The sequence below is a fragment of the Dyella jiangningensis genome, assembly GCF_003264855.1.
GTDB lineage: Bacteria > Pseudomonadota > Gammaproteobacteria > Xanthomonadales > Rhodanobacteraceae > Dyella > Dyella jiangningensis_C.
The window spans coordinates 286895-342263 of sequence record NZ_NFZS01000001.1 but is presented as its reverse complement, the minus strand read 5'-3'; the positions used below and the strand labels follow the sequence as shown (position 1 = coordinate 342263).

Genomic DNA, 55369 nt, shown 5'->3' with positions numbered 1-55369 from the left:
GCCGCATGCATCGTGTCCACAGGCTGCCACGCGTATGCGGCGGACACTGTTGGGCAGGCGGAAGCCAGCATGCTGGTCACCGGAACCATGACCATCAAGGCCGACGGTAGCGTGGAGAGTTATGCGCTCGATCATGCCGAGAAGTTGCCGCCTGAAGTGGGTGCGGTCGTCCAGCGCAGCGTGCCGACTTGGAAATTCACGCTTGCCAAGCCCGCTGAGGCACCTCTGAGAGAGTCCATGAGCCTGCGTATCGTTGCGCGCGCGATCGACAAGGATCGCGCGACCGTGCGCATTGCTGGCGCCAGTTTCGGCAAGAACGCCGGGGCTCCGGAAGAAGACCTGCAGCCGCTCAATCGCACCAGCCCGGTCTATCCGCGCAAAGCGATCGATCAGCGCGTGTCCGCCGCTGTGTACCTGATGGTAAAGGTGAGTCGCGATGGCAAAGTCGCTGATGCCATGGCCGAACAGGTCAATCTGCTCACTTACACCGACCCGTCCGAACGCGAGCGCCTGCGCAAGCTCTTCGCCAGCTCGGCGCTCACCACGGCGCGTGGGTGGACCTGGCAGGTCCCGAGCCGCGGCGAACATGCGAACGATCCTTATTGGCTGGTCCGCGTGCCCATCAAATACAAGATCTTCCAAGGCATCCGCCCGGGCTCCATGGACCCGCCTTATGGCCAATGGGAAGTCTATTTGCCGGGCGAGAGGCAGGCAGCTCCCTGGGCCTCCACCGATGCGGCGATGCCGGGTGCGGTCGATACCGTTGCGGACGATCGGGTGCAGCCGCTGATCGGCGAAGTACGTCTGCTTACGCCGCTGGGCGAAGGCTAGAGATCACCGATGGTCCGTGAGTGCATCGGAGATGCGCTCGCGACCAAGCAAGCCCACCACCATCGGCGTCGTCATCATCGTAGTGACGATCGCCATCACCAGCAGGATGGTGAACATCGCCGGCGTGATCACGCCGGCGTCGAGGCCGACCTTGATGACGATGAGTTCCATCATGCCGCGCGCGTTCATCAGCGAGCCGATCGCGAGGCTGTCGCGCCAGCCTTGACCTGAGATGCGCGCACCGGCCGTACCGCCGATGAGCTTGCCGAGGATCGACACGGCGAGCACGAGTGCCAGCGCGAGGCCGGCATCCGCGTTCAACAGCTGCGCGGTGGTGCTCAGCCCCGCGAGTACGAAGAACACCGGCACCAGCGTCGCGAGGGTGACGTGCTCCACGCGTTCGATCAGGCCCTGCAACAGCCGGTCGTCGCGTGGCAGGCACAAGCCGAACAGGAATGCGCCGAACACGGCATGCAGGCCCAGCCATTCGGTGATCGCCGCGCAACCGATCGCGCCGGCCGGCAGGAACGCGAGCACCACGCCATTCGCATGACCGTCGGGCGCATGCCGCGCGAGCAGCCACGCGCATGACGGGCGCAACACCAACCAGGCCGCGCCCAGCAGCAGCACCAGCCCGCCGACGGTCCGCCAGAACGGCAGCCAGTCACCGTGCGCGCTGATCAACGCCACCACCAGGGCCAGCGCCACCCAGGCCAGCACGTCGACCACGGCGGCAGCGGCAATGCCCAGGCGGCCGGGAAGACTGTCGGAGAGTCCACGCTGCTTCACGATGCGCGCCATCACCGGCAGCGCCGTGATCGCACACGCCGTGGCGATGAACATCGCAAACGGCCCGTACGCCATGCCGGCAGGTGCGTAGCCGCGGAACAGCCAGGGTGAAACCCCGAGGGCGAGCAAGGCCGGCAGCACGAAGGCCAGTCCGCCGATCCACATCGCCGGCCGCAGCAGGCGGCTGCCCGTCGGCACGCGCAGCTCGGCGCCGATGACCGTCATGAACAACACCAGGCCCAGCGTGCTCAGGCTCTGCAGGGCGACGAGGCTATCAGCAGGAAACAGGCTCGCCTGCCACGACGGCGCCAGCGCCCCGAACAACAGTGGACCCAGCGCCAGCCCCGCCAGCATCTCTCCCACGACGGCCGGTTGGCCCAGCCAGCGCAGCAGCCAGGCCATCAACCGCGAAGCCACGATGATCACCAGCAATTGGACGAGCAACAGCGGATGCCCCATCGACCCATCCCTTCCCCCGCAAGACGAGCAGGCAGCTTGCCCGGCGGCGAAACCTGCCGCAACGCCGCCCCCGGGCATGACCGCCGGGCCATCGGGCCCATCCGTTCCGCGCAGCGCCTGCCCAACATTCCTTGCGTGCGATAAGCCGCGCGGCCGCCTCGTCTTTTTCCAGTTATCCACGCCCCATCCACAAGTTATTGGGTTGACCCGCCCCTGTCGGCCCGATATGTTGTGCCCCGTCGGTGCCACTCTCAGACTTGATGTCGGACTGGCTTAATAGGGAATCCGGTGGAAATCCGGGACTGCCCCGCAGCGGTAAACGGAAACGAAAGCCAACAACGCACTGGCCCTCAGCGGCTGGGAAGCGGGAGCGAGTAGGCCGGGTCGCAAGACCCTCGTCCGTGAGTCCGAAGACCTGCCGACAGCCGTGGCCAATGCACCACGGTGAGTAGTGGCGGCTTCCGCGGGGAAGCGCGTCGATGCGCGGGGCGCTGCCCTGCCGCTCGGCCGTCCGTGAAGTTCCACTGCTCCTTTCCTTTCAGCCCTGCGCGCGGGAGCAGGCGGTTGATTGACCAAGCTTGGAGCGAAGTCGCCATGCAACCTATCGATACCACCGGCCGCGAACGTGAAGACGAGCGCGCCGACGCCCCCGCTTTCCCCACTGACAGCGTCGTGGCCGAGGCACCGCGCACGGATACCCCGTTCGCGCTGACCCCACCGCACAACCCGGGCCAGATGCGCGTGACCAAGCGCAACGGCCGCCAGGAAACGGTGGACGTGAACAAGATCGTCCGCGCCGTGACCCGCAGCAGCGAAGGCCTGCATGCGGTCGATCCGCTGCGCGTGGCGCTCAAGACCATCGGCGGCCTGTACGACGGCGCCACCACGCAGGAACTGGACGAGCTGTCCATCCGCACCGCCGCCGCGCTCACCGCGGAAGAACCCGAATACGGCCAGCTCGCCGCGCGCCTGCTGGGCGCATACATCGACAAGGAAGTGAGCGGCCAGGAGATCCAGAGCTTCTCGCAGTCGATCGCGCGCGGCGCGGAACTGGGCATCGTCAACGACCGCCTGCGCGATTTCGTCTCGGCCAACGCGCGCAAGCTCAACGACGCGATCGATCCGCTGGCCACGCGCCGCTTCGAATACTTCGGCCTGCGCACGGTGTACGACCGCTACCTGCTGCGCCATCCGCAGCGGCGCTTGGTGATCGAGACGCCGCAGCACTTCTTCATGCGCATCGCCTGCGCGCTGGGCGGCAACGAGATCGGCGAGACGCTGGAGCTGTATCGCCTGCTGTCCTCGCTGGAATACATCGCCAGCTCGCCGACGCTGTTCAATTCGGGCACCGCGCACGAGCAGTTGAGCTCGTGCTTCCTGCTCGACTCGCCGGCCGATTCGCTGGAATCGATCTACGAAAAGTACGGCGACGTCGCCAAGCTCAGCAAGTTCGCCGGCGGCATCGGCCTGGCCTATTCGCGCGTGCGTTCGCGCGGTTCGCTGATCAAGGGCACCAACGGCCACTCCAACGGCCTGGTGCCGTGGCTGAAGACGCTGGACGCCTCGGTCGCCGCCGTGAACCAGGGCGGCAAGCGCAAGGGCGCGGCCTGCGTATACCTGGAGCCGTGGCACGGCGACATCGAGGAATTCCTTGAGCTGCGCGACAACACCGGTGACGACGCACGTCGCACGCACAACCTCAACCTCGCCAACTGGATTCCCGACGAATTCATGCGCCGCGTGGAAACGGACGGCGAGTGGTCGCTGTTCGATCCCAAGGTGGTGCCGCACTTCGTGGACAGCTGGGGCGAGACGTTCGACAAGGCGTATCGCGACGCGGAAGCTGCCGGTCTTGCGGTGAAGAAGGTGAAGGCGCGCGAGCTGTATGCGCGCATGCTGCGCACGCTGGCGCAGACCGGCAACGGCTGGATGACCTTCAAGGATCGCAGCAACGCCACCAGCAACCAGACCGCGAAGGCGGAAAACGTCATCCATCTGTCGAACCTGTGCACCGAGATCCTGGAAGTCACCAACGCCCAGGAAACGGCGGTGTGCAACCTGGGCTCGGTGAACCTGTCGCGCCACGTGGTGGACGGCCGCTTCGATTTCGACAAGCTCGCCGCCACGGTGCGTACCGCCGTTCGCCAGCTCGATCGCGTGATCGATCTCAACTTCTATCCGATCGACACCGCGAAGGTCGCCAACCACAAGTGGCGTCCGGTGGGCCTGGGCGTGATGGGCCTGCAGGACGTGTTCTTCAAGCTGCGCCTGCCGTTCGATTCGGCCGAAGCGCTGGCGCTGTCGACGCGCATCGCCGAGGAGATCTACTTCAACGCGCTGTCGCAGTCGAACGAACTGGCGATGGAACACGGCCCGCACCCGGGCTTTGCCGAAAGCCGCGCCGCCAACGGCGAGCTGCAGTTCGACTACTGGCCGAACGCCAAGCCGAACGACCCGGCCCGCTGGGACGCGCTGCGCGAATCGATCAAGGCCAAGGGCCTGCGCAACTCGCTGCTGATCGCCATTGCGCCGACCGCGACCATCGCCTCGATCGCCGGCTGCTACGAGTGCATCGAACCGCAGGTGAGCAACCTGTTCAAGCGCGAAACGCTGTCAGGCGACTTCCTGGTGGTCAACCGCTACCTGGTGGAGGAGCTGAAGACGCTGGGTCTGTGGACGGCGGAGATCCGCGACGCGATCAAGCTGGCGGAAGGTTCGATCCAGGGCATCACGGCGATTCCGGAGCGCCTGCGCAGCATCTATCGCACCGTGTGGGAACTGCCGCAGAAGGCCTTGATCGATCTCGGCGCCGCACGCGGTGCGTACATCGACCAGAGCCAGTCGCTGAACCTGTTCATGGAAAATCCGAACATCGGCCAGCTGAGCTCGATGTACATGTACGCGTGGAAATCCGGCATCAAGACCACGTATTACCTGCGTTCTCGCCCGGCCACCAGGATCGCCAAGACCACGGTGTCCGCTGCTCCGACCGCGAAACCGGTACCGGCCGCCGACCAGGAACAGGCCACCGCCGCGGTGTTCTGTTCGCTGGAGAATCCGGAATACTGCGAGGCCTGCCAGTAATCGTCGTGCCATGAAGCGCTACCGCAACCGCAGCGGGAAATCCGGCGTCGCCAGCTACGAAGCTGGCGACGGCTTCATCCGGGTGCGCTTCGTGAACGATGGCACTTACGAATACACCGACGCCAAGACCGGGCGCATGCACGTGCGCAACATGCAACAACTCGCTGCCGCTGGTCTTGGTCTTTCCACCTATATCAGTCGCTTCGTGCGCGACCGCTACGCGCGCAAGCTCGATTGAGCGTCGCTGGCGCCTTCAAGGAATTCCTCATGTCCCACATCCTCGATCCCGGTTTCGAACTCACGCTGCGCCCCATGCGCTACCCCGAGTTCTACGAGATGTACCGCAACGCCATCAAGAACACCTGGACGGTGGACGAGGTGGACTTCTCGCTGGACGTCACCGACCTGCGCTCGAAGATGAGCGAAGCCGATCGTCACCTGATCCATCGCCTGGTCGCGTTCTTTGCCACCGGCGACACCATCGTGGCGAACAACCTGGTGCTCAACCTGTACCAGCACATCAATGCGCCCGAGGCGCGCATGTATCTTTCGCGCCAGCTGTACGAAGAAGCGCTGCACGTGCAGTTCTACCTCACCTTGCTGGACACCTATATTCCCGATCCGACCGAGCGCAACAAGGCGTTTTCGGCGATCGAGAACATTCCCTCCATCCGCCAGAAGGGCGAGTTCTGCTTCAAGTGGATCGACTCGCTGCAGGAACTGAAGAAGCTGGAAACGCGCGAACACCGCCGCCAGTTCCTGCTCAACCTGATCTGCTTCGCCGCCTGCATCGAAGGCCTGTTTTTCTTCGCCGCGTTCGCCTACGTGTACTTCCTGCGTTCGCGCGGCCTGCTGCACGGCCTGGCCTCAGGGACCAACTGGGTGTTCCGCGACGAGAGCTGCCACATGGCGTTCGCCTTCGACGTGGTGCGCACCGTGCGTGCGGAAGAGCCCGACCTGTTCGATGATGCCATGCGCGTGCAGATCGAAGAGATGCTGGAAGACGCCATCGCCTGCGAAACGCAGTTCGCCGAGGACGTGCTCTCTGGCGGCGTGGCCGGCCTGTCGGTGAAGGACATGCGCCAGTACCTGGAATACTGCGCCGACCAGCGCCTGGCCCAGCTCGACCTGCCCAAGAAGTACGGCGCGAAGAACCCGTTCGACTTCATGGACCTGCAGGACGTGCAGGAAGTGACCAACTTCTTCGAGCGTCGCGTGTCGGCCTACCAGGTCGGCGTGCAGGGCGAAGTCGCGTTCGACATGGCGTTCTGACCCCCGTGCGCCGCGATGCCATCGGCACGCGGCGCACGCCCCTAGCCCTTGCCGGCGAAGAAGCGGCGCAGCATCGTGGGAAGCCAGCCGCCCTCGGCGGTGTCGCCGGTGAGCTTGAGGATGTTGCGTTTTACCGAATCCACGTAGGCCCAGTCGTCGTTGCGGATATGCTGGAAGAGCCAGCCGATCAGCATCATGCGCAGTTCCTCCGCAATATCCTCGCCGGCACGGAAGCGACCACGGTAGGCCTCGATGCGGTCGGCGTACACTTGGTGCACGCGTTTGTGCGCATCGACGAACGCGTAGCCGGCGTCCTCCATCAGCGCTTCCTCGAAGGTGAAGTGCGACAGCGTGTAGTCCAGCAGCTCCTCTAGCACCTCGGCGATCGTCGCCTGGTCGCCGGTCCTCTGCGCCTCGCATACCGCGTTGGCCATCGCGACCATGCGCCGGTGCTGGTTGTCGATGACCTCGATGCCGGTGTCGAGGTCGTCCTGCCATTCGATCTTCGTCATTCCCCTACCCCCTGTTTCCCTTTGGCTTACAGAGGTTGCCGATAGTTTCGTGGATCGCTTTGATGTGTGTCAGTCAAAGCGTGCCTGCGTCGCCAAGCCTCGGCAGGAGCCTGTCCGTCGCGGCGCGATCAATGGGCGGCACCGAAGAACCGGCGCAGCGAACGAGCCAGCCAGCCGGTACCCTGCTCTTCCGTGCCGACGGCGTGCAGGTGGCGCCGCACCGAATCGACGATGGCCTTGTCGTCGTTGCGGATATGGTTGAACAACCAGTGCGACAGCGTGTGCAGCAGCTCGTTGCCAATGTCTTCACCGGCGCGGAAGCGCAGCCGGTACTCCGACACGCGCTTGACGAACACTTCGTGCACGCGCTTGTGCGCACGGGTGAATTCGTAGCCGGCGTCCTCCATCAACGACTCTTCGAAGGTGAAGTGGGATAGCGTGTAGTCCACCAACTCGTCGAGGATGTCGCTGATGTCCCGGCGATCGCGGTGCTCCATGGCATCGTGGAGATGGTTGATCATCTCCACGATGCGCCGGTGCTGGTTGTCGATGACCTTGATGCCGGTGTTGAGATCGTCTTGCCAGATCATGCGGGGCATATCGCACCCTCCCTTGCGCAGTAGTCCGGCTATTGGCCGTGTTTTTTCCTGCACCGGACTTGATGTCGATCAATGACGAGGGGCGTTTTTGACGCAAAGCGACACTAAACCGCAAAGCATGCCGGCCACGCCGGAGCATGGCCGGCAGCTGCTCACTTGCTGCTATCGGGTGCGTTGATGTGGAGGAAGGGCAACGCGCCGCCGCTGTAGGTAGGCAGGCGCCCATCCCATTTCTCGATGGCCGACATCTGCACCACGTTGGGGTTCTGGCGCAGCGCCTCGCCCTTCAACGCAATGGCCTTCGCCTCGGCCGCCGCGATGGTGATGCGTGCCTGCGCCTGGCCTTGCGCCTCGGCCTCCACCTTCTGCGCCTCGGCCTGGGCCTGTGCCACTTCGTTCTGGCGTTGCTCCGCCATCTGCGTGGCCTGGATCTTCGCGTTGATCGACTGCACCACGTTCTCGGGCAGGCGCAGCTCGCCGATCCAGTAGATCTTCTCCACCACGATGCCTACCGAGCCGACTTCCTCGCGCACGTCGCGCTGCACGGCTTCGATGAGGTTGGCCTTGCCCTTGCCGTACACCGATTCGATGTCCAGGCTTGCCGCCTCCTTCACCAGGGCGTCGCGCACCATGTTGCGCAGGTACACGTCGGTGATCTCGTCGATGCCCTTGCGGTACTTCTGGAAGATCAGCGTCACCCTGCTCGGATCGATGTGATAGGTGATGCCCACGTCCGCATTCACGGTGAGGCCCTGCGACGTCTGGAAGCTGATGGATTCGTCCACCGGGCGACCTTCGGCGGCAGAGCGCGTGAACGTGTAGGTCTGGGTGAAGGTGGGGAAGGTATACATCTCGTAACCCCAGCCCACCCAGTAACGCCCTGGCGGAAGCTCCTGCAGCGAACCCTTGTCGTCGCCGTACATCTGGAACTTCACGCCGACATTGCCCGCCGGCACCTTGGAGCAGGCCGCCAGCAGCAAGACCGAAAGCGAGAGAAACAACGTCAGTACGCGTTTCATGACAGATCATTCCTTGTGGGTGAAACCGCGGCGCAGGAGCACGGCGCCCCAGGCCACGAGCAACGCCAGAAACACCAGGCCCAGCAGCACGGCAGTGGTGCTGGCGGCCGAGATGAGTTCCGGACCGATAAAACCGACGTACAGCAGCAGGCAGACGACGAACGGCCACGGCCGATGCGCCAGCCAGTCGACAAGCGTCTTCATGGTTTTCCCGTAGGTGATGGATCAGCGGCGAGTGCCGGTTTGGACGTCCATGCAGTCATCGTCGACGCGGCGATGCACGCCGGCTTTGGATCCGCGGTGGAGTCGTCTTGGGTGCGCTAACCCGCCAAATGAAGCGATGGCCATATGAGGCGGTGCAGGTCAACGATTGAGCGTGATGGGGTCTTCATAAGCGCACTCCGATGCGCGCTGCTGGATGAGGACGGCGCGCACTCTACTCCGTTTATTGTGCAATGCAACAAGTCGAACGGCGGCGAAGGAAATGCCCAACGGCCTATTGACTACATCTGTAGGCAAGGCGTAGCGTGACTACAGATGTAGTCACCAAGGATCGTGCACATGGGCAAGGCAACCATCGGCGACCAGGAGCTGGCGCTCCTGCAGTACATCGCCGAACACAGCAACGCATCGGTCGGCGAAGTCGCGACCGGCTACGGCGAGCCCCGTGGCCTGGCGCGCTCCACCGTGCTCACCATGATGGAACGCCTGCGCAGCAAGGCATATCTGCGCCGCCGCCAGGTGCAGGGCGTGTATCGCTACAGCCCTGCCACCGGCCCGGGCGAAGTGATGCGCAGCGCCGTGGGCCAGTTCGTGGAGAAAACCCTCAGCGGTTCGGTGTCGCCCTTCGTGGCGTGGATGTCCGAACGTGGCCAGGTCAGCGATTCGGAACTGGCCGAACTGGAAGCCCTGGTGGTCCAGCTGCAGACGCGGCGCAAGGAGACCTGACATGACTTCGCTCTCGCTATGGATGGATGCGCTGCCCGGCCGCCTCGGCTGGACGTCGCTGCAAGCGGTGTTGCTGATCGGCGCCATCGCGCTCATCTGCCGCCTGGCGCCCCGGCTCAGCGCTTCCACGCGCTCGCTGCTCTGGTGGCTGGTGGGTACGCAGGTACTGCTGGGATTGATGCTGCCTACGCCGGTGTCGCTGCCCCTGCTGGCGCCGGCCAAACCGGCCATGGCGCAGGTGATCGTCACCGCACCCGCCACGCCGACCTTCGTGGCGCCGAGCGAACACCGCATCGGGAATTTCGGCGGCGCCTCCAACGCGTCGTCGCCGATGGTGGACGAGGGCTACGTCACCGACATGCCTCGCGCCGCCACGACGAAGAGCCCGCTGCCATGGCGGAACATCCTGCTCGCGCTGTGGCTGGCCGGCGTACTGGTGCATCTCCTGATGGCCGTGCGCCAGTGGCGCGAGGCCCAGGCGGTGTTGCGCAGCTCGCGCGTGCTGGACGATCCGACGCTGCAGGACGCCTGCCGTTCACAGGCCCGCACCATGGGCTTGCGCCGCTGCCCGGAGCTGCGTGTTTCCGATGACATCCGTTCGCCGCAGGTGAGCGGCTGGTGGCGGCCGGTGGTGTTGCTGCCGGCAGAGCATGCGCTGACCGCGGAGGAATCGAAACTGGCCCTGGCGCACGAGCTCGCCCATCTGCGTCGCGGCGACCTATGGCTGGGCTGGGTGCCGGCCGTTGCGCAACGCGTGTTTTTCTTCCATCCGGTCGTGGCCTGGGCGATGCGCGAATATGCGTTGAACCGCGAAGTCGCCTGCGATGCGCAGGTGATGCAACAGCACGATGCAGCACCACAGGATTACGGCCGCCTGCTGCTGCGTCTGGGCGTGGCGCATCCGCTGCATGCCGGCCTTGCCGGTGCATCGCCCACCTTCCTCAATCTCAAGCGCCGCCTGACCATGCTGCAGTCCGTATCGCAGGGCGCCACCTCGCGTGTGCGCAGCGCCTTGCTGATCCTGATCGTGGCCTGCGCTGGCGTGCTGCCCTATCGCGTGACGCAGGCAGCGGCCGAGTCGCCGACGCCATCACCCGCGCCGGCTGCGTCCGTGGCTGCGCCTGCACCGACACCGCAGCCTGCAGCGAAGGCCACCCCGGCAGTGTCGGCGACGCCGGCCGCCCGTGCCACGCCTGCCGTGGATGCCAAACCCGCTGCGAAGGCCACGCCGGCCGCCAAGGCAACGGTGGCCAGCGCGGCGAACGATTGGATTCCGGAGCCGCCCGCACCGCCGCCGGTTCCCGCCACGCCGCCGACTCCACCGGCGCCCGCAACGCCGATCACACCGATGACGCCGCCAACGCCGCCGACGCCAGCCACTCCGTTGACGCCGCCGACGCCGCCCACGCCGATGGCGCCTCGGACGCCTCCCACACCGCCGACGCCACCCAGCCTCGGGATGCGCGGCCACCATGTGGATATCGACATTGATAGCGACGCGAGGAATGGCTTCGCACTGTTCGACGACAAGGCCAGCACCATCCTCGTCGACGGCACCGACCGCGACATCGAAGCGGCGAAGCGGGAACGCAAGGGTTCCGAACCGCTGCTATGGTTCCGCCGCGGCAATCAGGCCTATGTCGTGCGCGATACCGCCACCATTGACCATGCACGGGATGCTTATGCGCCCGTGCACGAGATCGCGGCGATGGAAAGCCGCATCGCCCGCGAGCAGTCACGCATCGCCAGCATCCAGAGCCGCATGGCCAGCCGCGAAGGTGAACTTGCCGCACAGCGGGGTGAGCTGGAGGCCCGTCACGGTGCGCTTGAATCCCAGCGTGCCCAGCTGCAATCGCAACGCGCCGTACTCGAATCCAGGCCGGGCGTCACGCAGGCCGACCTGCGCGAGATGGATACGCAGATCCGCATGCTGGACAACGAGATCCGCGCGATGATTTCGCGCGCCCACACGCCATCAGAAGACCACGAATTCCAGCATCAGCAGGAAGAACTCGCGCGCCAGGAACGCGAACTGGAGCGCCAGCAACAGGCGCTGGAAGAACGCCAGCGCAGCGAGAACAGCAAGGCCGACAGCCAGATGGAAAAGCTGCTCGACGATGCGATTGCCAGGGGCGTGGCGAAGCCGACGAGTTTGCGTTGAAGGGTGGAAGACTCTCCTGGAATGGAGAGCTCGGTGGATGAGTTCTTCGTTCGACGGAAGACTGCCCTAGTGCGCGGGTGGTTTCTTTAGTCGCGGCAGGCGAGCGGCTTTACGTCTCGATGAATTGCCCGGCACGGTAATCAGCTGTTTCGCGAGTCCGCACCCTCACCCCAACCCCTCTCCCACAGGGAGAGGGGCTTTAGAGCATCAGTCTTTCGGCGGCTTCATCGTGTACTCCTTCGGCGGTGTTTCGCCGGCGAGGTAGCGCACGAAGTAGTCCCAGCGCTTGCGCATCATGTAGTTGCTGGCGGCGCCATAACCATGGCGTGCGTTGGGGATCAGCAACAGATCGAAGTCCTTGTTGGCCTTGATCAGCGCATCGACCACCAGCAGCGTCTCGTACGGCGGCACGTTGTCGTCCATGGTGCCGTGCGCCAGCAACAGATGACCCTTGAGGCCTTCCGCGTGGTTTTGGTTGGCCTGGTCGTCGTAGTTGCTCTTGCCGTCCTTGTCGGTGGTCAGCAGGCCCTGCCACTTCTCTGCCCAGTCGTCTTCGTAATTGCGGTTGTCGTGGTTGCCGCTCTCGGCGATGCCGACCTTGAACAGGTCCGCATGGCGGAACATCGCCGTCACCGTGGCGTTGCCACCACCGGAATGACCCCAGATGCCCACGCGATCCATGTCGATCCAGCCATGGCGCTTGCCCAGTTCCTTCAGACCGGCGACCTGATCCGGCAGCGTGTTGTCGCCGATGTTGCCGAAGTAGGCGTCATGGAACGCCTTGGAGCGCCACGGCGTGCCCATGCCGTCCATCGCCACCACGATGAAGCCCAGCTCGGCCAGCGCCTGGTGATCGACGCGCGCCGCCGCGAAACTGCGCGAACCGACCGAACCGGTCTGCGGACCCGGATAGATGTAGTCGACGATCGGATACTTCTTCGACGGATCGAAGTTCGTCGGCTTGAACATCAGGCCGTAGATATCCGTCTTGCCGTCGCGGCCCTTCACCGTGAACGGCTCGGGCGCCTTCCAGCCGGTGGCGAGCAGGCGCGAGATGTCGGCCTTCGCGATGTTGCCCACCACGTGGCCGTCATCGCCGCTGCGCAGCACGGTCACCGGTGCGGTGGTCGGCGTGGAGTACGCATCAACGAATAGACGTCCATCCGGCGACAGGCTGATGGTGTGATCGGCGGCCTCCGGCGCAAGCAAGGTGGCTGGACCGCCGTCCAGGCTCACCTTGTAGAACTGCTGGTAGTACGGATCGACACCGTGCTCGCGACCCACGCCACGGAACCACGCCGTGCGCGACTTCGCATCGACCTTGAGCACCTCGGTGACGTTGCCTTCGCCGGTGGTGATGGCGTGCTTGAGCTTGCCGCTGTCGAGGTCGTAGAGGTACAGGTTGCCCCAGTTGTTGCGCTCGCTGAACCACACCACCTCGTGGCTTTCCGGCAGGTACTGCCAGTTGACCTTGCCGTTGCCGCTTTCGTAATAGGTCGGCACGCTTTCGTCGAACACGGTGCGCACGTCGCCGGTGTGCACGTCGGCCACACGGAACCAGGCCTGCTTGTGGTCGCGCGAAGACGACACGAAGGCCAGCGAGCTGGCATCCGACGCCCATTGCACGTCATCCCAGCCGCCGTCGCGGCCGCAGCTGACGTCGTCGCACAGGGTGGAGCGGTGCTGGTCGGGTTCCATCTTCAGGCGCAGCGTCTTGTGGCTGCCGACGTCGACGATGACGCGTTCGATCATCGTCACGTCCTTGTCGCCCACCAGCGGGTACTTCCACTTCTCCACCTTAGGATGGCCGACATTGGTGCCCACGATCACCATGTCGCCGGTCTTGCGCTGGTCCTGCTGGAACGTGGCGATCTGCTTCGAATCGGGCGACCACACCAGGATGGCCTTGTTGGTGTGCTTCCAGCCGGCGTTGTCGGTGGCGTAGCCGTAGTTCTCCACGCCATCGAGGGTGAGCTGGGTTTCCTTGCCGGTGACGACGTCGCGCACCCACAGGTTCCAGTCGCGCACGAAGGCTTCGCTGCGCTTGTCGGGGGAAAGCACGCCCGGCTCGTGTCCGACCGCTTCGGAGTTCTCGTCGTTGCCGATGGCGCACGCGTTGCCCTTGCTGTCGCAAAGGTAGTGCTTGCCGCGGATGGCGACATCGAGATGGCCGTCGGCGGTTTCGCTGTAGCCGGTGATGCCCAGCTTGTCGGCCTTGACCGGCTTGCCGAGCGCCTTGCCCAGCGCGGCGGCGAGCCGCGCATGGTCGAACAGCGGCGTGGTCTTGCCGCTGGAGGCGTCGTAGCGCAGGTAGCGGTCGCCCTTGGCGTCGTGGTCGCGGTACCAGAAGTGAGCATTGTCCAGCCACATCACGCTGGTCACGGCGTGATCGACCAGCGGCGTGGTGTTGTAGCCCACGTAGCGCTCGGCCTTGGCGTAGTCGTCGTTGGTGAGCGTGCGGCCCTGTGCCGCCGCGCCCGTCGAAAGTGCACCCAGCACCAGCGCGCCCAGCAGGCGCGTGCCGTGTTTCATCGGAACCATGCGTTCTCCCCAGTCTGCTGCTTGTGGCGGACGCCGTCGTGGGCGCCGCGTTCAACCTTTCATCCTACTGTCGGCGGCGGGTAGGGACCCCTGCCATTGGTCCCGTGCCCATAGGGATGAAGGGCGGGGCGTGCCTCACCTGCTGCCCTTGCGGGAGCGCACCCAGCGCGCGACCGCAGGGTTGTGAATCGCGGCCATCGCGCACTGGGTGCGCTCCTACAGGGAGAAACCTCGCGCCTCGGCTGCGCCGGGATGACGACGAACAGTGAAGACCGGCGCGCACCGGGTGCGCTCCTACAAAGGGCAGCGCGCGACTCTCAGCGCAGGTGCAGCCAGTACAGGTGGATGCCGTTCTCGCGGTCTTCCTCGCGGAAGCCTTCGCGTCCTTCGACCACGATGCCCCATGCGGTGCGCATGGTCTCGCCACGCGGTTCGTCCACGCGCACGTGCTCGCCCACCGGGATGGCGAAGCGGGTCTCCAGCATCATCACCTGGTCGCGCTCCCACACAAGCACGGCGTCGCGTGCGGTGTTGGCGGCCCAGCCGAGGTGGATCTGCACGTCCTTGGGGTCGTATTGGCCGCGGTTGTCCAGCTTCCAGTTTTCCGACCGGCGCAGCAGGTCGGCCAGGCGCGGATCGTTCCAATCCACGCGATGTCCCTTGGTGTGAGGCTTGTGAGGCTTCATGCAGGTAGCTACTTCCGGTCGGGCAGGTACGGCGGTAACGCCGGCACGTCATGCCAGCGTCCGGACCGAAGCAATGCCGTTCAGGGGAACGAACGACTCGCCTTTCATGGTATCGGCCATGGGTCCGATTGCTTGAGTCTAGTCCATACGACACCCCCGGCGGGCACTATGGCGGCGTCCATCGGCCGGTGATACTCCCTGCGACCTTCCACGGAGGCTTTGCCATGCGTGCCCCGCTCGTCGCGTTCGCCCTCTGTCTCGCGCTTCCTGCCGTCCCCTGCCTCGCCGATACGCCCACCGACGCGCTGGCCAAGCCGCCCACCAATGCGCAACGCTTCACCATCATGTCCACCGCCGGCAAGCACGGCAGCTCGGCGCGCTGGGTCACCGCCGACGGCACGCACATGGGGCGCGACAGCCTGCTGTTGCGCGGCATGGTTTCCGAAGTGGACAGCAGCGCCACGCTGGGTCGCGACGGCATGCTGGAACACGTGGTGGTCCGCGGCCACACGCCCAATGGCGATGCCGGCGAGACCTTCCAGATCAAGAACGCCACCGCGAACTGGAAGAGTCCGGTGGATGCAGGCTCCGCACCGTATCGCCATGCCGCCGAGTACGTGGCCTTCGGCGGACCGATGGACCTCAACGCCAACCTCGTCGAAACGCTGCTCGCCTCGCCCGATCACACGCTGGCGCTGCTGCCCGGCGGCCAGGCGCACGCCGAACGGCTGACCACGGCCATCGTGGGCGAAGGCGCGGCGCAGAAGCAGGTGACGGCCTACGCGGTGACCGGACTCAACAATACGCCGGTACCGGTGTGGGTCGATGGCTCAGGCAAGTTCTTCGCCTTCGTCGACGGCCTGTCCTGGATGCCCGAAGGTTACGAGTCGGCGCAGGCGCAACTGGAAAAGGCGCAGACCGCCGCGCTGGCCGAACACGCCAGGGCCATCGTGCCCAGGCTGCTGAAGACACCGGCCGGTCCGGTGGCGTTCACGCATGTGCGTGCCTTCGTCGAAGGCAAGCGCTTTGTCGATGACCAGACCGTGGTGGTCGACAAGGGCGCCATCGCGCAGGTCGGCCCGGCCGCGTCGGTGAAGGTACCGAGCGACGCCCAGGTGATCGACGGCAAGGGCAAAACCCTCGTGCCGGGCCTGTGGGATTCGCACCAGCACGTGCCGGATGACGCGAGCGGCCCGATGCTGCTGTCGCTGGGCATTACCTCGGTGCGCGATCCGGGCAACGTCGACGAGCAGACCATGTCGCGCGCGCAGCGCCGCGCCAAGGGCGAACTGCTGGGACCGAAGGTCTATCCCTCGATGCTGATCGACGGCAAGGGTCCCAACACCGCCCAGGTGGCCGACGTGGCGACCTCGCAGGCCGAAGCCATCGCGCTGGTGCACAAGGCGAAGGACGAGGGCTTCGATGCGATCAAGTTCTACGGCACGTTCAACCCCGACTGGGTGAAAGCGACCGCCGCCGAAGCGCACAAGCTCGGCCTGCACGTGCACGGCCACCTGCCGGCCGGCATGCGTCCGAAGGAGGCGATCGACGACGGCTACGACGAGATCACGCACATCTATTTCGTGATGATGCAGGCCATGCCCGATACCGTGGTGAAGGTGTCCAACGGCATGGCCCGTTTCGAAGGCCCGGGCCGCTACGCCAAGGACGTGGACCTCACCAGGGAACCGATGAAGTCGCTGATCGCGACCATGGCCCAGCACAAGATCACCTCCGATCCCACGCTGGTGGTGGCCGAGAGCCTGTTCGTGCCGGAGAACGGTGATCTTTCCCCGGCGTATGCGCCGTACGTCGGCGCCTTGCCACCGTCGGTGGAGCGAGGCTTCCGCCAGGGCGGTTTCACCGTGCCCAAGGACCTCACGCGTGCCGACTACCGCGCCAGCTTCGCCAAGCTGCAGGCGCTGGTCGGCGCCATGCACAAGGCCGGCGTGCCGATCGTGGCCGGTACCGACGGCAGTGGACTGGAGCTGGTGCGCGAGCTGGAGCTGTATGTGCAGGCCGGTTTCACCAACGCCGAAGCGCTGGCCAGCGCCACCATCGACACCGCGCATCTGGTCGGTGCGGACCAGCGCACGGGCAGCATCGCCGTGGGCAAGGCCGCCGACCTCGTGCTGGTGGAAGGCAATCCGGCCGAACGCATCGGCGACCTGCGCCACACCGAGGTGGTGATGATGGACGGCAAGCTGATGGATGCCGCGGCGTTGCGTACCGAGGGTGGCATCAGCAAGCGGCCGGCGTGGTTTGAATAAGCACGCTTCCCTGTAGGAGCGCACCCAGTGCGCGACCGCGGAGACGCGTCGATACCGTTGCATGCGGTCGTCGCGTTTCCTTTGGTTGCGGCGTCTACGCTCTGTAGGCTTTTCGCGCACAGGGTGCGCTCCTACAAGAGCGGCGGCGGGCGATCCTCAAGGCAGATCGCGCAGTACGCCGGCCACCCAGTCGATGAACACCCGTAGTCGCAGCGGCAGTTGCCGTTGCGACTGGTATAGCACGGTCACCGGGAAGGCCGGCGGCGGTGTCGACGGCAGCAGTTCCACCAGCGACCCGTTGGCCAGCGCCTCGCCGATGCGGTAGCGCGGGAACTGCGCGATGCCGAGGCCCGCTTCGCAGCAGGCGAGATACGCTTCGGTGCCGCTCACCGTGACCCGCGCCGGCAGCACGAGCTCGCGCATGCGCCGGCCGACCATGAATTCCAGCGGCGTCGTGCGCCGCGTGGTGGGCGAGGCCCAGTTCACCGTGACGTGGCCGTCCTGCAGGTCGGCGAGCGTCTGTGGCAGGCCGTGGCGACGCACGTAATCCGCGCTCGCCACCGTGGCCTGCGACATGCTCGCGACGCGGCGGCCGACCATGGTGGAGTCCGGCAGGTCGCCGGCGCGCAGCACGCAATCCACGCCTTCCTGCACCATGTCGATGAAGCGGTCGCTGGTGCCGATGTCCAGCTCGATCTGCGGATAGCGCGCCAGGAAATCCGGCAGCGCCGGCACCAGCACCTGCCGCGCCAGCGAGGCCGCCAGGTCGATGCGCAGCCTGCCCTTGGGCACCACCGCCGCCTCGCGGAAATCCGCCTCCACCGCATCGAGGTCGGCCAGCAGGCGCACGCAATGGTTGTAGTAGACCTCGCCGTCGCGGGTCGGGCGCACGCGGCGCGTGGTCCGCTGCAGCAGGTGCGCGCCCACGCGCTCCTCCAGCCGCTTGATGGTGTGGGTGAGCGTGGCGCGCGGCAGGTTCAGGTCGTCGGCAGCGCGGGTGAAGCTGCCCAACTCGACGATGCGGGTGAACACGCGCATGGCTTGCAGACGGTCCATGGGAGGCCCTCCGAGGGCCGGCGGCGAATCGCCGATTGTTGATCATTTCGACAACAGAGATGGTGATTATTGAGCATTTATCTGCCAGCCGTCATGCCGAAGAATGCGTGCCTGCCTTTCTCCCGCCAAGGAATTCCCCGATGCAAATGCGACAGCTCGGCAAGCATGGCCCTTCCGTCTCCGCCCTCGGCCTCGGCTGCATGGGCATGAGCGATTTCTACGGTTCGCGCGACGACGCCGAATCGATCGCCACCATCCACCACGCGCTGGAACGCGGCATCAACCTGCTCGACACCGCCGACGTCTATGGTCCGCACACCAACGAAGTGCTGGTGGGCAAGGCCATCCGTGACCGGCGCGACCAGGCCTTTCTCGCCACCAAGTTCGGCATCATCCGCGACCCCAACGACCCGAGCCGTCGCGGTGTCAACGGCAGCCCGGACTACGTGCGCGCTTCCTGCGACGCCAGCCTGAAGCGCCTGGGCATCGACCACATCGACCTGTATTACCAGCACCGCGTCGACCCGAACGTGCCGATCGAGGAGACCGTGGGCGCGATGGCCGAGCTGGTGAAGGCGGGCAAGGTGCGTTACCTCGGCCTCTCCGAAGCATCGGCCGCCACGCTGGAGCGCGCGGTCAAGGTGCATCCCATCGCGGCGCTGCAGGTGGAGTTCTCGCTGTGGACGCGCGATCCGCAGGAAAACGGCATGCTCGATGCCTGCCGCACGCTGGGCGTGAGCCTGGTGGCGTACTCGCCGCTGGGCCGTGGCTTCCTCACCGGCGCCTTCGCCAGCCCCGACGACTTCGAGGCCGACGACTATCGCCGGCAGAGCCCGCGCTTCCAGGGCGAGAACTTCCATCGCAACCTGGAACTGGTGGAGAAGGTGAAAGCCATCGCCGCCGAGAAGGGCTGCACGCCTGCCCAGCTCGCACTGGCCTGGGTGCTGGCGCAGGATCCGAATGCGATCGGCATTCCCGGCACCAAGCGACGCGATCGTCTCGACGAGAACCTCGGCGCGCTCGACGTCACGCTCAGCCAGGACGAGCTGAAGGCGATCGATGCGGTGTTTCCGCCCGACGTCGCCGCCGGCCCGCGTTACGTCGAAAGCATGATGCGCATGGTCAACGTCTGACCCGACCCAGCCACGCGGCCTGCGGGCCGCGTGGCGTTCAGACCGGCACCATGCTCCCTACCTTGTCGCGCGCCATCACCACGTGGGTGGTGAAGCGGCGGATGTTCGCGTTGTCGAACAGCAGGCGGCGCGTGAACTGCTCGAAGTCGTCCATGTCGCGCGCAGTGACGATCAGGATGAAATCCGATTCGCCGGTGACGTAGTAGCACTGCTGCACGTTGGGGTCGGCGCGCGCCGCGCGGCGGAACGCATCGAGCATGTCCACGCGCTCGCGTTCCAGTTCCACGCCGACGATGAAGCTCATGGCCTGGCCCACCGCCGCCGGGTTCACCAGCGCCACCTCGGCGGTGATCACACCCAGCTTGCGCAGCTGTTTGATGCGCCGCTGCACGGCGGCCGCGGAAAGGCCGATCTGTGCACCGATCTCTTCGCCCGTGGCGCGCGCATCGGCCTGCACGCGTCGAAGGATCTCTCGGTCGAAATCGTCCAGCTCGTAGTCTGTCGCCATGCCGCATAGATAGGTCAAAAGACGCGGCCTGGCAACGACTTTGCCCGCCATTACGCGCTCAGGCCGCGTGACGGAACCGCAGAATGCGTGCACCTCATCACCCCGGGCACGCATGAAACTCCTCTACCAGACCCATTCCCCCTACGCCCGCAAGGTGCTGGTGATGGCTCACGAAGCCGGCCTTGCCGAGCGGCTGACCGTGGTGCATCACGAGACCAGCCCCACCTGGCGCAACGACGAGGTGTTCCGGCGCAATCCGCTGGGCAAGGTGCCGGTGCTGCTGCTCGACGATGGCACGGCGTTGTTCGATTCCAATGTCATCTGCGAATACCTCGACGCCCTGCACGACCGCCCACGCTTCATCCCCGCGCAACCGGCGGCACGCTGGCTGACCCTTCGCGCACAGGCGCTCGCGCAGGGCCTGTGCGATGCCGGCATCGCGGTGCGCCACGAAACCGTGAGGCGCCCCGAGGCACTGCGCTATCCCGCCATGCGCGACGGGCAGATCGAGAAGCTGGTGGCGTCCTACGATTTCCTGGAGCGCGAGTGGGCCGACCGCGCGAGCGATGCGCTGGTCGACCTCGGCCAGATCGCGCTTGCCACCGCGCTGAGCTGGCTGGCGTTCCGCGACCTGCCGGATTTCGAGCAGGGCCGTCCGCGCCTCGCGTCCTGGTATCGCCGCTTCAGCGAACGCCCTTCGATGCTCGCCACCCCGCTCGCCGGGCAGACGGTGGACTGATCCATCCACCCACCTTCCTTTGGAGATTTCCATGAGCTCGCTCTGGGCTGACCTGCTGTTCCTGCACGGCCACATCACCGACCTCAAGCTGCTGCGCCGGCTGAAGGAGCGGCCGCACCCGGATGCGCACCAGGCCGCGCAGGCCCGCCCGGCGCACGGCAAGCGACGGCTCCGTTGGCCGTTTCGCTTCTGCCTGGGCATCGGCGACGGCGAGGTGCGCACCCAGTGACGCGCCAGCACGTGAAGCTCGCGCGAACCCACACGAAACACGCCGATCGCTTACCTTTTGGGTAGGTGTTCACTTACATCCGATCGCGAGGCGACTGCGGCAATGTAGGCCGGTCGGCATTTCCACGAACGCCTGACACCCGGGCCGGTCGCCCCCCTAGATCCGGCTCACTGGCCCCCGCAAGGGGGCCTTTTTCTTTGCGCCTCCGGCAGCGTCGGCGGCACTCTCCCTCCGGCCCCTTGACGCGGCCTGGACTTTCCGCGGCGGATGCTCGCTCGCGTCCGTGTTTCCGCTTCCTGTTCCGGTTGCCGCCTTCGAGGTCGACGACGCGAGGCTCGTGTGCGTCAGCATCGCGCAAGCCCCGCGCTCCTCGTCGCGTTCCGGTGCTTCAGTTCAGGCGGGAATGGCCGACTTGTTCGCTATATTGTCGAACTGCTTTTGTTACCAAGGCTCCGATGGACAACCCTCGCAACGTGACGCCATCCGCTTCTTCCCGGCGCCCTTCGGGCCCGCAGGGCACGCGGTTGTTCTCGACGGATGAACTGAACCGCCTGGCCGACGAAGCCGGCGCCGCATCCACGGGAAGCGCCAGCGTGCACGAGCCCGTGCTCGAAGGGGCCAATGCAGGGTTGGAGGGCCGACGCTTTTCGCTGCGCGCGGGACGCCAGACCATCGGCCGCCGCGACGACAACGACATCGTGATCGGCGACCTCAGCGTGTCGTCGGCCCACGCCTGGATCATGAACCAGCAGGGTCACTACGTGATCATGAATACGCTGTCGACCAACGGCACCTTCGTGAACGGCAAGCGCGTGCACGAAGCCACCCTCAAGCACGGTGACCGCGTCCGCCTCGGCCAGGTGGAGTTCGTGTTCCTCACGCGTGAACCCGGCCAGCGCTCGCCGATGCGCAGCGTCGCGGTCGCGGTGGGCGTGGTGGTGGTGATCGCGGCCGTCGCCGCGCTGGCGTGGTGGCTGCTCTAGCCCATGGGCGAACCCACCATTCCCCGCACCATCGGTCGCTACCGCATCGATGGCGTTCTCGGCGAAGGCGCCATGGCGATCGTGTATGCCGGTTTCGATCCGGGCATCGACCGGCCGGTGGCGATCAAATGCCTGCATCGCAGCATCGCGGCCGACCCCGGCTCACGCCAGCGCTTCCTGCAGGAGGCCCGCGCCTCGGGCCATCTCGTCCATCCCAACATCGTCACCATCTTCGACACCGGTGAAACCGAGGATGGCCGCAAGTACATCGCGATGGAGCGCCTGTCGGGCGAGACGCTCGCCAGCCGCGTGGCCCGCGACGGCCTGCCGCCGCTGGCGGTGGCGATCGAGCTGGTATCGCAGGTGGCCGCGGCGCTCGACTACGCGCATGGGCAAGGCGTCATCCACCATGACGTGAAGCCTGAAAACATCATGCTCGCCGAGGATTGGCATTACGCCAAGCTCAGTGACTTCGGCATCGCCGAACGCCGCGCCGCGCACCTCAACCTGCAGGCGGGCGACAGGAAGACCGGCGGCACGCCGGCCTACATGGCGCCGGAGCGACTGCGCGGCGAATCCGCGGACGCGCGCGGCGACCTGTTCTCGCTGGGCGTGGTGCTCTACTGGCTGATCACCGGCAAGCTGCCCTGGCCGGACACCACCGACCTCAAGCGCCTGCTTCGCGAACGCCAGCGCCAGCCGCGCCCGACGGTCACGCCGCTGGACCCGGCGACGCCGCCGATGCTGGTCAGCATCGTGCGCACCCTGCTCGCGCCCACGCCCGAAGCGCGTTACCAGAACGGCGCGGAGGTGATCAACGACCTGCGCCTCGCACGGCGTGAGTACGAACGCACCAGCGAATCACCGCTGGCCGCGCGCATCATCTCGCTGCGGCTGCGCTGGATCGGCGCGTTGAGCGCGATCCTCTGCCTGGTGCTGCTGGTGGGGCTGGCCGCGATCTACACCAAGCAGAACTCCGCCGTGACGGGCCTGGCCACCGACTTCGGCAGCACGCTGGGGCGCATGGTGGCCAGCGAGTCGGCCGAGAACCTGCTGCTCAACGACGATGCAGCCACCCGCGCCCTGGTGGCGGACATGTCGCGCAACGGGCAGATCCACTACCTCGCCATCGCCAATCGCCAAGGCAGCGTGGTCGCCAGCACGCAGGCATCCGACGTCGGCCGTGCGCTGCCCGCCATCGCCGGCGCACGCCAGCAGACGCTCGATGACGGCGTGGAGCGCTTCCTGGGCCGCGTCGCCGAAGACAACCGCGGCAACGAAATGCTCTTGTTCGACGTACCCATCCGCTACCAGGACAAGTCGGTCGGCCAACTGCGCCTGGGCGTAAGCAATGCACCGCTGCTGGCCGCGCAGCGCACGACGTTCTGGGTCATCGCGGCGGTGCTCGCGATCACGCTGATGGCGCTGGTGGGTGCCGCGTACTGGCTGTTCCGCCAGCCGCTCGCCCTGCTCGGCATGCTGGGCGACGCGATGATGCGCGTGGCGCGCGCCGACTACGGCTACCGCATCCGCCTCGTGCGTCGCGATGAACTCGGGCGGCTGTTCGCCGCGTTCAACCTGATGAACAGCGCCCTGCAGTCGCGCCAGCCGGCCGAAGCGCCGATGCCGACGCGCCCCACGGCCGAGGATGCGGCCCAGCCCACGCTGGTGATGTCGCCGCCCGCGGCCAACGACGACGCCCGCTGAGCGTCATCCCGTGGGCCCAGGGCAACACCCTAGATCTGCTTGAGCCGCTGCTGCAGTTCGATGGCGCGCGCGCGATAGACCGCGGCGCGCTCGTAACCCGGATCGATCGCCAGCACGTGATCCCATAGCGCGATGGCCTGGTCCAGCTTCTGGTCGCGATAAAGCACCACCGCGCGCTCGTGGTAGGACGCCAGCAACTGGTCGCGCAGCGCCTGGTTGCCGGCGGGCTTCAGGTGAGGGTCCAGCGTCAGCGCTTCGTCGAGCCGCGCCAGCGCCTGGTCCTTCTGCCCCTGCTTGAGCAGGGCCGAGCTCTCCACCTGGAGACGTTGCGCCTTCGCCGAAGGCGAATCGGGTGATGGTGCCGTTTCCGCCGGCACCGGCGCGGCAACGGCAGCCGTGGTGGGGCCGGGCGTGCTCCGACTACCGGTGGCGGTCTTGGCGGTGGCTTCGGCAGGCAGGTTCACCCGCACGCCCGCCAGCGGCAGCCGCACCGGATCGCCGGCATGCAGCACCGACGGGTTGGTCGAACCGTTGTAGCGCGCAAGTATCAGGAACAGGTTGGAATCGCCCAGGTGGCGCGCCGCCAGCGTGCTGTAGGAGTCGCCGGCCTGCGCCACGTACGCGCGCGATCGGGTACCGAGCGCCACCTTCGGATCGGTGGTCAGCTGCCGCAGCGTGGTCTGCGCGGTGCGATCGCTGGGATATTTCGCCAGGTATTGGCGCAGGCGTTGTTCGCCCTCGGCATAACGTCCCTTCATCAGGTAGCTGCCGATGATGGTGTTGAGCGGCAATGGCTCGACGGCTTCCGGCGCGCTCGCCGACGCCGACGAGGCCGTGCCCGAACCATGGAAGGTCGTGTCGACCTTGGATTTGAGCGCGCCCATCTGGGCACAACCCGCTGTGCCCAGCGTCACCATCAGCAAGGCCAGCTGCAGGGTTCGCCCGCAGGATGCGCGCGTAGCATGAAACGATCGGATCAAGAGGATGCCTCGTTGTACGTGTTAACCGCCTGCCGCTTGCCGGCCGCGCCGCGGCGCAGGACCGAGCGCAGCCGCTCGCGATAGCGTCGCAGCCAGCTTTCGCGCGCGGGGCAGGCAAAAATCAGCGCGACATTATCGCCGTCCTGGCCGCCGCGTTCGACGGCCAGCGCGAGCGCTTCCCGCAACGCCGCATCCTGGTCGCGGCGCCGGGAAAGTCGGCCCAGCTCTTCGGTGGAAAGCTGCTCCCACACGCCGTCGCTGCACAGCACGAAACGTTGTCCGGCGCGAAGCACTGCGCATCCGTGCTCGACCACCGGCGTTTCGTCACCTCCCAGCCCGCGCAGCAAGGTGTGCTGGTCGGGGTGCGTGGCAAGCTCGCCCTCGGTGATCTCGCCGCGCAGCAGGCGCAGCTGGGCCACGCTGTGGTCCTCGGTCCGTCCGAGCAGGCGCGCGCCCTGGAAGCGGTAAAGACGGCTATCGCCCACGTGCGCCCACGACACGCGTTCGCCCTGCACCAGCACGGCGACCACGGTGGAATGCGGCTCCCCGGCGTGCAGGCCGACACGACGGCGATGCAACTCGGCATGCGCCTCCTGGCACAGCGATTCCAGGAACAGCGGCCCCGGCTGCTCGCGCCACATGCCTTCGTTCCACAGGCGCCGTGCCGCATCGACCACGCCGGCCGACGCCAGCTCGCCGGCGCCATCGCCGCCCATGCCGTCGGCCAGCACGAGCAGGAAGGCATCCTGGTGGCCATCGTGAAGACACAGCACTTCGTCCTGTTGCGACTCGCGACCGCCACGCGCGCGTCCGGCGACGACCCGTGGTATCGCCTGAAAGTCGACAGCCTGTTCCATCGCCCTCCCCCTTTCGCCCCCAGTCCCGCACCTTAGGGGACCTGGGCCGATGATAATTTGCGCCCGGTCCCGATGCGCGGGTCGCGCTGAATGCGCGTTCGCCTGGCGACGTGGGCATCCGGATGGCCAGATGGAAAAAGTGATCCGGCATGCGATCCGTTTTGCCGCGCCGATTCGTCCTTGGCATGAACCCTCCACCAAGGAACCCGACCATGGCTTCTCCGTCCGTCACCCTCATCAACGTCCTCAAGCTCGAATCCGGTCGTCCGGACGACCTCATCGAGCTGCTGAAGCACAACATCGAAAACGTGGTCAGCCATCTGCAAGGGTGGAAGGGCACGCGGCTGGTGGCGTCCGCGGACGGCAACAGCGTGATCATCCATTCCGAATGGGAAAGCCTGGAAGCGGTCGAGGCGATGCGCGGCGATCCGCGCATGCAGGCCTACTTTCCGCGGATAAGCGCATGGGCGAGGATCGAATCCTTCGCCGGCGCGGAAGTATTCGCGCAAACCCCGCAACGCCGCCATCATGCCACCGGCGAAGCGGCATGATCGCTCGTACGGGTCGCGGCGCCGCGACCCGGTCGCTGCCAACCCCATGAGGCTGGATGCATGAACGAGGAACACTTCGACGCTCACCTGCGCGAGCTCAGGCCGAGGCTCCACCGTTATTGCGCGCGCATGCTTGGCTCGACCGTCGACGGCGAGGACGCCGTGCAGGATGCCTTGCTCAAGGCCTTGCGCGTGCGCGGCGAAGGCATGGTCGTGGACGATGTCGAAGCCTGGCTGCTGCGCATCGCGCACAACACCTGCCTCGACGTCCTTCGCCGCCGCTCCCGTCATCCGGTCGTGCCGATCACGGAAGACGTCGAAGATCCATCGACGGTCGAGCCATGCGTCGTCGACGTGAGCTTCCACGTGTTCCTCCAACTGCCCGAGCTCCAGCGCTGCGCGGTGATCCTCAAGGATGTCCTTGGGCATTCCATCGAAGAAGTCGCCTCGATCGCGGACTGCACGTTTCCCGCCGCCAAATCGGCGCTTCAACGCGGACGCGCGGCGCTGCGGCAACGGGCGCAGAAGCCCGACGAAACACGCGTGCCGCTCATGACGGATGCGGATCGCCAGAAAGTGCGCAGCTATGTACGGCTGTTCCAGGCGGGCGACTTCGATGCCATCCGAGCCATGCTCGCCGACGACGTCAGGCTGGACCTGGTCAACCGACTCAAGCTCGACGGCCGCGACAGCGTCGATCGCTACTTCACCCGCTATGCCGAGGAAACGAAGTGGCGATACGCCTTCGGAGCAATCGAAGGCCGCCCGGCGGTGCTGGTGTTCGATCGTGGCAGCCCGGCGCAAAAACCCGCCCATTTCGTGCTGATCGACTGGCGGGACGACCAGGTCTCGGCCATCCGCGATTTTCTGTTCACGCCCTATGCGATGGAGGCCGTCGACTGGGTGCTGCTCGGCTGACAGGTGTCGGAGGCGGCGTATTGCCGCCTTCTGGACGTCCAACCGCAAGCGATATCCATGCCACGGCTGTTTCAGGGTGCACGGATACGCCCCGGGTACGTCATGCACCGCCGCCGGTTTGGATGTATGGTGGATGGACCGCCCGCGAATTACATAGGCATTCGCATGAACGACACACCCAAGCCGTTGTCGGCCGCGACCATCCATTCGGTTTACGCAGGCAAGACGATTTCCTCGGTGGTCGATCCCTCCAAGGACTTCCGATCGACCAACCGCTTTGCGCGCGATCCGGCCCATTCGGGCCAGGCGCCGCAGCAACCCCGAAACGAAAAGACCCCGTTTCGTCGCGGCTAGGGAGTCCCGATTCCCGCAGAGTCAGCCGACCGGTTCGCCTTTGGGAAATCGAAGCGGCATTTCCCGGTGGACGCGTCCATGTGTCGGCGATGCCGGTGTTCCCAGCGAGACATTCAGGTCATCGCCGCGGTCGAGACGCCCGACTGACGCAACGCCTTGTGCACGGCGGTCAGGACGTCGTTCTGCAGGCGTGGCGAGGTTCCCGTCGCCGCGGATCCGTGCACTGACAACACGACGCCATTGTTCGAAAAGCCGACGACGTCGACGGACGGCCGGGCGTCCTTAGGCAGATCGGTGCGTGCGTCCAGCACCGCCCGGATCTGCGCTGTGACCTGCTCCAGATCTGCGCCGAACGGAACGGCGAAGCGCCAATCGAAGGGATGCGTACCGCTGAGGCTGGAGTTGTAGATCGGATTGCCGCCCACGCTGCCATTGGGAATGACGACCTCGCGGTTGTCAGTCGTCCGCAAGTGCGTGTGCATGAGGTTGACCGATTCGACCGTACCGTCGATGCCGTTGAGGGTGACCGTATCGCCCACGCGGAACGGACGGAAGATCACCAGGATCACGCCCCACGCGATGTGCGACAACGACGAGTTGAGCGCGAGTCCGATCGCTAGGCCCGCCGCGCCCACGGCAGCCAGCAGCGACGTCGATGGAACGCCGATCACTTCCAACGCTTCGATGGCGACCAGGATCAGCGCCGCGGTGAACGTGATGTTGCGCAGGAAGCCGGCGAGTATGGGGTCGGCATGGCCGCGTTGCAGCGCGCGCGCCGACATCCGTCCCAACCATCGTGCGATGAACCAGCCGATGAGCGCCACCATCAATGCGGCGGCCAAGCGTATGGCCCAGGTCGTGAGCGTAGCGGGCGCCAGGCCCGTCATTCTCCAGAACTCATGCATGGCATTCGATTGCGCGACGAACCTGACGCCAGTAGTAACCGCACGCCCGTCAAGACTCACTCATTCCGCTGTTGGAGTTTTGTCACGGCGCACGCGGCGGTTCAGACGACGCAACTTGCATGCATGCGTGCGCCAAGGCGGCAGCATGTCGCCGCGGTGAGATCATGCTGGATCCAGGTCAAGGGCGTGATCGTAGACCTTCCCTATGCTCGATCCTTTCGGACTGTCGAAAGGATCTTCATGCTCAAGGTGCCTGTCAGGCGGCGGCAGCTGGCCCATGCCGTCGATGTGAAACTGACGACGTCGCGGCTGTCCAATGGCGCCGTGGAAGTGGCCATCAGCACACCCGGGCGCCTCAAGACGATCCGGCCCGAGGATGCGCGCGAGGTGGTCGGGCGAAGCACCAGGCCCGCTTCCTCGAAACGAACCAAGGCCAGGCTGACGAAGACGCCCTGAGAGACGATGGTCGTCGCGGCGACACTTCACCCTGCGTCGCCATCGCTTCCATCATCATCCACGAACGCGGCTTGCACGCTGCGAGCCATCCCTGAGGTCGAACGTCATGCATCGCATCACGGCCTACCTGGCCGGCCCCGACGTGTTCCTGCAGAACGCGAAGGCGAAGGCTGATGAAGTGCGCGCCCTGTGCAGGCTGCACGGCGTCGAGCCGCTCATTCCCGCCGACAACGACGATCAGGGCGCGTCCTCGGAAGCCCTGACGGAAGATGCCCTGTCGCTTCGGATCTTTAGGAAGAACGTCGCCCTCATCGATCGCGCCGCGCTGGTGTTCGCTAACCTGGAACCGTTCCGTGGTCCCTCGGCGGACGTCGGCACCGTGTGGGAAATCGGATACGCCTACTCGCAAGGCAAACGAATCTTTGCCTACTCGTCCGCGCTGTCCCATTACCTCACGCGTGTCAGCCCGAGAACGACGGTCGAAGGGGCAAGCTGGATCGACCGGGAAGGCATGCTCGTCGAGAACTTCGGGCTGTTCGACAATCTCATGATCCACCACTCGCTCAGCGGTCTCTATGCGGACCTGCCATCCCTGCTCGTCGCCGACGAAGTCCAGCATGCGCTGAAGCGGCACGGCATGTGAGCGACGCAACGGACGTCCATCCGTTCACAGGCCGGCGCCAGCCTCGTCCATCACGCACCATTCCGGCAGTGGCGGCTCGCGGCCGCCGACCGCATCCGTTGACGGCACATCGCCGGGTCGACGATCCGCAAGCCATTGGACGGCGGCGTCGATTTCAGCCTCGCTCATGCGATTGGCCACGACGCTCATGCAGTAGGGCCGATCCGCCGCGCGAGCATGCGAGCGCCATTGCGCGAACTGCGACTTGAGATAATTCGACGACAGATCGGCAAGGCCCGGAATCAGCGGTTCACGGCCCGCCAACCGGCTGCCATGGCAACTCGCGCAAGGCGGAACGCCTCGGCTGGGATCACCCTTGAGCACGATCTGGGCACCCCGTTGCGCAAGCTCGCCCGCAGAGGGCGATGGCCGGCCGGCATCAACGGCCATGGTCTGGCTCGCGAAGTATCCGGCAATCTCCTTCGCGTAGTCGGGCGTCAGCGGCTTGGTGATGTAGCGCATGGTGTCGTCCTTGCGCTGGCCACTCTGGAAATACCTGAGCTGCAACGCCAGGTAGGCAGCCGGCTGCCCCGCGATGCGCGGGGCCGACGCGCCATCGCGCAAACCCCTGCCTTGGGCTCCATGGCACGACGTGCAGGCGGCCACACGTTGCTCGATGGTGTCGGGCACGCCTCCGGCCGGAGCGCCTGCGGCGACGCACACCGCGTAGACGGCAAGGCCGACAATCCAGCGGAACGCGCGCATGGATGCGGTTCGAAAGAGCAGTGAAGAGTTCATGGAATGGCGTAGGGGCCCGTCGCCGCGGCGCGGGCTGCGATGCGGCGCTGTTCGGCGGAAAAAAAGAAAAGGAGGCCAGTCGTGACACCGGCCTCCTGCTTCGTGATGTGTCGCTCAGGCCTCGGACTGACTCGCCTGTGCAGCGATCACCGTGGCCGGTGCCGGCTCCTTGCGGCGCCCGAGCAGTTTCCAGGCGAAGGCGGCGAGGCTGACGATGCCCAGCGCGAACACCACGTCGCCCGGCACGCGCAGCCACACCATCCACTGCATGAAGGCCGAGTGCACCACCTCGGGCGAACGTGCGTACCACAGGCCGTACTCGACGCTGGTCCATGCCTGGTAGATGCCCGAGGGCACCAGCGAGATGAAGACCATCATGGCGAGGCCGATGTTGAGCAGCCAGAACATCGACTTCAGCAGCGAGTCCGACCAGTTCGCACGCGGCGCCAGGCCACGCAGGCAGAACAGCATCAGGCCGATGCCGAGCATGCCGTACACGCCGAACAGCGCCGCGTGACCGTGTGCCGGAGTCAGGTTGAGGCCTTGCACGTAGTACAGCGAGATCGGCGGGTTGATGGCGAAGCCGAGCAGGCCCGCGCCGACGGTGTTCCAGAAGCCCACGGCGATGAAGCACAGGATGATCCACTTGTAGTTGGCCACCCAGGGCGCAGCCTTGCTGCGCTGGTAGTTGCGGTAGCCCTCGAAGCCGATCATCGCCAGCGGCACCACTTCCAGCGCGGAGAACATCGCACCCACCGCAATGACCGAGGTCGGCGTGCCGGTGAAGTACAGGTGATGCAGCGTGCCCAGGATGCCGCCGAACAGGAACACGATGGTCTCGAGCACGATGGCGGCGTTGGCGGTCGAGGCGCGGATCAGGCCAAGGCGCGAGAAGATCAGCGCGATGACGGCCGTGGCGAACACTTCGAAGAAACCTTCCACCCACAGGTGCACCAGCCACCAGCGCCAGTACTCGATCATCGAATAATGCGTGTGCTGGCCCCAGGCGAGGGAACTGGCGTAGAACAGCCCGATGCAGGTAGCGGCGATGAACACCATCGCGATCAGGCCGCGGCTTTCCGACGGACGCATCAGCGCCGGCCACAATGCACGGCCCATCAGCAGCAGCCAGAACATCAGGCCGATGAACAGCAGGATCTGCCATACGCGACCCATGCTGGTGTATTCCAGGCCCTGGTTGCCGATCCAGAAGCCGTAGTCGAAGCCCAGCTTCTGCATGGTGCCGAGCCAGCCGCAGACCAGCGAACCGACCACGACCACCACCAGCGCGACCAGCAGCGCGTTGACGCCCAGCTTCTGGTACTTCGGTTCCTTGCCTGACAGCGCGGGGCCGATGTACAGGCCGGTAGCAAGCCACGCGGTGGCGATCCACAGCACGGCCAATTGCGTATGGATCGTGCGGCTGGCCACGAAGGGCAGCACGGCGCCGAGCGGTATGCCGAAGAAGCTGGTGCCTTCGACCGAGTAGTGGGCCGTGATGACGCCCATGATCACTTGCAGGGCCATCAGTGCAATCACCACGTAGAAGTACTTCATGGTGGCGCGCATCGACGGCGTGGGCGTGAGGTTGAACAGCGGGTCCGACTTGGGCGCGACCGGATCGCCTTCCTCATGGTTGGCGGCGTGGAACCACACCATGCCCGCGATGGCGGCGATCAGGCCGATGAAGCTGGCGATCGACCACATGCCATTGGCGGCCGTCGGCACGTTGTCGATCAGCGGTTCATGCGGCCAGTTGCTGGTGTACGACAGGTGCGTCTCGCCAGGGCGATCGGTGGCGGCGGCCCATGACGACCAGAAGAAGAAGGCCGGCAGTGCGGTGAGGTCCTGCTTGTCCGTCAGCGAACCCGGCATCATCGCGTACTGCTCGCGCAGCGCGTCCAGCGCGGGATCAGTGCCGAACAGCGACATGTAGTGCCCGGCGACCTGCTCGATCACCTGCGCGCGGTCGGCATCGATGGTGAGCGTGCCGGTGGCGGCGTCATAGGTGTTGCCGCGCAGGGTGGACTTCATCAACGCATCCGCGGAGCCCTTGGCGGCGGCACCGAGCTTCTCGTAAGGCTGCCCGTAATGCGACTGCGCCATGAGTTCGCGATAGGCCAGCGCCTCGCGATGCAGCCAGTCGGCCGACCAGTCGGGCGCGACATAACTGCCGTGTCCCCATACGGTGCCGAGCTGCTGGCCACCCGCCTGCAGCCACGCTTCCTGGCCGCGCTGGATCTGCTCGCCGGTGAAGATCACCCGGCCATCGGTGGTGACCACCTGCTTCGGGATGGGTGGGGCGGCCAGGTAGATCTCGTGCCCCAGCCACCCTAAGACAGCGAAGGACGCGAGAAACATGATGGCCAGCCAGCGCCATAGTTTCCGTGTTGATTGCATCAGTGTGCTCCCGGTAAGCGGGCACGTGGCTCCGCATGAAAAGGCAGTCGCGTACGACTCGGGCGAAACATACATTCAGCATGCATGTTTAACCTTGAGCTGCGTCAATGCGTCTCGGGAGGGGCGTGGACCCCGGCCGTACCGGGAAAAGTCAGGCGATATGAAGCAGGCTGGCGAGCGGCTTGGGCTTCACGATGAGGTCGGCAAGGGTGTAACCGTCCAGGGTGGCGTACATGGCCTCCACCGCTTCGGCCAGAATGCCCTTGAGCCGGCACGAGGGAGTGATCCGGCAATTGCGATTGCCGGCCTCGAAACATTCCACCAGCGGCGTGGAACACTCGCTGGCGCGCACCAGCTCACCGATGCTGATGTCGGCCGCCGCGTGGGCGAGCCGCATGCCGCCGCCCTTGCCGCGCACGGTTTCGATATAGCCCTGGCGCGCCAGCCAGTGCACGACCTTCATCAGGTGGTTGTCGGATATGCCGTAGGCCGCCGCGATGTCGGCGCGCGTGGCCAGCTCATCGGTGTTCAGGCCCAGATACATCAGGGTGCGCAGGCAGTAATCCGTGAAGGTATTCAGGCGCATGGCATGCACTGCAAATATGTATATCCAATGCATCATAGTGCACCACCCATGAGCGTGCTATCGGCACACGTCCGCGGAGGCGTGCGTGACTGAAAATAGGGGGACGCGGATCCTGCCGGCCGACGTCGCCGGCCACGCTGTGGCCGAACGTCAGGCACAAAAAAGGGCGCTTTGCGCCCCACGCTTACTGTATACAACGGGTAGGGACTTGCCGGAAGTCCCCACCCTTGGTCCAGCATCGCCGACCTGTCGACAATGGCAGGTATCGGAGTGACACCATGGCTGATGCGCCCGTCTACTATCACGGCACCAAGGTTGACCTGCAGTTGGGTGACCTGATTGCACCGGGGTACGCCTCCAATTATGGCAAGCGGGAACAGGCGGCCTTTGTCTACCTCAGTGCCACGCTCGATGCCGCCACCTGGGGCGCAGAACTCGCGGTCGGCGAAGGACGCGGCCGGATTTACATCGTGGAACCGACCGGCCCCATCGAGGACGACCCCAACCTCACCGACAAGAAGTTTCCCGGCAACCCGACGCTGTCGTATCGATCGCGTCATCCGTTCCGGGTGGTCGGTGAAGTGTCGCCATGGACGGGGCATTCGCCCGAACGTCTGAAGGAGATGCTCGACCACGTTGAAGCGCTCAGGCGCCGGGGTGTCGAGGCCATCAACGACTGAGCCGGGTTCGGACCGTGCTTTCGCACTTCGTCGGGGAAGCACGTTCCTACGCGCGGTTGCCACACCTGGCGCTAGCCGGCTCGCTCCACGAACGCGGCCAGATGGGCGAGGCTCGACTGCATGCCGGTCTCGTGATCAACCTGACTGATACCGGCAGGCACGTGCTCGGCGATTGTCGTCACGCGCGTGCCTGTCGACGTGCGTTGCAGCTCCCATGTCATGGTCATGCGGCCCACGAAGGCCGCATCGGCCGAATCGAACGCCACGATCATCACGATGCGCCGCTCGGGCACGAACTCGGCAAACGAGCCATTGACCACATCCGTATGGTCCGACGACTTGCCCTGGGCGGCGTCGAAGGTCAGCGTCAACCTGAAGCGACCACCGACGTGCGGCTCGAACACGTCGAACGCACCTTTCGCGCCGGCGGGCGGAAGCCAGCTCGACATCGCCTCGCGAGTGAGAAACGCACGGTAGATCGCCTCGGGAGAAGCCTGGATATCGCGGAAGGCCGTATGCGTGCGGTCATCGGTGGCCATCGTCGCTCCGATTGCAGTCCGGCCCATGCCGGCGGAAGCCTGATGGTATGCCAGCAGGCCCGCACTTTCCGCGCCGAGGGTTACCCGGGAATGGTCGCGTCGATCGCTTCGCCCAGGGCGCGCGCGAACGTCTCGAAGGCGCGGACGGTGTCCTGGTCGATATGCCGTGGCTCAGGGTCCACCGCGCACAAGGTGCCGAAGAAACGCCCGTCCGCGCGGTAGATCGGCACGGAAATGTAGCTCTCGAAACCATACAGCGCGGGCGTCGGATGCGTCGAGAACAAAGGATGCGCGCTCGCGTGATCGAACGTCACGGTATGCCCGTGTTCGCGGATTTCGTTGCAGATGGTGGTTTCCAGGACGAGATCCTGGCCGGCGCGCAAACCGAAGTTGATCGTGTCGTGGACGGCGCACGCGGTCCAGCGCGTTTCGGATACGCGTGCCACCGTGGCGAAACGCATGCCGGTCTCGCGCGAAACGGCCTCAAGGATCGACGCGACCACCGGCAGCTTGGCCACCAGGTCGACATCGCGCACGGCTGCCGCGTTCTCCGCCAGCACCGATGTCGACGCATCCTTCCGGCTGATGCGTTCGAGCACCCGTCTTTGCAGGCTGATGCGCGACACGCGATGCACGAAGTCGCGCAGATGATCGGTGAGGCTCCTCAGCTGCAGGACGGGTCCCGTCACCACCAGCCCGCGTGCGTCGATGCGCACGTCGATCAATTCGTGTCGCGACTTGAAATCGCCGACCTCCGAGGCGAACGCCTCGATCCAGTAGTGATCGGGCCGGCCACTGAAGAAGGCGACCATGACAGGCTTCGCATCCGCCTGACCGCACGTCGAGGGTTTCGGCATGTCGAAGCCCGACACGGCCGGCGGCCAGGCGTAGTCGGACGACGATTCGAACGTGGCCACGATGCATTCCCCCCAGCAACCTGACAGCCGGAGTATGCGCGAAACCGGAGCCATCCATGCGCTCGTGGCGATAGGAATTTTTGTAGCCGGAAGTGTGCAGCGTGGTTGGCGCCACCGCCGGGCCCGAAAACGACATGCCGGCGTTCACAAGGGTGCGGGCGGCATCTCCAACTGCAGTGTTGCACCGAGGTCACAACTTTCGACGCCGGCGCCGGAGGACGCCGATGCTTCCGTGACGCGTACCCGCCTATCGCCCATCGCTACCCGCAGGTCGGCGTTGAGCCGCTCGACCAGTTCGACCTGCGTACGCGCGGCACGATAGGCGCCGATGCGTTGCTCGATGCCCAGCACGCGATCCACCAGCGCGAGCCTGCCCTGATCCGCATACCGTCCATGCAGGCACGCCTGTATACGCTCGGCGATGGCATCCGGCGCCGCGATGGCCTGCTCGGCGCCGGATGGCAGCGGGCCGGCGCCCAGCATGGCGATCGCCACCGCCAGGAGCCGGCCCGGGCTCATGCGCCGGCCTTGACGCTGGCTTCGCGCAGTTTCTGTGCGCACTCCTCGCAGCACACTTCGACCACGCGGTTGCCGATGGTCACCTTGATGGCGTTGTCGTCCAGCGGGTAGTCGCACGCGGCACAGGTTTTCTCGCTCATGACGCTCTCCTGATATCGCCCGTCGGTGGGCAGGCTCAGGAGACCATTCGGCGCCGCTGAATGCTGTCGAATTCTTTAGTCGTTCACACCTTGGCCGACCGGCGAAACTCCGTCGGCGAGCGGCCGTAGGCCTGGCGGAACGCATTGGTGAAATGGCTGTGGCTGGAGAACCCGAGCTCCGCCGCCAGCGCGGAGAGATCGTCGTATTCGCCCATGAGATCGAGCGCCCGCGCCAGCCGCAACTGAAGCTGGTAGCGGTACAGCGGCATGCCTTCGACCTGGCGGAACACCTGGGTCAGGTAGACCGGCGAGCTGCCGATCTCCTCGCCGATCTCGGCCAGCGTCCAGCGCCGCGAGAGATCGCTGGCGAGCAGCACCTTCACGCGATCGGCCAGGCGCCGCCGCGCATGGGTCGACGCGGGCTCGCGCGACGTACGCGGCCCGAGACTTCGGCACACCAGCGTAAGCAGCAGGGCTTCCGCTTCCAGCGGCTCGATGCTGCCGTTGTCCAGGCCATGGCGCAGCAGGGCCACCAGCGCCTGCGCGCGCGCATCGATGCGCAGCGACTGCCCGCGAAACGCGACGCCGCCGCCCGTCTGCAGCAGCGCCTTCGGCGCCAGTTCGGCCAACAGCATGGGGTTCAGGTCGAGGGAGAGGCAGGCGTCGCCGCCATCCAGCGGATGGCTGACCTGGTAACCCTCCTGCGCGTTGAAGAACAGCACATGGTTGGCATCGGCCACGGCCTGGTCCTTGCCCAGATGCCTGAGATAGACGCCGCGATAAGGAAACACCAACTGCGTGGCCGATGCGCACTCCTCCGCACTGCGATGCCGGCACGTGCCCGAACACTGCACGTTGCGCAGCGTCAGCGACTCCGTCGACAGCAGTGTGTTGGAAGTCAGGATCGACATGGCACGCGTGGTGGTTCGCCTGGCGATGGGCGGGAAAAGCTTAGCAAGCCAGGCCATCGGCTACCTGTGCCGGACGGCGATGGCTAAAGATTCTGACAGCGTGAACGCGGCCGGGAATGGTCTGCTTTGCTGGCCACGAACCGTAGGCGCGACTTGCAGGCCAGGACCATGAACCGTGAACAGCGCCTCCGGGCGGAACGTTTCCATCAACTGCATGCCGGGCCGCAGCCGCTCATGCTGCCCAACGCCTGGGATGCCGCCAGTGCGCGCATCATCGAGAACGCAGGCGCACAGGCCATCGCGACCACCAGTGCGGGCATGGCCTGGGCGCTTGGACACGCCGATGGCGAACGCCTGCCCGTGCAGGACCTGTTGACCGCGTGTGGGCGCATCTGCCAGAGCGTGGACTTGCCCGTGAGCGTGGACATCGAACGCGGCTACGGTCGCGATGCGAACGACACGGGTGGACTGGTGGGCGCATTGCTTCAGCTCGGCGTCGTGGGCATCAACATCGAGGACGGCATGCAGCCGGGCACGCGGAAGCTGTCGCCGGCCCGTGTCTTAGCCGAACGTATCGCCTGCGCACGCGCCGTAGCGCAGCATCAGGCGGTGCCACTGTTCATCAATGCACGCATCGACACGTATCTCGCCGACGTCGCACCGGCATCGCGTTACGAGGAAACGGAGCGCCGGGCGCTGGCGTATATCGATGCGGGTGCCGACGGCATCTTCGTGCCCGGCCTGAGCGATCCCGACGAGATCGCCCGCCTGGCGCGGCGGCTGCCCGTGCCGCTGAACGTCTACGCCGGCTATGCCGGCGCGCCTGCCGCGGCACAGCTGCGCGAACTGGGCGTGCGCCGGATCAGCCTCGGTTGCGGACCCATGCAATCGGTGCTGTCCCATCTGCAGCGCATCGCGCAGGAAGCGCTTGCGGAAGGCCGCTATGACACCATGGGCGAAACCATGCTGACCGTGTCGGAAGCCAATGGCCTCTTCACGCCGAGCGCTGATGTCGACACTCCGTCAGCACCACGCGTGCTTCACGCGGGGATGGGCGACGGGCCGGTGGCCCTGCTGCTGCCGCGACGTTCACCCGTACCCGACCATGCGCGGTCGCGCCCGGTCGAGCTGACGACACGCAACGGCTTGCTCCGTGATGCGTCATGGCGCGACGGTTCCACGCACGGCGACACGCCACCCGCATGGCGTCGATTCATGGCTTCACTGCTGGGCGAACGATCGCGCGGCACCGAAGCGGGCACGCGATGAAGGAGGCGCGATCGCCCGGCATCGCCCGCTATGCATGGCTGTCGATGATCGTCCTGCCCTTGAGTGCCCTGGCCGATATGCCTTCGACGGCCGACGCCACGCGCCAATCGCTGTCGGAGGCATGGTGGACCGGCCCCATGATGGCCAACTCGGCCGCGGCGCTGCCGCGGGGACATTTCCTGATCGAGCCCTATTTGTATGACGTGCGCTCGTCAAAGGTCGACAGCTTCGGCTCGTTGACCTACATGGAATACGGCGTCACCGACCGCCTGATGGCCGGCATCATCCCCACCTTCAGCTACAACCGCGTCGCAGGCGGGGCCAGCGGCAGCGGCGTGGGCGATCTCGGCGTTCTCCTGCAATACAGCCTCAGCTCGTTCCATGAAGGCAGCGCCATGCCGGCCATGGCATTGATGGTGCAGGAAACGCTGCCCACCGGTCGCTACGATGCCCTGCGCGATCCACTGGCCGACGCGATGGGCAGCGGCGCCTACACCACCACCGTGCAGCTCAACACGCAGACCTATGCGTGGATGCCGAACGGACGCATCCTGCGCATGCGCTTCAATGTCGGCGGTTCGTTCTCAAGGCAGGCCGGCGTGGACGGTGTCAGCGTGTTCGGCACGCCACCCGGGTTCCACGGCCAGGCGAAGCCAGGCAGTGCGTTCCTGGTGAATGCGGCATGGGAATACAGCGTGACGCAGCGCTGGGTGCTGGCGTTCGATCTCGCCTATCGCCATGCGCACGGCACCCGTGTGGACGGCGTGGTCGTCGCGTCGGACCCTATGGCGCGGCTCTCCTACCGCACGCGTTCCAGCGCAAGTTTCGGCGTCGCGCCGGCCATCGAATACAACTGGAGCAGCCATCTGGGCATGCTTGCAGGCGTGCGCGTCTTCACCGGGGGCTACCGCAGCCCCACCACCGTCACGCCTGCCGTGGCGTTGAACTATGTGCACTAGCGCCAGCATCCCAGGCCGCGCGTTCTTCCCTGGAGAGAGCGAGGTCGACCGCACGGCCGCTGGTTGCGGACGCGATGGCCGCCTCGATCACCGCCATCACGGTCACCGCCTGCAATGGGGTGACCGGATTGCCACCGTAGCCCGTCACCGCATCGCGTAGCGCGGCGTAGTAGCGGCGTTGATCGCCGGCGGGCACGGGCAGGCGCGACATCTCGCCCTTGGCGTCGTAAAGCAGCAAGGCGTCGGCGTCTTCGCCCCAGCCATCGCCGCCCGGCACCATGCCCGACAGCAGCTGCGCTTCCTGGCGATCGGCATGCGTCTTCACCACGCTCGCCTGCGTGCCGTGCACGATGAAGCGCGGACTGCCACCCGCCACCAGCATGCTGGCGTGCAGGACGACGCGGCGTGCACCGTACTCGAGCACGACGTGCGCCCAGTCCGCGACCTCGCCGCCATCGCGCAGCACGGCCAGGCTCGCCGTCACGCGTTCGGGTGCGCCAAACAGGAGGAGCGCCTGATCGACCAGATGCGGGCCAAGGTCATACCAGATGCCACTGCCCGGCCCTTGCTGTTCGCGCCAGCGCGCGCGCACCTGCGGCCGATACCGGTCGATATGGGATTCGAAATGCCTCACCTCGCCGAGCAGGCCATCGGCCATGGCCTGGCACACGCCGAGAAAATCGCTGTCCCACCGGCGGTTCTGGAACACCGACAGCACGCGATCGTGTTCCGCCGCCAGCGCCGCGAGTTCGCGCGCCTGCGCCAGGTCGACGGCGAACGGTTTGTCCACCACGACATGCTTGCCCGCCTGCATTGCCGCGCGAGCCAGCGGCGCGTGCGTGTCGTTGGGCGAGGCGATCACCACCAGGTCGATGTCCGGATTCGTGATGACCTCGTGCGGCGTGCCGACCACCTCGACGCCACTCATGTCCGCGCACACCTTGTTCGCGTCGCGCGATACCACCACGGCGAGTTCGAGCCCGGGCACGCTGCGGATCAAGGGCGCATGAAAGGTCTTGCCGGCGTAGCCATAGCCGACCAATGCCACGCGTACCGGGGATGGGGTTTCGTTCATGGCCTGGAAACGTGTCGATGGTGCGTCATGGTAAGCCATCCTGGTGCGCGTCCCTCCCGGTCATTTCGCATGGCGCTAACACACTGGCGCGCACCATGCGGCTCCAGTTCAGCCATGGGCGCCGCCATGCGCAGCCGCACGCTTGTGTTCGCCGCGTTGACCGTCGGTCTGATGACGTCGGCCGGTGGCGCTCGTGCGCAGGACGATGCATCCACCGCACCGCAGCCGAAGCGGACGGTACTCGACAAGCACGACCAGAGCGGCGTGCCCGGCAAGGAGATCGTGATCGGCACCGCCGAGCTGCCCGCGGGCGCGATCATCGGCTGGCACTCCCACGCGGGCGACGAATCGGGCTACGTGCTACGGGGCAACCTCGTGCTCAAGACCCGTGGCAAGCCGGATCAGGTGCTCAAGGCCGGCGACCATTTCTTCAACGAGCGTGGCGCCGTGCACAGCCTGGCCGCCGCGCCGGGCAGTGAAGGTGGCGCCGCGCTGTCGACCTGGATCGTCGACAAGGGCAAGCCGCTCGCCCAGCCCGCGAAGTAAACCCCGCCCCGACCCTGTAGGAGCGCACCCAGTGCGACCAGCGTCTGGCCAGGGTTGTGACGTCGGGCCGGTCCAGACTCCCATCGCGCACTGGGTGCACTCCTACAGGGGGATTCGCGGTTGTCTAAGACAACGCTAAGCCATTGGTCTGTGCGCATCACCGTCGTGCAACAGAACTGTCAAACGACGAAACCACGCTAGTGCGCTGATTCCAGCCACCACTCAGGCCACCATGTCCATCCTGTCGCGCCGGCGCGCTTCCGCGTCGCTTCCTGCCCTGCGTCCGATTTCCCGCGGTATCCGCCAGTGGCGTACGCCGCTGGGCCTGGCCATGCTCGCCGGCCTGTGCCTGAGCCTGCCGGCCTTCGCCGATGACAACGATGCCGATGCGGCCGCCGCGAAGGCGAATGCGGCCCTGAAGGCGCCCAAGCAGTTGGAGGAAGTGGAGGTGAAGGCCACCACGGGCGGCTCCGCGATCACGCAGGCGCCGACCCAGGCCGACCTCACCATCACGCAGCCGCAATCGATCATCGGCCTGGACTGGATCAGCAACCACGTCTCGCCCACCGCCGACTACGCCACCATCGCCGCCATCGCGCCGAACGTGACCAACGTGAGCCCGGCCGGCCCGGGCCTGGGCGAATCCAAGCAGATGACGCTGCGCGGTTTCAACGACAACCAGTACAACGTCACCTACGACGGCATCCCGTTCGGCGACACCAACGACTTCAGCCACCACACCAGCAGTTACTTCCCGGCGAAGATGCTCGGCCAGGTGCTGATCGATCGCGGCCCGGGCAATGCGAGCACCATCGGCGAGGCGACCTTCGGCGGCACCGTGGCGCTGAGCTCGAAGGACCCGACCGACACGTTCTCGTTCATCCCCACGCAGAGCTTCGGCAGCTACAGCACCTCGCTCACGCACCTGGAAGTGAACTCGGGCAAGCTCGATGACCTCGGTGGCGGCAAGTTCATCGCCAGCGCGCAGTACATGGATACCGACACCGCCAAGACCAACGGCGACATGTCGCGCAAGACCGGCTACATCAAGTACGTGCAGCCGATCGGCGCGAGCACCGAGCTGACCTTCCTCAGCAACTACAACTACATCCGCTTCAACAACCCCAACCTCAGCTCGCTGACGCTGCAGCAGATCGACCAGCTCGGCCGCAACTTCGGCCTCAACGAAGACCGCACCAGCGTCAACTGCGCCTGCTACAACTACCAGACCAAGCAAACCGATCTCGAATACCTCGGCGTGCGCAGCGCGCTGTCGGACCACTGGTCGCTGGACAATAAGGTCTACACGTACGCGTACGACAACACCAGCCACGAGAGCCCCTACGTGGGCACCAAGGCGTCGCCCACCAACATGGGCGGCTACGTCAAGATCAACAACTACCGCGCGTGGGGCGACACGCTGCAGGTGGTGTACGCCGACGACCACGGCCAGTTCCGCACCGGCGGCTGGTACGAATACACCAACAACAATCGCAGCAGCATCGCCATCGATTACGGCCGTGACGGCGCCGTCGACGTGAAGCCGGGTGCGTCCACCTTCGGCACGTTCAACAGCAAGGGCGTGTACAGCGGCCCGTACAAGTACACCATGAAGGACCAGCTGCACACCGGCCAGCTGTATGCGGAATACCAGTGGTACGCCACCGACGGGCTCAGCATCACGCCGGGCGTGAAGTACTTCAACGTGAGCCGCGACATCCAGGCGCCGATCAACCAGACTACCAAGACCCCGCTCTACTACAGCCAGAGCTGGGACAAGACGCTGGGCTACCTCACCGCCAACTACCTGCTGCGCGAGGACTGGAGCATCTACGGCACCGTGGCGCAGGGTTTCCTCACGCCCAACCTCAACCAGTTCTACGTGCCCGACCCGACGCTCAACAACACCAAGCCCACGCAGACGATGAACTACCAGTTCGGCACGGTCTACAAGACCGACCGCTTCAATGCGGATGCCGACGTGTACTTCATCAACTACAAGAACTACCAGTTCTCCACCACCGTGCCGGGCACCACCGAAGCCGTGTACTACCTGGCGCGCGGCGCCTACATCAAGGGCATCGAAGGGCAGGCGACCTATTACGTGGGCGGCGGCGCCAGCGTGTTCGCCAACGGTTCGCTGCAGGACGCCTATTTCAAGGGCTCGAACCTCGACATGCCCAACGTGCCCGAACGCACCGCCGCCATCGGCGTGCTGTACGAGCAGAACGGTTTCTTCGCCTCGCTCTACGACAAGTATTCCGGCGGCCAGAAAGCGTACAACTCCAGCTTCAACCCGGACGTGGCTTCGTCGGTGACCTCCACCATCGGCACCGGCGGTTACTGGCAGGCGGCAATGAGCGTGGGCTACGGCCAGAACCTCACCGGTTCGGTGATCAAGAGCTATAAGATCCGCCTGCAGGTGGACAACCTGTTCGACGCGCACAACCTGGTGATCAACTCGGTGAGCGGCAACGTGGGTTCGTACTACGTGCTGCCGGGCCGCAGCTGGTTCGCTTCCGTGTCGCTGGCGCTCTGATCACCCGGTGCCGACGACGATGATGAAACAAGCCCTCGCTGCACTGTTGCTCGCCACGCCGTTGCTCGCGCATGCCGGCAATCCCTACCTGACCACCCCCCAGGTGAACCAGGCCATGGCTGCCCTGCCCGCGCCCAGCGCGCCGGGCAGCGCGGAAGACCTTGCCGATTACGCCGCCACCGATCGCGCCTTCGCGGCGCGCTCGACCGCGGATTTCACCCGCGCCCAGCAGGAAGAGAAGTTCGACGTGTTCGACTTCGCCGAGGTGATCGGTCCGGGCTTTCGCGCGGACAAGCTGCCCCACGTGGCGGCGCTGTTCAAGGAGGCGGAGCACGAGACCAAGGAAGCGGTGGATCTCTCCAAGAACCACTGGAAGCGTCCCCGTCCCTGTCCCCCGGCTTCGGCCTGCGCGCTGGATCCGGCGAAGGCGGCCAAGAAGAGCTACGGCTATCCCAGCGGCCATTCCAGCCGCGCCACGGTGGACGCGATCCTGCTGGTGCAGCTGTTTCCGCAGGATGCGGACGCCATCATGCAGGAGTCGCGCGACATCGGCTGGCGTCGCGTGGTGAAGGGCGTGCACACCCTGCAGGACATCTATGCCGGACGCGAATTCGGCCAGGCCCTGGCCGGCGACATGCTCGCTTCGCCGGCCATGCAGCATGATCTTGCGGAAGCGCGCGCGGAGCTCAAGGCCGCCGGGCTCGCCGCGCATTGACGATCACGATCGGGAGGAACCCCGCTCAGGGATGAGCACTTACCCGGGACGGTAACAAAACGGCAAGACAATCGTCCGACGCGGCCCGCGCCTTTTGCGCGGGCCTTCGTTTTCGAGGGGAACACGGTGCACATCATCCTGGTGGAAGACGACCTGCAGCTGGGCGCCGCGATCCAGCGCGCACTGGAACGCCTCTCGTACAAGGTCACCTGGCTCACCGACGGCGCCGATGCGGTAGCCGCGATGCAGGAGGCCCTCGCGGACCTCGTGCTGCTCGATCTTGGTCTGCCCGGCAAGGACGGCCTCGACGTGCTGATGGAAGCGCGCCAGAGCCACATCCGCACGCCGGTGCTGATCCTCACGGCACGCGACGCCGTGCAGGCACGCGTGCACGGCCTGGACGCCGGGGCCGACGATTACCTCACCAAGCCGTTCCATCTCGACGAACTCGCTGCGCGCATCCGTTCGCTCACGCGGCGCATGCAGGGCCTGGCGGACAACCGCATCGAAGCCGGCGCCTTGTGCCTGGACCTGGCCACGCTGGAAGTGACCTTCCATGGCAGGAAGGTGGAACTCACGCGCAAGGAACTTACCCTGCTGCAGGCTTTGATGGAGCGCGCCGGCCGCCTGGTCCGCCGCGACACGCTGGAAAGCTCGCTGTACGGCAGCGACAAGGTGGTGGGCGACAGCGCGCTCGACGTACTGGTGCATTCACTGCGGCGCAAGCTCAGTTTCGATGCCATCCAGAACGTGCGCGCGTACGGCTACATGATCCCGCGGGATCCGCAGTGAAGCACGACAGCCTGCGCGGCCGGCTGCGATGGATGATCATCGGGCTGCTGTTGCTGTGCCTGGTGCCGCTGGGCGCCTTCAGCTTCCGGCGCACCAGCGCCGAGATGGCGCAGCTCTCCGATGCGCGCCTCGCGGAAGCGGCCCACACCATCGCCGCCATCATCCAGCAGGCCGGCGTGGACACCTTCGTCGGTCGTGAAGGCATCCTGGTGCCGGTGCGCAAGCGCAGTGAAGTGCGCGCGGCCGGCGACGTGGCGACCAATGAATCGGTCGTCGGTTTCCAGGTCTTCGACAGGCAGGGCCGGCTGGTGCTCGGCACGGCCAACCTGATGACGCTACCGGCCACGCCCGACGACCACTCGGCCTATCACGACCTGAAGAAGCAGCACCATGTGTGGCGCGCCTTCAGCTATGTCGATCCCGCCAGCCAATATGTGATCCGCGTGGCCGACCGTTACGACAGCCGCGAGGAGATCGTGCATGCGCTGTGGCTGGAGCACGGCCTGCCTTTCCTGCTCGGTCTGCCGGTGCTGGCCTTGCTGGTGGGCTGGGCCGTGGCGCGCGGCTTGCGGCCCCTCGCCTCGCTGACCACGGCGCTGTCGCTGCGCGAACCGGGCAGCCGCGAGCGCATCGTCTTGCCGCGTGCGCCGCTGGAACTCCGCCCCGTGCTCGCGGCGCTCAACGAACAGCTCGCGCGGCAGGAGGATGCGCTGGAACGCGAGCGCCGTTTCAGCGCCGACGTGGCGCACGAACTGCGCACGCCGCTGGCCTCGATCATGCTCAACCTCGAAAGCGCGATGGAAACCGTCGACCTCGACGAAATCCACGACAGCGTCGCGGGCGCACACGGCAGTGCCGCAGCGCTCGCGCATCGCATCGAGCAACTGCTGGCGCTGGCCAAGCTCGAAGTGGGCGCGGCGTCGAGCCGCCCGGTCGCGGTGGATCTGCTGCGCATCGCCGACCATGTCGTCGACGAATTCCGGCCGGTGATCGAGGACCGCGGCGTGCAGCTCGCCTTCGCCGAACGCAGCGACGCGGTGCTGGTGCAAGGCTACGAGCCCGCGCTCGTCGCACTCTTGCGCAACCTGCTGGAGAACTCGCTGCGCTATGTGCCGCGCGGAGGTCGCATCCAGCTCGCCATCACGCATGGCCGGCAGGAGGCGACGCTGGAAGTGATCGACGACGGCCCGGGCATTCCCGTCGAACGCAGGCACGCGGTGTTCGCGCGCTTTCATCGCGAAACCGGCAGCCGCGGTGAAGGCTATGGCCTCGGGCTCTCCATCGTGGCGCGCGCGGCAAGCCTGCATCGCGCATCGATCGAACTGCTCGACTCGCCACTGGGGCGCGGCCTGCGCGTGCGCGTGTCGATTCCGCTGGTATGTCCGTAAGGCCCGGCGATTCAGTTGCCGTTTCGCGTTCCGGCTGAACAAGCCCAACGCGAGCTGAAAGATGCGATGCATGGACGGCCCTCGTGCGTGAAACGCAGGCTCCGCGAAAGACTGGTGTGCAACGGTGTGCTCCCCGTCCTGGTGACGAGGATTCCCGCCACTCGATGAAGAGGCCAGCCATGCAATCCCTGAAGTACGCAGCCCTCCTGACCCTGATGGTTGCCGCCCCCGTGTTTGCCGCGCCGCAGGCGCACGGCGGACACATGCCGACGGATCACGGCAACATGAGCACCGACAAGGACATCCACGGCGACACCGTGTCCGCGATGAGCAAGACGGCCAAGGCCGACGACGAGAAGGTCGGCCCGGCGGTAAGCGACGTCGCCCAGGACAAGGCCAAGGGCAAGGGCCTGACCAAGACCAAGACGCACGGCCACGGGCATTGATCCGTTGCGCGGTGAAGGCGCCAGCGACGCCTTCACCGCGCGGCGTCAGCTACCGGGGTGGTAGCTGCGCTCCGTGTGCTGCTTGAGGTCCTCCGGCCAGAAATACACCGGGCGCAGGTTGCCGGTGGTGTAGCGCTCGGCTTCGTCGTTGAAGTGCGGCGAAGCCGGATGACCGCTTTCGCCGCCCGCGGTGATCGCACGCGCGCGCACCTTGTCGCCGAATTCCACCACCGCGACGAAGCTGTTGCCGCTGGTGCCGTAGTAGCGGCGCGTGCCCGGCCAGCGATGCGCGCCGAACGATGCCAGCGAACCCCAGCGCGATGACGTGAACGGCACCGGGATGCTCGGCTTGCTGTCATCGAACGGTTGCTGCAGGTCGCTGTTGAGGCGCTGGTAGCGGTTCACCTCGCCCCACGGCACGCCCCAGCTGCCAAAGTCCTTCTCCAGGCGATCGGCTGCTTCGGCGAGTGCGTCGAGGCGCGCCTTCGCTCCGGCGCGCTCGGCCATGATGTCGTAGACCGACAGGCCTTCGGACACGTCGGACTTGTCCACCTTGTCCCACAGCGTGTCGCCCCAGAACACCGCCAGCGAGGTCGGCATCGAAGCGATGCCCCAGCGAAAGTCCCAGCCGCGCAGCAGGGCGATCGGGCCGGCGAGTTTCTTCTTCAGCGGATCGGCCGCAGGCAGCTTGTCGTAGTCGGCCAGCAGGATCGGCAGCTGTCGCGCGAACGCAGGCAGGTACGAGTCAAACGCCGAGGTGATCAGCGACGCCATGGTGAAGTCGTGCTTGTCGCTCAGCACCATGGTCGCGTGGATGCCACGCGGGTTCTCGCCCACGCTGTCCATGTAGCGCGGATAGCTCTCGCGCTTGGGGCTGTATGCGCCAGCGGCGGAATAGGGCCAGTTGTTGGTGTTCATGATCCAGCCATTGGCCGGATTCAGCAGGTGCGGCGCGGCATCGAGCGGCAGCAGGCCCTGCCAGTCGGTGGCGGGATCGCTGCCATCCACCGGCTTGGTGTAATCGAAGCGGTTGTCCCGCTTGGGGATGAACTGCGGATGCAGATAGGCGATGTCGCCCTTGTCGTCCGCGAAGATGGTGTTGTTCGACGAGTTGGCCTTGAGCTCGGCGATCTTCATGAAGCTGGTGAAGTCGTTCGCCTTGGTGCGCAGCCAGCTCTGTTCCAGCGCTTCCATCGGCTTGTTCATCAGCGCGGTGGCGATCCACTTGCCGTCCTGCTCGCGCACCACCGGGCCGTGATGCGTGGCATAGGTGGTGAAGCTGCGCTCACCCTTCGAGCCGTCCGCCTTGCGGTACGCCACGCGGATCGTGCGCGTGGTGACCGGGCGAAGCTCCTTGCCGTAGCGATAGCTCAGCTTGCCGCCATCGCGCTGGATGGTCTCGGCAAATTCGTCCACCACGTCGGCGGTGGTGGAGGTATGCATCCAGCCGATGTGCTTGTTGAAACCCTGGTAGATGAAGAACTGCCCCCAGGTCACCGCGCCGTAGGCATCGAGGCCGGCATCGCTGCTCATCTGCAATTCGGAACGGAAGAAGAACGAGGTGTGCGGATTGATCAGCAGCAGCGCATGACCATCGGCGGTGAGCCTGGGCGCGATGGCGATGCCGTTGGAACCCGTGGGCTCGACCCAGCTCGACGGCGTGTCGACGAACGCGACCTTGTCGCCGGTCTTGCCGTAGAACGCCTGCAGATCCTTCAGCGAGACGCGCTCGATGTCGCCGCCGATGCTGCCCTCACTGAAACTCAGCGCCATCCACGGCTCGAAGTGCGTGATCACGCGCGGATGCACGTCCGGATGCGTGGCCAGGTAATAGTTGAGGCCATCCGCCCAGGCATTCATCAGCTCCTTCAGCCAGCCGGGACTCTTCGCGTAGAGACGCTTGAGCTCCACCGGATCGATCCACAGCTGCTGGCGCAGATCGGACCAGATCGCCTGCTCGCCTTCCGCCTGCGCGAGCCAGCCCAGCGAATTGAGGTAGTTGGTCTCGACGCGATTGAAGTCGTCTTCGGCCTGCGTATAGGCCATGCCGAATACCGCATCCGCATCGGTCTTGCCGTGCACGTGGGCGATGCCCCAGTCGTCGCGGGTGATGGTGACGGCCTTCGCTTCGGCCTGCCAGCGCGCGGCGTCCTGGGTTTGTGCCGAAGCGGTCGTACCCAGAGCGAGAAGCACGGCAAAGTAGAGCGACTGCATGGCGTGGTGACGCGAGAACTTGAAGGTTGGCTTGATGGTCACGTGGTCGGTTCTCATAGGGCTCTGTCGTGGCGTCGTGCGTGCGCTCACCGCGCCCCTCTCCGCCGTCATCCCGGCGCAGGCCGGGATGACGAGCAATCAGGGCATCGCGTAGCTGTTGTTGCTGCGGTCCGCGTCAGGCAGCTTGTGATCCGGATCGAGCGTGAGCTTGCTGATGCGCTTGCTGGTGTGCAACGCCAGCTTGGGCGTCACGCTCTGGCGCCACGCCTCCACCGGCACGCGTTCATCCTCATGCGTGCCGTCAGCGAAGTCGATGCGCAGCGTGGCCGGCATCACCAGCTTCTGCCGGCTACCCAGCGTCACCATCGCGCCCTTGGACGGATCGTTGTCCACGTAGCTGGCAGCACTCACGCCCATGTCGAGCTGCCAGTTGTTGAGATACCAGCCCCGCCACCACCACGAAAGGTCCTCGCCCGCTTCGCTGCTCATGAAGCGGAAGAAGTCCGACGGCGATGGATGGTGATACGCCCACGTGGCGATGTATTTGCGGAAGGCCGGATCGAAACGCTCGGGACCCAGGATCTGCTCGCGCAGCAGCACCAGACCCAACGCGCCCTTGAAGTAGCTCACCGAGTGCCGGTACTTCTCGGACACCGAGTCGGCCGGCGCCATCATCGTCGGCGCGTTCGGATCGGCCAGCAACGGCAGGATCTCATCGACCGGATTGCCGCCCTTGGGCGCGTACTCGCTGTCGCGCTTGGGCGCGAATTCGCCCTTGTTGAAAGCGTCGGACGCGTACACGTCGATGAAGGTGTTGAAGCCTTCGTCCATGAACGCGTGGCGACGCTCGTCCGAGCCCACGATCATCGGGAACCAGGTGTGCCCGATCTCGTGTGCCGTGATCCAGAACAGCATCGGGCCCTTGTCGTCGTAGCCATCGAACACGATGCCCGGATACTCCATGCCCGCGCCGTGCCCGCCGAGGTTCACCGCGGCGGGCCAGGGGTACGGATACCACTTGGACGAGAAGTGCTCGATCGCGCCCTTCACGTACTCGGTCGAGCGATTCCACTGGTCCTTGCCCACGCCCTCCACCGGATACACCGACATCGCCAGCGAGTGCTTGCCGTCGGGCAGGTTGATGCGGGCGGCGTCCCACACGAAGGCGGGCGACGCGGCAAAGGCCACGTCACGCGTGTGATCCATGTGGAAGCGCCAGGTGAGCGTGCCGCTCTGCTTGGGACGGCTGGACGGCTCGTTCACTTCCTGCGGCGAGCGGATCATCACCGTGGCATCGCTCTGCGCGGCCTGGGCGAGACGCTGCTGCTGCGCGGAGGTGAGTACGTCCTTGGCATTGGTGAGCGCACCCGAACCGGCCACCAGGTAGTTCCACGGCACGGTGACGGCGTAGTCGATGTCGCCGTATTCCAGATAGAACTCCGAGCCCAGGTAGGGCAGCGTGTCCCAGCCGCGCAGGTCGTCGTACACCGCCATGCGCGGGAACCACTGCGCGATTTCGTAGATGTCGCCGTTCTTCGTCGGCGTCACCGCGGTGCGGCCGCCCCAGGTGCCGGGCACGGTGTAGTGGTAGAGGATGCGCAGCTTCAGCTGCTTGCCGTTGCCCCCAAGCACCTGCGGAAGGTCGACGCGCAGGCGTGTGTCGTCGACCAGGAAATGCACCGGCTTGCCATCCACTTCCACCGCGTCGAGCTGGTAGCCGTCGGTGAAATCCTTGCGCGGGCGCGGCGATGTGAGCGAGCCACGCGAGTCGCGACGGTAGGCGTTCTGGTCCAGCTGCACCCACAGCACGTCGAGCGCATCGGGGCTGTGGTTGGTATAGGTGATGGTTTCATCGCCACGCAGGGTATGCGTCGCGGGGTCGATCTCGGCCTGGATGGCGTAATCCACGCGGTTCTGCCAGAACAGCGGGCCGGGCTTGCCTGCGCCGCCACGGAACGCGTTGGGCGCATGCGGCAGGGAAAGCGGTGCAAACAGCGCCTGGGGGTCGAAGGCGGCGTCCGTGCCGTCGGCGAATACGGGCGCGTTCACGGCGCCGGCCACGAGCAGGCCCGCCGCGACGCGGCCGGCCAGGACGAGTTTCTTCATCGGTTTTCCTCGAGCTCCCCAGGATCTTCACCGGACACTATAGGAACCGCCTGGGCGGATGAACCGGGCCAATCGTCATGGTGCGGGGCCGTGAACCGGTGTCCCACGGCGAGGGACGGTAGAATGGCGGCATGAGTACCCCCGAACATTCCCCCCTCGGCAAGACTACCGTCTACGCCGACCGCTACGACCCTGCCCTGCTTTTCCCCATCCCGCGCAGCGCCAAGCGCGACGAGATCGGCGTCACCCAGCCGCTGCCGTTCCATGGCATCGACATCTGGAACGCCTACGAACTCTCCTGGCTGGATGCGCGCGGCAAGCCGGTGGCCGCGCTGGCCGAATTCCGCATCCCCGCCGAATCGCCGAACATCATCGAGTCGAAGTCGTTCAAGCTGTACCTCAACGGCTTCTCGCAGGAACGCATGGCCAGCACCGACGCCCTGCTGGCGGCGCTGCTGCGCGATCTCTCCGCCGCCGCCGGCGCACCCGTGCAGGTGCTGCTGACCGAGCCACGCGCGAAGGGACATGCCACCACCGATCTGGCCGGCGAATCCATCGACGGCCAGGACCTGGAAATCAGCGACTACGGCCCGCCGCGCGCCGACTACCTCAAGGCCGATGCCGCGCTTGCCGTCCTGGAAGAAACACTGGTCTCGGACCTGCTGCGCTCCAATTGCCCGGTGACTGGCCAGCCCGACTGGGGCAGCGTGCAGATCCGCTATCGCGGTGCGCCGATCGACCGCGAGGGCCTGCTGCGCTACCTCGTTTCCTTCCGCAACCACAACGAATTCCACGAGCAATGCGTGGAACGCATCTTCGTGGATGTGATGGCGCGTTGCCGGCCGGAACAGCTCAGCGTGTATGCGCGTTACACGCGGCGCGGTGGCCTGGATATCAACCCCTATCGCAGCACGGGGACGGAAACGCCGGACAATCCGCGCGGAGCGCGGCAATAACGCGATGTTCACTTGTTGCACCCGTGCCAGTCATGCATCGCGTGAGACGCTCGGTAACCGTGGCTTCAGTCCCACGGGACTAGCCTGTCCCATACGAGGCGCCCGGCAATCGGCTTCGCCGGTCGGGTGTGTGTTCCGCCACCAGCCACGGGGTCAGTCATGAGAATTCAGGCACGCAACACCGCTCTGTACTGCGCGACCCTTGCCGGCCTGCTGATGCTCAGCGCGTGCGGCAAGAAGGACGAGCAGCAAACCAACACGCCACCACCGGGCGCACCTGCCGCCAGCGCCCCGGCGCCGGCCACACCGGCGCCGACCTCCACGACATTGCCGACGCCTGCGCCCAGCACCACGCCGGCACCAACCGGCACGACGCCCGCTCCTGCCACGACGTCTGGCAAATCCGCGAGCCTCAAGCCCGCCGACAACATCAAGGTCACCTCCGTGACCATCGGCAGCGCGGTCGATGCTTCACTGGCGATCAGCCGCGAGCAGCGCAGCTTCAAGCCGCAGGACAAGGACATCTACGCGAGCGTCGCCACCACCGGCAACACCGACAACGCGACGTTGAATGCCAAGTGGAGCTACGTGGAGGGCAAGGAACAGCCGTTCAGCACCACCAGCGAGTCCATCGCCACGACGGGACCGGCGGTCACCACGTTCAAGGTGGAAAACCCGAATGCGTGGCCGCAGGGCAGGTACAAGGTGGAGATCTCGCTCAACGGGCGGACCGTGGCCAGCGAGGATTTCATCGTCCGCGGCTGAGTGCTTTACGCCATGAGCGAAAAGGCGCCCTCGGGCGCCTTTTCGTTTTTACGGCCGCTGCGCGCGCTTCAAAGCACGGCCTTCACCTTGTGCAACCGGATGCCGGCCGCCAGCTGCAGCACGCCGTAAACCAGCGCCGCCACTCCGATCCACACCGCGATGGTGAGCAATCCCGCGCCGGGATAGGCAATGAACAGACCGCCCAGGAGAATGGCCAGCACGCCACTGAGCGCGATCATCCATTCGCCTTCGATCTCCTTGCGCACGCGGATCGCGAACACGATGCGGTAGATGCCGGCCACGATCAGCCATACCGCGAGGAAGATCAGCAGCACGCTCACCACCGCCAGCGGATGCCAGATCGCCAGCAGCCCGAACACGATGGACGCGAGGGCATAGAGCACGAGCCAACCCCGCGAGATCGCAACCTCGCGGTTGAACAACGCAAACACGCTGACGATGCCTTCGGCCAGCGACATCACGCCGAATGCCCAGGCCAAGGCGATCACGGTAGTGCCTGGCCACAACAGCGCGCTCAATCCAAACAGGATCGAGATCGCCCCGTAGATGATCAGCAGCCAACCGGTACGGCCCACCCCTTTGCGTAATGCAAATGCCATGACGCGACCCTCCTTGCTGTTTGGGAAGCGGCCACTTGGCCGCCGTCTTTTGTCTCGGCCCGTGTTTGGGCGCAGCCCAGCGCTGTCGCCCGAAACACCGAGACGCATCGACGCATCTTTCATGTCGACGTGACGCGAACGTCGCATCACATCTCATGCCGCCGGGCAACGCGAAGACTCATCAGCGACACGAAGGAAACGCGTCCTTAACTGCGGCACTGCTCGAATCGATACCGCAATGCGCATTGCATCTCTTCCACCTTCATGAGGTAAGACCAAATGAATCAGGACACCATCCAGGGCAATTGGAAGCAGCTCAGCGGCAAGATCAAGAAGCAATGGGGCAAGCTGACGGATGACGACCTGAAGGTCGCCGAAGGCAACGCCGAATATCTCTCGGGCAGGTTGCAGGAGCGCTATGGCATGGCGCGCGACGAGGCCGACAAGCAGGTCAAGGATTTCGAGAAAGAGATCCGGCACCACTGATCGTCCCGGGGAAGCCCTCTCCCCCACAGGGGGAGAGGGCCCGACGACCGGGCTCGCCGCAACGACGCAGCGGGCTCAATCGTTCGCGCAGAACAGGTCGAACAGCTTTGCCATGAGTGCGTGCACGCGCTCGTCGCTGATCACGTAGTAGATCGACTGTCCCTCGCGTCGCCCGGCAACGAGGCCATCGCGCCGCAGCAGCGACAGGTGTTGCGAGACGGCGCTCTGCGCCAGGTCGAGCGACGTTGCCAGGTCGTTGACCGAGCGCTCTCCTTCCAGCAGTTCGCACAACAGCATGAGCCGGTTCGGGCTGCCCATGGCCTTGAGTATCGCCACCGCTTCATCGGCGTGACGCTGCATGGACGCCGTGTCGATGGTCGGCTTGCGGCGTCGTACTGCAGCGGATTTTGCGGAGCGGTTCATCGCGATCGGTTTCGTCAAAAGGCGTTGAGGGGAATCTTCAGGTAGCTGATGCCGTTGTCGTCCGCCGCAGGCAACTGCCCGGCGCGCATGTTCACCTGCACCGACGGCAGCAGCAGGCGCGGCACCGGCAGCGTGGCGTCGCGGCTCTCGCGCAGCTGCACGAAAGCCTGCTCGTCGATGCCCTCGCGCACATGGACGTTGCCGCTCAATTCCTGGGCCACGGTGGTCTCGTAGGAAAACACATCGCGCCCCGGCGCCTTGTAGTCGTGGCACAGGAACACCCGGGTGGACGGCGGCAACGCGAAGATCCGCTGGATCGAGCGATAAAGCGTGCGCGCGTCGCCGCCGGGAAAGTCGCAACGCGCCGTGCCGTAGTCCGGCATGAACAACGTATCGCCCACGAAGGCGGCATCGCCGATCACGTGCGTCATGCATGCCGGGGTATGACCCGGCGTGTGCAGGGCCACCGCGTCGATGCTGCCCAGTGTGTAACGTTCGCCATCCTTGAACAGGTGATCGAACTGGCTGCCGTCGCGCGAGAACGCGGGCCCCGCATTGAACAGCTCGCCGAATACCCGCTGTACCTCACGGATGTGTTCGCCAATCGCCAATCGACCACCCAGCCGCGACTTCACATAGGGCGCCGCCGACAGATGGTCCGCATGCACATGGGTGTCGATCACCCATTCCAGCGTAAGGCCGTTCGACTCGATGAAGCCGATCATGGCGTCCGCCGAATCGTGCCGGATGCGTCCGGAGGCCGCGTCGTAATCCAGCACGCTGTCGATCACCGCCGCCATGCGCGTGGACGGATCCCACACCACGTAGCTGAAGGTGTTGGTCGACTCGTCGAAAAACGCCTTTACGTCAGGTCGATTCATGGCTTCACCTCATTCGCGTCCGCATTGCGATCCGGCAGCCTCGCCGCCAACCACCAACCCAGCACCATCATGGCCACCAACAGGAACACCGGCGCCAGGCCTGCACCCAGCGAAGCCAGTGCCGGTCCCGGGCAATAGCCGGCGATACCCCAGCCGATGCCGAACAGCGCGGCCCCGAGCAGCAGGCGACCATCGATTCGACGCACGGCAGGCAGCTGGAACGACGCATCGAGCCAGGGTCGCTGCCCACGCCACACCCACCGATAGCCTATCGCGGTGGTCACCACCGCGCCCGCCATCACGAACACCAGGCGCGGATTCCACGCGCCCGCCAGATCGAGAAACCCCAGCACCACGGCAGGCTGCGTCATGCCGGCGAGGGTCAGTCCCAGGCCAAAGAGCACACCTGCCAGCAACGCGGTCCACGCCTTCATGCACCAGCCCCTCCCAGCATATGCCGCATCACGAATGCCGTCGCCATGCTGGTCGCTACGAACACCGCGGTGGCCAGCAGCGATCGTGGCGACAGG

Annotated in this window: 57 protein-coding genes and 1 riboswitch (1 of these 58 only partly in view); of the genes, 29 read left to right on the top strand and 28 right to left on the bottom strand. The window is 65.7% G+C overall.

All coding sequences use genetic code 11. The annotated features are described in order from the left end of the window. Positions 1-69 precede the first annotated feature (69 nt). A complete protein-coding gene (locus tag CA260_RS01450) occupies positions 70-831 on the top strand; it encodes an energy transducer TonB (protein ID WP_111980692.1) in 762 nt (253 codons plus the stop codon). Between the two features lie 3 nt (positions 832-834). On the opposite strand, the gene CA260_RS01445 is transcribed toward CA260_RS01450, so the two are convergent. Continuing rightward, on the bottom strand, positions 835-2079 hold the full coding sequence (locus CA260_RS01445; protein WP_111980691.1) for a cation:proton antiporter: 1245 nt from the start codon (positions 2077-2079) through the stop codon (positions 835-837). A gap of 223 nt (positions 2080-2302) precedes the next feature. Beyond that, positions 2303-2516: riboswitch (cobalamin riboswitch) on the top strand. Positions 2517-2673: 157 nt separating this feature from the next. On the opposite strand from CA260_RS01445, the gene CA260_RS01440 reads away from it, so the two are divergent. From CA260_RS01440 to CA260_RS01430, 3 genes are read left to right on the top strand one after another with little or no spacing between them, the layout of a single operon-like run. Next, on the top strand, positions 2674-5163 hold the full coding sequence (locus CA260_RS01440) for a ribonucleoside-diphosphate reductase subunit alpha (RefSeq protein WP_111980690.1): 2490 nt from the start codon (positions 2674-2676) through the stop codon (positions 5161-5163). Positions 5164-5173: 10 nt separating this feature from the next. After that, positions 5174-5401: a hypothetical protein gene (locus CA260_RS01435; protein WP_111980689.1), complete on the top strand. Its 228-nt coding sequence runs from the start codon at positions 5174-5176 to the stop codon at positions 5399-5401. A 29-nt stretch (positions 5402-5430) separates the two neighbouring features. Then, on the top strand, positions 5431-6435 hold the full coding sequence (locus tag CA260_RS01430) for a ribonucleotide-diphosphate reductase subunit beta (protein ID WP_111980688.1): 1005 nt from the start codon (positions 5431-5433) through the stop codon (positions 6433-6435). 41 nt (positions 6436-6476) lie between these two features. On the opposite strand, the gene CA260_RS01425 is transcribed toward CA260_RS01430, so the two are convergent. The 4 genes from CA260_RS01425 to CA260_RS01410 all read right to left on the bottom strand — a co-directional run bounded on the left by CA260_RS01425 (position 6477) and on the right by CA260_RS01410 (position 8769). Beyond that, positions 6477-6947: a bacteriohemerythrin gene (locus tag CA260_RS01425; protein ID WP_111980687.1), complete on the bottom strand. Its 471-nt coding sequence runs from the start codon at positions 6945-6947 to the stop codon at positions 6477-6479. Positions 6948-7075: 128 nt separating this feature from the next. Beyond that, positions 7076-7546, bottom strand: coding sequence for a bacteriohemerythrin (locus tag CA260_RS01420; protein ID WP_111980686.1), 471 nt, complete (start codon positions 7544-7546; stop codon positions 7076-7078). Between the two features lie 152 nt (positions 7547-7698). After that, on the bottom strand, positions 7699-8565 hold the full coding sequence (locus CA260_RS01415; RefSeq protein ID WP_111980685.1) for a prohibitin family protein: 867 nt from the start codon (positions 8563-8565) through the stop codon (positions 7699-7701). A gap of 6 nt (positions 8566-8571) precedes the next feature. Further along, on the bottom strand, positions 8572-8769 hold the full coding sequence (locus CA260_RS01410; RefSeq protein ID WP_111980684.1) for a hypothetical protein: 198 nt from the start codon (positions 8767-8769) through the stop codon (positions 8572-8574). Positions 8770-9126: 357 nt separating this feature from the next. On the opposite strand from CA260_RS01410, the gene CA260_RS01405 reads away from it, so the two are divergent. Then, entirely contained in the window at positions 9127-9513 is a 387-nt protein-coding gene (locus tag CA260_RS01405; protein ID WP_038623068.1) for a BlaI/MecI/CopY family transcriptional regulator, read from the top strand. Between the two features lies 1 nt (position 9514). Continuing rightward, positions 9515-11674: a M56 family metallopeptidase gene (locus tag CA260_RS21430; RefSeq protein ID WP_111980683.1), complete on the top strand. Its 2160-nt coding sequence runs from the start codon at positions 9515-9517 to the stop codon at positions 11672-11674. Positions 11675-11881: 207 nt separating this feature from the next. On the opposite strand, the gene CA260_RS01395 is transcribed toward CA260_RS21430, so the two are convergent. Then, positions 11882-14215, bottom strand: a complete 2334-nt coding sequence (locus CA260_RS01395; RefSeq protein WP_111980682.1) for a S9 family peptidase — start codon at positions 14213-14215, stop codon at positions 11882-11884. Between the two features lie 317 nt (positions 14216-14532). After that, positions 14533-14901, bottom strand: a complete 369-nt coding sequence (locus CA260_RS01390) for a hypothetical protein (protein WP_111980681.1) — start codon at positions 14899-14901, stop codon at positions 14533-14535. A 224-nt stretch (positions 14902-15125) separates the two neighbouring features. Between CA260_RS01390 and CA260_RS01385 the strand changes: the two genes are divergently transcribed. Beyond that, positions 15126-17171: an amidohydrolase family protein gene (locus CA260_RS01385; protein ID WP_172461691.1), complete on the top strand. Its 2046-nt coding sequence runs from the start codon at positions 15126-15128 to the stop codon at positions 17169-17171. A gap of 156 nt (positions 17172-17327) precedes the next feature. Here the strand turns inward: CA260_RS01385 and CA260_RS01380 are convergent, their stop codons facing one another. Continuing rightward, positions 17328-18227 carry a LysR family transcriptional regulator gene (locus tag CA260_RS01380; protein WP_111980679.1) on the bottom strand — a complete coding sequence of 300 codons (900 nt, stop codon included), beginning with the start codon at positions 18225-18227 and terminating at the stop codon, positions 17328-17330. Between the two features lie 140 nt (positions 18228-18367). Here CA260_RS01380 and CA260_RS01375 point away from each other — a divergent pair, with 140 nt between their 5' ends. Then, positions 18368-19360 carry an aldo/keto reductase gene (locus CA260_RS01375; protein WP_111980678.1) on the top strand — a complete coding sequence of 331 codons (993 nt, stop codon included), beginning with the start codon at positions 18368-18370 and terminating at the stop codon, positions 19358-19360. Between the two features lie 37 nt (positions 19361-19397). Here the strand turns inward: CA260_RS01375 and CA260_RS01370 are convergent, their stop codons facing one another. Further along, positions 19398-19868, bottom strand: coding sequence for an Lrp/AsnC family transcriptional regulator (locus CA260_RS01370; protein WP_111980677.1), 471 nt, complete (start codon positions 19866-19868; stop codon positions 19398-19400). Positions 19869-19980: 112 nt separating this feature from the next. Between CA260_RS01370 and CA260_RS01365 the strand changes: the two genes are divergently transcribed. The 4 genes from CA260_RS01365 to CA260_RS01350 all read left to right on the top strand — a co-directional run bounded on the left by CA260_RS01365 (position 19981) and on the right by CA260_RS01350 (position 23526). Continuing rightward, entirely contained in the window at positions 19981-20607 is a 627-nt protein-coding gene (locus CA260_RS01365; RefSeq protein WP_111980676.1) for a glutathione S-transferase family protein, read from the top strand. 31 nt (positions 20608-20638) lie between these two features. Beyond that, positions 20639-20836, top strand: a complete 198-nt coding sequence (locus CA260_RS01360; protein WP_111980675.1) for a hypothetical protein — start codon at positions 20639-20641, stop codon at positions 20834-20836. A 455-nt stretch (positions 20837-21291) separates the two neighbouring features. Then, positions 21292-21819: an FHA domain-containing protein gene (locus tag CA260_RS01355; RefSeq protein WP_111980674.1), complete on the top strand. Its 528-nt coding sequence runs from the start codon at positions 21292-21294 to the stop codon at positions 21817-21819. Positions 21820-21822: 3 nt separating this feature from the next. Then, the gene (locus CA260_RS01350) at positions 21823-23526 is read left to right on the top strand and encodes a serine/threonine-protein kinase (RefSeq protein ID WP_111980673.1); all 1704 of its coding nucleotides are present in this window, start codon (positions 21823-21825) and stop codon (positions 23524-23526) included. A 29-nt stretch (positions 23527-23555) separates the two neighbouring features. Here CA260_RS01350 and CA260_RS01345 read toward each other — a convergent pair whose 3' ends face one another. Both CA260_RS01345 and CA260_RS01340 read right to left on the bottom strand, forming a co-directional pair. Beyond that, the gene (locus CA260_RS01345; protein WP_238149584.1) at positions 23556-24506 is read right to left on the bottom strand and encodes a tetratricopeptide repeat protein; all 951 of its coding nucleotides are present in this window, start codon (positions 24504-24506) and stop codon (positions 23556-23558) included. Beyond that, positions 24503-25363: a PP2C family protein-serine/threonine phosphatase gene (locus tag CA260_RS01340; RefSeq protein WP_111980672.1), complete on the bottom strand. Its 861-nt coding sequence runs from the start codon at positions 25361-25363 to the stop codon at positions 24503-24505. Before CA260_RS01340 ends, CA260_RS01345 begins: the two co-directional genes overlap by 4 nt. 212 nt (positions 25364-25575) lie before the next feature. Here CA260_RS01340 and CA260_RS01335 point away from each other — a divergent pair, with 212 nt between their 5' ends. The 3 genes from CA260_RS01335 to CA260_RS01325 all read left to right on the top strand — a co-directional run bounded on the left by CA260_RS01335 (position 25576) and on the right by CA260_RS01325 (position 27186). Continuing rightward, positions 25576-25914: a putative quinol monooxygenase gene (locus CA260_RS01335; protein ID WP_172461690.1), complete on the top strand. Its 339-nt coding sequence runs from the start codon at positions 25576-25578 to the stop codon at positions 25912-25914. 60 nt (positions 25915-25974) lie between these two features. Beyond that, positions 25975-26832, top strand: coding sequence for a sigma-70 family RNA polymerase sigma factor (locus CA260_RS01330; RefSeq protein ID WP_111980670.1), 858 nt, complete (start codon positions 25975-25977; stop codon positions 26830-26832). Between the two features lie 165 nt (positions 26833-26997). After that, a complete protein-coding gene (locus tag CA260_RS01325; RefSeq protein WP_146745266.1) occupies positions 26998-27186 on the top strand; it encodes a hypothetical protein in 189 nt (62 codons plus the stop codon). Between the two features lie 113 nt (positions 27187-27299). On the opposite strand, the gene CA260_RS01320 is transcribed toward CA260_RS01325, so the two are convergent. Then, entirely contained in the window at positions 27300-28091 is a 792-nt protein-coding gene (locus CA260_RS01320) for a mechanosensitive ion channel family protein (RefSeq protein WP_111980668.1), read from the bottom strand. Positions 28092-28331: 240 nt separating this feature from the next. Here CA260_RS01320 and CA260_RS01315 point away from each other — a divergent pair, with 240 nt between their 5' ends. Together CA260_RS01315 and CA260_RS01310 are read left to right on the top strand one after the other, a co-directional pair. After that, positions 28332-28547 carry a hypothetical protein gene (locus CA260_RS01315; RefSeq protein WP_111980667.1) on the top strand — a complete coding sequence of 72 codons (216 nt, stop codon included), beginning with the start codon at positions 28332-28334 and terminating at the stop codon, positions 28545-28547. Between the two features lie 106 nt (positions 28548-28653). Next, positions 28654-29190: a nucleoside 2-deoxyribosyltransferase gene (locus CA260_RS01310; protein ID WP_111980666.1), complete on the top strand. Its 537-nt coding sequence runs from the start codon at positions 28654-28656 to the stop codon at positions 29188-29190. A 24-nt stretch (positions 29191-29214) separates the two neighbouring features. Here the strand turns inward: CA260_RS01310 and CA260_RS01305 are convergent, their stop codons facing one another. The 3 genes from CA260_RS01305 to CA260_RS01295 all read right to left on the bottom strand — a co-directional run bounded on the left by CA260_RS01305 (position 29215) and on the right by CA260_RS01295 (position 32953). Further along, the gene (locus tag CA260_RS01305; protein WP_172461689.1) at positions 29215-29934 is read right to left on the bottom strand and encodes a c-type cytochrome; all 720 of its coding nucleotides are present in this window, start codon (positions 29932-29934) and stop codon (positions 29215-29217) included. Positions 29935-30081: 147 nt separating this feature from the next. After that, the gene (locus CA260_RS01300) at positions 30082-32367 is read right to left on the bottom strand and encodes a nitric-oxide reductase large subunit (RefSeq protein WP_111980664.1); all 2286 of its coding nucleotides are present in this window, start codon (positions 32365-32367) and stop codon (positions 30082-30084) included. A gap of 151 nt (positions 32368-32518) precedes the next feature. Continuing rightward, positions 32519-32953, bottom strand: coding sequence for an Rrf2 family transcriptional regulator (locus CA260_RS01295; RefSeq protein ID WP_111980663.1), 435 nt, complete (start codon positions 32951-32953; stop codon positions 32519-32521). Between the two features lie 278 nt (positions 32954-33231). Between CA260_RS01295 and arr the strand changes: the two genes are divergently transcribed. Then, positions 33232-33633: an NAD(+)--rifampin ADP-ribosyltransferase gene (gene arr, locus CA260_RS01290; RefSeq protein ID WP_111980662.1), complete on the top strand. Its 402-nt coding sequence runs from the start codon at positions 33232-33234 to the stop codon at positions 33631-33633. A gap of 71 nt (positions 33634-33704) precedes the next feature. On the opposite strand, the gene CA260_RS01285 is transcribed toward arr, so the two are convergent. The 5 genes from CA260_RS01285 to CA260_RS01270 form a co-directional block, all read right to left on the bottom strand. Further along, positions 33705-34172: an SRPBCC domain-containing protein gene (locus tag CA260_RS01285; protein ID WP_111980661.1), complete on the bottom strand. Its 468-nt coding sequence runs from the start codon at positions 34170-34172 to the stop codon at positions 33705-33707. Between the two features lie 80 nt (positions 34173-34252). Then, on the bottom strand, positions 34253-35089 hold the full coding sequence (locus tag CA260_RS01280; protein WP_238149583.1) for a GAF domain-containing protein: 837 nt from the start codon (positions 35087-35089) through the stop codon (positions 34253-34255). A gap of 144 nt (positions 35090-35233) precedes the next feature. Further along, complete coding sequence (locus CA260_RS01275; RefSeq protein WP_111980660.1) at positions 35234-35608, bottom strand: hypothetical protein; 375 nt, start codon at positions 35606-35608, stop codon at positions 35234-35236. Next, positions 35605-35748: a hypothetical protein gene (locus CA260_RS21050; RefSeq protein ID WP_172461688.1), complete on the bottom strand. Its 144-nt coding sequence runs from the start codon at positions 35746-35748 to the stop codon at positions 35605-35607. The genes CA260_RS01275 and CA260_RS21050 overlap by 4 nt, the downstream gene beginning before the upstream one ends. Positions 35749-35831: 83 nt before the next feature. Beyond that, positions 35832-36659, bottom strand: a complete 828-nt coding sequence (locus tag CA260_RS01270; protein WP_111980659.1) for a helix-turn-helix transcriptional regulator — start codon at positions 36657-36659, stop codon at positions 35832-35834. A 168-nt stretch (positions 36660-36827) separates the two neighbouring features. Between CA260_RS01270 and CA260_RS01265 the strand changes: the two genes are divergently transcribed. Together CA260_RS01265 and CA260_RS01260 are read left to right on the top strand one after the other, a co-directional pair. Then, positions 36828-37928 carry an isocitrate lyase/PEP mutase family protein gene (locus CA260_RS01265; RefSeq protein WP_111980658.1) on the top strand — a complete coding sequence of 367 codons (1101 nt, stop codon included), beginning with the start codon at positions 36828-36830 and terminating at the stop codon, positions 37926-37928. Then, complete coding sequence (locus CA260_RS01260) at positions 37925-38887, top strand: transporter (RefSeq protein ID WP_111980657.1); 963 nt, start codon at positions 37925-37927, stop codon at positions 38885-38887. Before CA260_RS01265 ends, CA260_RS01260 begins: the two co-directional genes overlap by 4 nt. Here the strand turns inward: CA260_RS01260 and CA260_RS01255 are convergent. After that, positions 38853-39962 (bottom strand): oxidoreductase, encoded by a 1110-nt coding sequence (locus CA260_RS01255; protein WP_111980656.1) that lies wholly within the window; start codon positions 39960-39962, stop codon positions 38853-38855. The genes CA260_RS01260 and CA260_RS01255 overlap by 35 nt on opposite strands. Before the next feature lie 126 nt (positions 39963-40088). Here CA260_RS01255 and CA260_RS01250 point away from each other — a divergent pair, with 126 nt between their 5' ends. From CA260_RS01250 to CA260_RS01225, 6 genes are all read left to right on the top strand, one after another. After that, positions 40089-40508, top strand: coding sequence for a cupin domain-containing protein (locus CA260_RS01250; RefSeq protein WP_172461687.1), 420 nt, complete (start codon positions 40089-40091; stop codon positions 40506-40508). Positions 40509-40740: 232 nt separating this feature from the next. Beyond that, the gene (locus tag CA260_RS01245) at positions 40741-43047 is read left to right on the top strand and encodes a TonB-dependent receptor (RefSeq protein ID WP_111980655.1); all 2307 of its coding nucleotides are present in this window, start codon (positions 40741-40743) and stop codon (positions 43045-43047) included. Positions 43048-43066: 19 nt separating this feature from the next. Further along, on the top strand, positions 43067-43762 hold the full coding sequence (locus CA260_RS01240) for a phosphatase PAP2 family protein (protein ID WP_111980654.1): 696 nt from the start codon (positions 43067-43069) through the stop codon (positions 43760-43762). Between the two features lie 126 nt (positions 43763-43888). Continuing rightward, entirely contained in the window at positions 43889-44554 is a 666-nt protein-coding gene (locus CA260_RS01235) for a response regulator (protein WP_111980653.1), read from the top strand. Further along, positions 44551-45942, top strand: a complete 1392-nt coding sequence (locus CA260_RS01230; RefSeq protein WP_172461686.1) for a sensor histidine kinase — start codon at positions 44551-44553, stop codon at positions 45940-45942. Before CA260_RS01235 ends, CA260_RS01230 begins: the two co-directional genes overlap by 4 nt. A gap of 179 nt (positions 45943-46121) precedes the next feature. Next, a complete protein-coding gene (locus tag CA260_RS01225) occupies positions 46122-46388 on the top strand; it encodes a hypothetical protein (RefSeq protein WP_111980652.1) in 267 nt (88 codons plus the stop codon). 45 nt (positions 46389-46433) lie between these two features. Here the strand turns inward: CA260_RS01225 and CA260_RS01220 are convergent, their stop codons facing one another. Further along, complete coding sequence (locus CA260_RS01220) at positions 46434-48602, bottom strand: penicillin acylase family protein (RefSeq protein ID WP_172461792.1); 2169 nt, start codon at positions 48600-48602, stop codon at positions 46434-46436. Positions 48603-48740: 138 nt separating this feature from the next. Then, positions 48741-50708 carry a M1 family metallopeptidase gene (locus CA260_RS01215; protein WP_111980650.1) on the bottom strand — a complete coding sequence of 656 codons (1968 nt, stop codon included), beginning with the start codon at positions 50706-50708 and terminating at the stop codon, positions 48741-48743. A 131-nt stretch (positions 50709-50839) separates the two neighbouring features. On the opposite strand from CA260_RS01215, the gene queF reads away from it, so the two are divergent. Both queF and CA260_RS21045 read left to right on the top strand, forming a co-directional pair. Further along, positions 50840-51664 (top strand): NADPH-dependent 7-cyano-7-deazaguanine reductase QueF, encoded by an 825-nt coding sequence (gene queF, locus CA260_RS01210; RefSeq protein WP_111980649.1) that lies wholly within the window; start codon positions 50840-50842, stop codon positions 51662-51664. Positions 51665-51823: 159 nt separating this feature from the next. Further along, entirely contained in the window at positions 51824-52429 is a 606-nt protein-coding gene (locus CA260_RS21045) for a hypothetical protein (RefSeq protein WP_172461685.1), read from the top strand. A gap of 68 nt (positions 52430-52497) precedes the next feature. On the opposite strand, the gene CA260_RS01195 is transcribed toward CA260_RS21045, so the two are convergent. Next, on the bottom strand, positions 52498-53049 hold the full coding sequence (locus CA260_RS01195) for an HdeD family acid-resistance protein (protein ID WP_111980646.1): 552 nt from the start codon (positions 53047-53049) through the stop codon (positions 52498-52500). A 279-nt stretch (positions 53050-53328) separates the two neighbouring features. Between CA260_RS01195 and CA260_RS01190 the strand changes: the two genes are divergently transcribed. Next, a complete protein-coding gene (locus CA260_RS01190) occupies positions 53329-53535 on the top strand; it encodes a CsbD family protein (protein ID WP_111980645.1) in 207 nt (68 codons plus the stop codon). Positions 53536-53610: 75 nt separating this feature from the next. On the opposite strand, the gene CA260_RS01185 is transcribed toward CA260_RS01190, so the two are convergent. The 4 genes in view from CA260_RS01185 to CA260_RS01170 are tightly spaced (at most 14 nt apart) and all read right to left on the bottom strand, a layout consistent with a single transcriptional unit that may run on beyond the window. Further along, positions 53611-53958 carry an ArsR/SmtB family transcription factor gene (locus CA260_RS01185; RefSeq protein WP_238149582.1) on the bottom strand — a complete coding sequence of 116 codons (348 nt, stop codon included), beginning with the start codon at positions 53956-53958 and terminating at the stop codon, positions 53611-53613. Between the two features lie 14 nt (positions 53959-53972). Then, positions 53973-54839 carry an MBL fold metallo-hydrolase gene (locus CA260_RS01180; RefSeq protein WP_111980644.1) on the bottom strand — a complete coding sequence of 289 codons (867 nt, stop codon included), beginning with the start codon at positions 54837-54839 and terminating at the stop codon, positions 53973-53975. Further along, a complete protein-coding gene (locus CA260_RS01175; RefSeq protein ID WP_111980643.1) occupies positions 54836-55273 on the bottom strand; it encodes a DUF6691 family protein in 438 nt (145 codons plus the stop codon). The genes CA260_RS01180 and CA260_RS01175 overlap by 4 nt, the downstream gene beginning before the upstream one ends. Then, positions 55270-55369, bottom strand: partial view of a YeeE/YedE family protein gene (locus CA260_RS01170; protein WP_111980642.1) — the 3' end only. It continues 326 nt past the right edge of the window; only the last 100 of its 426 coding nucleotides appear in the window; the start codon falls outside the window, past its right edge; its stop codon occupies positions 55270-55272. Before CA260_RS01170 ends, CA260_RS01175 begins: the two co-directional genes overlap by 4 nt.

Bases quoted from the DNA above. Each gene is read 5' to 3' on its own strand.
- CA260_RS01370 (WP_111980677.1), bottom strand. From the start codon at position 19,868: ATGGCGACAGACTACGAGCTGGACGATTTCGACCGAGAGATCCTTCGA.
- arr (WP_111980662.1), top strand. From the start codon at position 33,232: ATGGCTGATGCGCCCGTCTACTATCACGGCACCAAGGTTGACCTGCAG.
- CA260_RS01405 (WP_038623068.1), top strand. From the start codon at position 9,127: ATGGGCAAGGCAACCATCGGCGACCAGGAGCTGGCGCTCCTGCAGTAC.
- CA260_RS01225 (WP_111980652.1), top strand. From the start codon at position 46,122: ATGCAATCCCTGAAGTACGCAGCCCTCCTGACCCTGATGGTTGCCGCC.
- CA260_RS01385 (WP_172461691.1), top strand. From the start codon at position 15,126: ATGCGTGCCCCGCTCGTCGCGTTCGCCCTCTGTCTCGCGCTTCCTGCC.
- CA260_RS01195 (WP_111980646.1), bottom strand. From the start codon at position 53,049: ATGGCATTTGCATTACGCAAAGGGGTGGGCCGTACCGGTTGGCTGCTG.
- CA260_RS01310 (WP_111980666.1), top strand. From the start codon at position 28,654: ATGCATCGCATCACGGCCTACCTGGCCGGCCCCGACGTGTTCCTGCAG.
- CA260_RS01250 (WP_172461687.1), top strand. From the start codon at position 40,089: ATGCGCAGCCGCACGCTTGTGTTCGCCGCGTTGACCGTCGGTCTGATG.
- CA260_RS01395 (WP_111980682.1), bottom strand. From the start codon at position 14,215: ATGGTTCCGATGAAACACGGCACGCGCCTGCTGGGCGCGCTGGTGCTG.
- CA260_RS01375 (WP_111980678.1), top strand. From the start codon at position 18,368: ATGCAAATGCGACAGCTCGGCAAGCATGGCCCTTCCGTCTCCGCCCTC.
- CA260_RS01215 (WP_111980650.1), bottom strand. From the start codon at position 50,708: ATGAAGAAACTCGTCCTGGCCGGCCGCGTCGCGGCGGGCCTGCTCGTG.
- CA260_RS01380 (WP_111980679.1), bottom strand. From the start codon at position 18,227: ATGGACCGTCTGCAAGCCATGCGCGTGTTCACCCGCATCGTCGAGTTG.
- CA260_RS01425 (WP_111980687.1), bottom strand. From the start codon at position 6,947: ATGACGAAGATCGAATGGCAGGACGACCTCGACACCGGCATCGAGGTC.
- CA260_RS01440 (WP_111980690.1), top strand. From the start codon at position 2,674: ATGCAACCTATCGATACCACCGGCCGCGAACGTGAAGACGAGCGCGCC.
- CA260_RS01445 (WP_111980691.1), bottom strand. From the start codon at position 2,079: ATGGGGCATCCGCTGTTGCTCGTCCAATTGCTGGTGATCATCGTGGCT.
- CA260_RS01270 (WP_111980659.1), bottom strand. From the start codon at position 36,659: ATGTCGATCCTGACTTCCAACACACTGCTGTCGACGGAGTCGCTGACG.
- CA260_RS01175 (WP_111980643.1), bottom strand. From the start codon at position 55,273: ATGAAGGCGTGGACCGCGTTGCTGGCAGGTGTGCTCTTTGGCCTGGGA.
- CA260_RS01305 (WP_172461689.1), bottom strand. From the start codon at position 29,934: ATGCGCGCGTTCCGCTGGATTGTCGGCCTTGCCGTCTACGCGGTGTGC.
- CA260_RS01435 (WP_111980689.1), top strand. From the start codon at position 5,174: ATGAAGCGCTACCGCAACCGCAGCGGGAAATCCGGCGTCGCCAGCTAC.
- CA260_RS01325 (WP_146745266.1), top strand. From the start codon at position 26,998: ATGAACGACACACCCAAGCCGTTGTCGGCCGCGACCATCCATTCGGTT.
- CA260_RS01260 (WP_111980657.1), top strand. From the start codon at position 37,925: ATGAAGGAGGCGCGATCGCCCGGCATCGCCCGCTATGCATGGCTGTCG.
- CA260_RS01335 (WP_172461690.1), top strand. From the start codon at position 25,576: ATGGCTTCTCCGTCCGTCACCCTCATCAACGTCCTCAAGCTCGAATCC.
- CA260_RS01410 (WP_111980684.1), bottom strand. From the start codon at position 8,769: ATGAAGACGCTTGTCGACTGGCTGGCGCATCGGCCGTGGCCGTTCGTC.
- CA260_RS01315 (WP_111980667.1), top strand. From the start codon at position 28,332: ATGCTCAAGGTGCCTGTCAGGCGGCGGCAGCTGGCCCATGCCGTCGAT.
- CA260_RS01285 (WP_111980661.1), bottom strand. From the start codon at position 34,172: ATGGCCACCGATGACCGCACGCATACGGCCTTCCGCGATATCCAGGCT.
- CA260_RS01390 (WP_111980681.1), bottom strand. From the start codon at position 14,901: ATGAAGCCTCACAAGCCTCACACCAAGGGACATCGCGTGGATTGGAAC.
- CA260_RS01295 (WP_111980663.1), bottom strand. From the start codon at position 32,953: ATGCGCCTGAATACCTTCACGGATTACTGCCTGCGCACCCTGATGTAT.
- CA260_RS01220 (WP_172461792.1), bottom strand. From the start codon at position 48,602: ATGCAGTCGCTCTACTTTGCCGTGCTTCTCGCTCTGGGTACGACCGCT.
- queF (WP_111980649.1), top strand. From the start codon at position 50,840: ATGAGTACCCCCGAACATTCCCCCCTCGGCAAGACTACCGTCTACGCC.
- CA260_RS01190 (WP_111980645.1), top strand. From the start codon at position 53,329: ATGAATCAGGACACCATCCAGGGCAATTGGAAGCAGCTCAGCGGCAAG.
- CA260_RS01450 (WP_111980692.1), top strand. From the start codon at position 70: ATGCTGGTCACCGGAACCATGACCATCAAGGCCGACGGTAGCGTGGAG.
- CA260_RS01420 (WP_111980686.1), bottom strand. From the start codon at position 7,546: ATGCCCCGCATGATCTGGCAAGACGATCTCAACACCGGCATCAAGGTC.
- CA260_RS01180 (WP_111980644.1), bottom strand. From the start codon at position 54,839: ATGAATCGACCTGACGTAAAGGCGTTTTTCGACGAGTCGACCAACACC.
- CA260_RS01330 (WP_111980670.1), top strand. From the start codon at position 25,975: ATGAACGAGGAACACTTCGACGCTCACCTGCGCGAGCTCAGGCCGAGG.
- CA260_RS01255 (WP_111980656.1), bottom strand. From the start codon at position 39,962: ATGAACGAAACCCCATCCCCGGTACGCGTGGCATTGGTCGGCTATGGC.
- CA260_RS01355 (WP_111980674.1), top strand. From the start codon at position 21,292: ATGGACAACCCTCGCAACGTGACGCCATCCGCTTCTTCCCGGCGCCCT.
- CA260_RS01185 (WP_238149582.1), bottom strand. From the start codon at position 53,958: ATGAACCGCTCCGCAAAATCCGCTGCAGTACGACGCCGCAAGCCGACC.
- CA260_RS01360 (WP_111980675.1), top strand. From the start codon at position 20,639: ATGAGCTCGCTCTGGGCTGACCTGCTGTTCCTGCACGGCCACATCACC.
- CA260_RS21050 (WP_172461688.1), bottom strand. From the start codon at position 35,748: ATGAGCGAGAAAACCTGTGCCGCGTGCGACTACCCGCTGGACGACAAC.
- CA260_RS01240 (WP_111980654.1), top strand. From the start codon at position 43,067: ATGATGAAACAAGCCCTCGCTGCACTGTTGCTCGCCACGCCGTTGCTC.
- CA260_RS01320 (WP_111980668.1), bottom strand. From the start codon at position 28,091: ATGCATGAGTTCTGGAGAATGACGGGCCTGGCGCCCGCTACGCTCACG.
- CA260_RS01350 (WP_111980673.1), top strand. From the start codon at position 21,823: ATGGGCGAACCCACCATTCCCCGCACCATCGGTCGCTACCGCATCGAT.
- CA260_RS01340 (WP_111980672.1), bottom strand. From the start codon at position 25,363: ATGGAACAGGCTGTCGACTTTCAGGCGATACCACGGGTCGTCGCCGGA.
- CA260_RS01275 (WP_111980660.1), bottom strand. From the start codon at position 35,608: ATGAGCCCGGGCCGGCTCCTGGCGGTGGCGATCGCCATGCTGGGCGCC.
- CA260_RS01265 (WP_111980658.1), top strand. From the start codon at position 36,828: ATGAACCGTGAACAGCGCCTCCGGGCGGAACGTTTCCATCAACTGCAT.
- CA260_RS21045 (WP_172461685.1), top strand. From the start codon at position 51,824: ATGAGAATTCAGGCACGCAACACCGCTCTGTACTGCGCGACCCTTGCC.
- CA260_RS01365 (WP_111980676.1), top strand. From the start codon at position 19,981: ATGAAACTCCTCTACCAGACCCATTCCCCCTACGCCCGCAAGGTGCTG.
- CA260_RS01245 (WP_111980655.1), top strand. From the start codon at position 40,741: ATGTCCATCCTGTCGCGCCGGCGCGCTTCCGCGTCGCTTCCTGCCCTG.
- CA260_RS21430 (WP_111980683.1), top strand. From the start codon at position 9,515: ATGACTTCGCTCTCGCTATGGATGGATGCGCTGCCCGGCCGCCTCGGC.
- CA260_RS01415 (WP_111980685.1), bottom strand. From the start codon at position 8,565: ATGAAACGCGTACTGACGTTGTTTCTCTCGCTTTCGGTCTTGCTGCTG.
- CA260_RS01430 (WP_111980688.1), top strand. From the start codon at position 5,431: ATGTCCCACATCCTCGATCCCGGTTTCGAACTCACGCTGCGCCCCATG.
- CA260_RS01300 (WP_111980664.1), bottom strand. From the start codon at position 32,367: ATGCAATCAACACGGAAACTATGGCGCTGGCTGGCCATCATGTTTCTC.